Origin of the sequence: Alteromonas sp. PRIM-21 (assembly GCF_027563165.1) — a bacterium.
Classification (GTDB): domain Bacteria; phylum Pseudomonadota; class Gammaproteobacteria; order Enterobacterales; family Alteromonadaceae; genus Alteromonas; species Alteromonas macleodii_A.
Genome location: NZ_JADOEK010000012.1, coordinates 1 through 57671 on the forward strand (window position 1 = coordinate 1; position 57671 = coordinate 57671).

Genomic DNA, 57671 nt, shown 5'->3' on the forward strand with positions numbered 1-57671 from the left:
CAACATTAAAGTCTTTATCCTCAGCATCTTCATTACCAAGTAAATTATCATTTCTTACTAAGAGTAAAAACCTAGCCTGCTCTCTAACATTAAATGAATAAGTACTGCTATTTTGTAAAATATCAATAGCTATACATTGAAGATATTCAAAATAGTCGGTTCTATTTGAATGTGCTGGAAACTCCCAATCAGATTTTTGATGAATTGTTGTTGCGCTGTGCCTAAATATTTCGCATAAACAATATTCAACTAAACATGTTTGTTTAGAGTTCTGCCGTGAAATTACATATTTAAATTGACTAATAATCGATTTGAGGATGGCTGTATTAGGAAATAGCTCAAGTCCTTTTTTTAGTAATAAAACCAACGAAGGATCTTTTGTCCAACAAGCTATAAATTTCCTTGCCATTCTTTCTTGCAAGTAGTCCCAGTTACCGGGCCTCGGTTTTCCAGTGTTATCTACTTCCTGTGTATAAAAGCTTCTTTTTTGCTGTAATAAGTTATGTATCTTATTTGCTGAAAATCGAACTAAAGTGTCTTCTCTTACATCATGGTTTGGTGCTTCTATCAAAGCGAGTGGATTATTAGAGTCTTCGTCTTTAGGCAAAGTTTTTATGTAATCAGCTAAATTTATTAACCCTTCCAAGTGGCCTAGTTGCTCATCAATTTCATTGTTAGAAATTGGGCCACTTACTTTACCTTGAATGGATCTTAATTTACCAGAAACCCCCACTTTTTTGATTTGAAATGGCTCTACCTTTGTTTTATCGCTGTGAATGCTTAGGCCTATATCTTCCAGCTTGCTGTTTATAAAATCTACAACATCTTTCTTGAGGTTCGTCGAAGACTCTTCAGAAACTATTATTAATCTCATGTCATCAACATATCGACAAAAATCTACAACCCTGTATTTTTCATCAATCACTTGACCAATCACTTCTGCCATTTCAGCGTCGAAGTTTAATAAGTAAATATTTGATAAAAATCCACCAGATACAAGTCCTTGGGGGATTCCTAAAGGAATATCTTCAGAGTCTTTTTGACAAACGTTACTATATAAAGAAATTGATTCTTCTTCCCATTTCCAGTCTTCAAATTCGTCAATTAATTTGTTTATGATTGGGAAACGCTTAGGAGTATATCCATCAATTAAGCTCACTATCTCGTCAGTAAGTCTTGTTCGATTAATACAATCATAAAATCGACTAAGATCTAAGTGGATCTCGTAAACATTTTCTCGACCTGATTTGTAATCAATAGCTTGTTTTCCAAAGTAACTTGGTCGCTCTAAAAATCGCTGATAATCAGTAAAGTACTTGCTGTATATTGTGCTATTTCCCCATGGGAACTGAGCTTCACCATCTTTAAACTGGCAATATAATCGGTTTCCATAATTTACGACTTTTTTCTCGTGAACAGACTCGAAATCAGATGATGTATCGCCTTGAATAGTTTCTACTGTATTCGCTAGACACATCATCAGTGCGGTAAAATATGTTTGTTCTTTAATTGGCACATGAGCTAGTGGTCTAAGAGGGGTAACAACTTCATCTTTGGGAACCCATGATTGATTGATACCAGATAAAGCCTCTTCAGCAAACTCCCAATCTAAAAGCTCAACATCAGCAGGCGGAAATAGAGGTGTATCAACAAATACCCAACTTGTTGATTTTGGTGCTGGGACTAATCTTAATGGAGTTAATTCGTAATCAAGCCCTTCAAGTTCTTTCACCCAAAGTCTCAAATTCTTGGCTAGTGATAAGGTTGAACGATCTAGCTCAAATGTATTTGCATACCAATTGGTAGAACGAATATATTGCTGTGATTTTTTCCATGCTTGAGCTAACACAACACTATCTGTAATGTATTGATCCTCGGGCTTCAACTCCCTGTATTTTTTGTTTAGTAAAGCCATTTTCTCTCCTACACACAGATTTTTTATGTAACTAGTTATCAGGACTTATTGTTGGCATAGCCCTAAATTATTTAAACAGGATCAATTAAGCCTCTTTTACGCCAACGGTTTCCATTGACTAAAGATTCAAATTTAACTCCATTTGATAGCTCTAAATTGTCTGCATGATCGGTAACAATAATTTGCGGGCTAAAGCCATTGCTTGATTCAAGTTCATTACAATAGATAGATAGCTGACTAAAAAGGTTCTCAACCGCCTTAATATCTTCATCGACCGGACGCTCCTTCTCAGTTCTTTGCTTGGCTTCCGTGCTTTTTTGCTCATCAAAGGTATCAGCGTTATCACGTGTGAAATTAGGAAAGTAAACTTGGGTTGGCTGATCTAGGAATAATAAAGAAGGTATCGCACACTTGCTTCCTAATTCAGCAAAATATTTATGTAATGCTAAAAATAACGTTACATGGCAGTAAAGCCAGTTTGCACCACTACCCATTGAACGAAGGTAAATCTTTTCGCCTTCAGGCGTTAAATGATAAAGGTCAAAAGTCTCAAATGAAAAATGGAGGTTGATTGGCTTGTAGCTTGTCTCAAATTCAAAATGACTGCCTATATCAGTCATATATTTGTTTACCTTTAACGAAGCAATTTTTAATCCCTTTTCTACATCATATTCTTTAAGACTTTCGTTGATTTGCTTTAATTGCTTTCGTAGTTCTTTCAAGCTTTTTTCTATATCAGAATCGTCAGCCATGTTCAGCGAGTCTAAAAGAGCGAAAAGTTTCGCTTTATGCATGATGATATTTTCATAAAGGCTTTTGTTTTTAGCTATTTTTTCTTCTGTGGCTTCAACTTCTTCTATTTGTTTACTTAAGGCCATCAACTCGTTGTTTAAATGCTCGGTATCGCGCTGAATAGTCACTAGTGAGGATTCAAACTTTGCTTTCATAGGACGAGCTTGAGCGAGGTTGCCCGAAACCTTTGTAATAGCTCGCTGTAGTTTTTCTGCACTTTGTTGTAGCGTGTCCTTTTCTGTTTTACAAAAAGGGCACACAGAAGCAGAAATATGAACATGTGTAGGTGTACTAAACTGCTTTACGTTATTAGAAAAACGCTCTTCTTCACCTATATGTTTGTTAATTGATGCGGTTTGACGTTGTAATCTTCTCAACTGAGACGTCTTTTGAGTGCGCTCTAGTTTTAATTGGTTATACCGTCGAGTAATAGCATCGGAATTGTGCTTGATTTTTTCAGGCACTATTATTTCATCAAGTTCATCTTTCGCATTTTGCGGGTGGCGAAGTACTTTTTCCAATGAAAGCGGTTCTTCTTCAAATCCCATCAGAGCATACAGTTGACTCAACTCTGGGCCTACTTTTTGTTTGTAGCTGTCTACTGCGCGTTTGTTTGTTTCTTTGCTTCGCTCTAAACGCCTAACTTCTGCGGTTAAGCGTTCTTTCTCTTGTGATAGATGAAAGAACTTCTGGTCTACTAGCCCTAAAAATATCTTAGTATGCTCAATAGCCTGATCGCGCTTTTCCTTTTCGTCGAATCGATAAAATAGCGCATGTTTATTGGCAACCAAGTTTTGATGTTGCAACATGAACGAAGAGAAACTTCGTATCGATGGTGTAGGCGCTTTACGTCCTCCCCTGTAAGCTTTTGCAACCAGAGATTCATCAACATCATCGATGTCTACGAAAAAGTCTCTTAAATGCTTTTTAAACTCAGGCAGTGGTCGGAAATAACTGACATTAAAGTATTCCCGATCAACCTCGGCGGTATCGAAAGTGTCAATACGACGAAAAAACGCTCTTGAAGCAATATCAGGATCGCGCGCAATCAATATATTTTGTGCGTTTACAGCAAGCGCAACATAGTAAATTGAAGCACTATTTGTAATCACCCCTTTGGGAATGGTGTTCTTATCGCTACCAAAGCAATAATCAAATATTTCAATCAAGGCACTTTTACCGGTTGATGACTTTCCGGTTACAACATTTAGCCCTGCTTGAAAATTAACAGGATGTTTGACTCCTTGTTTATCAATCACACCAATTTCATGAATAAGGGTTTTCATCGCGGTTTCACTCCTAAAAACGCATAAATCTCGACCACTGAGTGACCGCTAAATAATTGACCTAGTTTTTCTGCACATTTTTGTTGGGTAAATACTGAATTAGAACTGTCACTTTTACTTAAAGACAAATTATTTTCATCGACAGATAGCCAGTCGTTTATTAAGCAATATTGAATGCATTGCTCTGTTAAGTTTTGAAACCCATCAATTCGTTCTTGAAGGTCATAAAGCTTTGTTCGATCATCAAACACTGACCAAATTGAACTTCGCTTTTTATTACCAAACACGGCTCCAGAAATTTTATTACTAAAAACAGGATGGCTACACAATGGGATCACTAACTGAGCAAACAATAAATTATTTTCTGACTCATTCAAATTTGTATAAAACGAGGCCATAAATGGAGCATAATCAAATGGATTGTATTTCAGTTCATATAGGGCATCTACAATACTGCTCATGGCTCAGCTCTCCATTTCAAGTCTCGCTCGTCATCGTCCATAGCGTCATGGATAAGACCATTTCTAAAAACAATATCTGGATTTGGGTAACCTTCAACGCCGAATGGTGTTTCGCTGGTTACTTGATCATATAAGTTTTGTGATAACTCTGTTCTATCTCCCTTTTTCCGGCAAGCACTTCTGTATTTTGCAGAAAAAGTTCTAATCCATTGTTCTCTGTATCGCTCTACCATTTTTGTGTATTGTGGGTGCCCATGAAGTTCTTCCATAGAGGAGTTTATAAATTCCAGCCAATCCCCAATTGCTTCTGGTAAAACACATTCGTATTCAATCTCACACAGTTTTTGAGCAAAAAGAGCGTTTAAGTAAGAGTCTACTTCTTCTTCAGATGCATTTCTTTGGGTAAAATCTGGAATAGTAAATAACTTCGGTCCCCACTTTGCCGTTAAAGCCTCACGCTGCTGATCAAATGCAGCCTTTTCGATGACCCACTCGACACTATTTGATTGTTCATAAATAAATCCAATTAAACCTTCAGCAAATGCTTGCCTATTTGAATGCGGGATATAGCCACTAAGCTTATTGTAATAACTCCTTCTTAAAGCATCTAAATCAGCTGACTCAATATGGAGTACAACTTTTGCTAGGACATTCAGTAAATCTGATTTTGTAGCATTTAATATCACTGCTTTTTGCAATTTTATGATTTCTGAGGGGCTTTCTGAATTTCGTTCTTTTTCTGATCGGCTAAGAAAAATATCTTCTAATGTTTGAAAACGTTGTTCTGCTGTTTGTGCATTCCAATCTTTTAATTTGGTAGTTGCACCAAAAGCTTGGGTAGTATGTAGCACCAAAGCGCCATATTGAGCATGGTTGAACTCTGATGCTAACCAATTTTTGAGTGTTTTCCAGAGGTTTTCATGATGATCGGTAAGCGGTGCGGAATAGTCTTTCACTTCCGTTTGGGTTGAAGTTAAAACCTCTGGCGAAATTAGGCTTACATCACCATCTTTCTCGAACCACACTGATTGACCATCGTCTAAAGAAAAGCACTTATCTAAGCCAATAAGTACTTGGTAATGAAAGGCTAAGGCAGTTGTTAAAGCTGCATTTTTTGTAAGGCTATTACTCATTATCACTCCCTGAGTTTCTTATCCCTAAATAAGCCGAGTATCTAGGCCTGCGGCCTTTAGTCTTGTGGTTAAATTTCGCATTTTACTGAACTCTGTGCCCAGACTTTGCTTCAACCCCATTTGCTCACAAAACTCTTTCGCCGTGATGTGCTTTAACTCATCAGCAAATTTAATCATTTGTAGGTGAAGCTCAGCCGTATACTGGTTGCGTGGTGCATCAGCGAGTGCCAATTTAATTTGCTCAAAAATCGCTTTATCAGACATTAGTAAGGATTAGATTTTGACCGTTTAGCTAAATTAGCTAATTTAGCAATGATATGCAAAGTCTATCGTCAGAGGATCTAACTAGCGGTTATTTTATGATAGTGAGTATGTAAATTCTTGGCATCTCAACAACATAAATGTCGAAACGACCAGACTTCTCTAGACACTTAATTGCTTAATAATTATGTGTACTAAGGAGAAAAGATGTCTCAGCGATTTACAGAAGAATTTAAAATACAAGCAGTCAAGCAAGTTACTGACCAAGGTTATTCGGTGGCAAGTGTGTCTGAGAGGCTGGGAGTTACTAGCAGTTCGTTGTATAACTGGATAAAAGCTTACGGCATAGACAGTGAAGAAAATAGGCAGTCTCAAGAACAATCCGACCGTATTAAACAACTCGAAAAGGAGCTTAAACGCGTGACAATGGAACGCGATATTCTGAAGGAAGCCACCGTATTTTTCGCGGGCGAGTCAAAGAAAAATACGCGTTCATAAAAGCTAGGCTCAAAAATTACCCAACAAATTTGCATGCAGAATCTTATTGTAGCCAAGGAATCTAAAACACCCACGATGATAAACAACAAACAATGCTGAATACTAGCGTTACTGAATTGAAGCGGCGAAAGGATTTAAAGTACTAAATTGTATTAAAGAAATGAAAACTGGTAGTTACAAATACAATTAGCTGGTACGTACTCATTATAGATTTGGTGGTTTAATTGAAGAAGAGCCTTGATTTACCCCTCTCCTTCATTAAGTGTAAAAAATAACCAGTCAATTCTTGTGCAAGAAAAAAATTAGCATATATTTAATGTATTGTTTCGTGAAATGGAGTTCTCATGCAATTTAAATATATTATGGTTCTTTATGTGGCTTTAACGATGTTGACTGCATGTGAATCAACTATGGAACAGGTCAAAACACTTCCACTTGAGACTAATATCAATGGAGATGGGCTGATAGCATACCCTGCTGAAATTCGTGGTGCGTATATACGCAGTGCTGAAACTTTTGTATCAGCTAAACAATACGTCCCTAAATATGACGACAAAGGAAAACTGATAGGCTTTGAACTTAAAAATGTTTCCTATATTAGTCCTAAGCAAATTATTTGTGCCGAACCACCTCCTGACACCTCAGTTTCATCAACCGCTGCCTTTAATGCTAGTGCGAATTTACAGTTAACTCAATCGCTTACAGCTGTGACAGCGCTAACTAATACATTAGCTCAAACGATCTCGAATCAAACATCTCAATCCAAAACTGTAGAAGCTAACTCGTCTACGGGCAGTGCTGATAGTAGCAACACAGTGAATGCAAGTCGTGTAACCTCATCTAATGTTGGTTCTACAAACAACTCAAATGATGTCTTATCGCTTGCGGGGAATATTTCACGTACTGCCAACGAATTAAGTGGTCGAGACAATATTGTTCTACTCTCTCGAGAAATGTTTTTTAGAAATTGTGAAGCATTTGCTAACGGTGCGATATCACGAGATACATATGGCCAGCTTCACCGAGAAAGTGTAAGTCAAATAACCGCAATGCTGGATACACAAAAAGCATTGGCAAAAGCTGTAGAAGCTAACAGTAAGGCAAAGCAGGCTGAAGCCGATGCAAAAAAAGCTAAAGCTGAGAAGTTATTGTTAGATGCAACAAATAATACCACCAGCCTAATTAAGCAATCTAACCTTTTAAATTGCGGAAAAGAATTTGCGTCCTGCAAAGAAGGGGCTGTTGGTGATAAAGATACAATCGAAGCATGTGAAGCCACTCAAAAAGAATGTGTTTCAAAACAGTTAGGAGAAAAAGATGGATAGCCACTTTTATTCAACTTTGCAAAACATTATGCACAGTGGAAAAATTGTTACAATCGCAGTGGGAATGCAGCCAACCCGAGTGAAAATCGAAGATATGATTAATGATGCGGTAACTATTGAATTACAAGATGCGCCCCAAAAATATAAAATGACAATGCACTGGACCAATGTTCAGTTAATGCATAGCTGACCGGCTTTTGAACAAGCTCATTTTCTGTCCTTGTTTGTACGCGAGTTTGCACCGAGCGCAAAAAGATGGAACCCTACTTTCCCTCCTTGATTAGATGCATTAGGTAAAGGCTTACCGATTTTTAAATGAAAGTCGCAACGAATTAAGCTTATTAACCTATACGCTGACTCTGTCCACTTCATCGACAAACCCTCCCCAGCCGTCTTAAACCATCAAAACAACAGTTGTAAAACGGAAGGCACGTTCATATTTATAAATTATCACTCAGTTTCAACTTTGCGAGGCACCATGGCTATTCCTTATTCACTGCTCGATTTAGCGCCTATATCTGAAGGGTACAGCGTTAAAGACGCGCTAAACAACTCCAAGCTAATGGCTATGGAAGCCGAGCGCAGTGGCTATGAAAGAGTGTGGTTAGCGGAGCACCACGGTATGCATGGTGTAGCCAGCTCTGCCACCTCTGTAGTGTTAACGCACATTGCTAATGCTACCTCTACCATCAAAATTGGTGCAGGTGGCATAATGCTGCCTAATCATGCGCCTTTGGTTATTGCTGAGCAATTTGGCACGCTAGCTGAGTTATTTCCCAATCGCATAGAGCTTGGGTTGGGCAGAGCGCCAGGTACTGATATGGCAACGGCAAGAGCGCTTCGTCGCAACTTACAAAGCGATGTAGATAGCTACCCAGAAGACATTCAGGAACTTCAGCATTACCTTGGCACACCTAAAGAGGGGCAGCCAATTGTTGCTGTGCCTGGGGCGAATACCAACGTGCCTTTGTGGTTACTTGGTTCCAGCTTGTATAGCGCTCAAGTGGCGGCAAAAATGGGGCTGCCTTATTCATTTGCTTCCCACTTCGCACCCGATGCGCTATTTGATGCCCTTCATGTGTATCACAACATGTTTAAACCTTCGTCCCAATTATCAGCACCAAAGGCCATGGCGGGTGTAATGGTGGTTATTGCTGAAACCGATGAAGAGGCAGAATTGTTATTCACGTCGGTGAAGCAGCAGTTTATGAATATGCGACGTGGTCTTAACAAGCCTTTCGCTAAACCTATGCCTAACTTTGACGAATATTGCACGGCAACAGATGAGGCCATGCTATCAAGTGTACTCAGATATGCCTTGGTTGGCTCGAAAGAAACCGTGCGAAGCAAGCTCGCTGAATTTATCGAGGCAACGGATATTGATGAGATTATTGTGTCTATGCCAATTTACGATATAGAAGCGCGTTTATTTAGCGTTAAAGCGTTCGCAGACATCGCATCCTAGCACCTCAAAAGTTATGACCAGTTTTACGTATCTGGTCATAACTTCTTCTATGCAATGCGCAAGAATAACTTTATGATATACAATGGTATGTGTATTTTCATTTTGGTGTTGCAGGTTTACAGTCATGCTTAAGGTCTGGTTTTCCTTTTTCTTTGCTCTTGCGTTTCTCGCATCGAGCCTAAGCTCTGCACATGCGAAAGAAGCACTAGACCTTGTCATTATTGAAACGCTCCCCGTACCTATTGTTGCTGAATCGCGAGGCGAATTTGAAAAAGAACTCATTCGAATTATGCCCGAGCACGATATCAATATAACGACATACAACGCTGAAGGGTCTGAGATTCGCGCTAAAGAAATACTCGACGAACTAGCGCAAGAGTCTAAACCTGATCTCATTGTGTCTATCGCTACCTTAGCTACTCGTGCACTAAATGCTGCTGAAGAATTTATTGAAACGCCAAAACTTTTTATGGTGGTTTCCGCTCCCGTTGAGGAAGGTATTGTTCCTGCCATCGGCGCTGTGAGTAAACGTAATATGACGGGCGAGTCACACGTACTCGATGCTAAGGTAAAGCTTGATATGTTGGATGGCGTACTTAGAGCATCAAACCCCGAGAAGCCATTTACTATAGGTTTAGTGCATTCTACCTATCCTTCATCGAGTAACCTGGTAAACCAATTACTAGCGTTAGACAGTGAGTATGAAAATATAAACTTAGTCGCAGTTAGTACGCCTTATCTAGAAGGTGATGAAGGACGCGTTGAAATGACGGATAGTATGGTTGATAGCTTAGATCAAAAGAGCGGAGAACTGGACGGCTATTGGTTGTCATCAGGCCCCTTAGCAGAAGCCGAAGGGTTAGTAGAAAAGGTTAAAGAAAAGACGGGTTTACTCCCTTTATTCGCTGAAAGTATTTCATCAGTTAAAAAAGGCGCGCTTATTGGTGTGGTATCTGAACCGGCTAGTATTGGAAAATCAGCGGCAAGAAAAGCAAAGCTGATACTTCAGAGAAAATCGGCGAGAGACATTCCCGTTGGCAAAATGGACACGTACACTGTTGCAGTAAACGTAACTACGGCAATTAAATTACAATTGCCCATTCCATCAAGTTACTTAAAACTCTCGAAAGAGCATGTGTATCAATAAGGCCTAATTAGAAGTTAGTATGCGGATCAAATCAAAACTGCTAGTTATCTACATTCCAATTTTGTTAATTGGCATGGCACTTACTGGGTATTGGGCTTATTTAACAGCGTACGACTCGGTGCGCGAAAGGGAATATCAGCTTCTTACTCAAACCCTCACATTAAACGTGTTAGAGATCATTGATGAGAGACGAGAACTGCTCATTGAATCAGGCCTAGAAAATGTTCCCGTTTTTCGCGAGGCTTATCAAAAAGAAGTTTTTGAAGAGCTAAAGTCGCTACAGCAAGCAACAGATCGGCACTTTGCCATTAGCGATAAAAGTACAGGTACCGTCATATTTAGTACTACTGAAGGTGACGTTGTACTGAATGCAGAAAACGCTAACAGGGCGACAATAGCTAACCGGCGCGTAGCCTATGGCGAGTCGAATGTTAATGATATGGATGTGTTGTTTGCTTGTTCTGAATTCACACCTTGGAACTGGAAGGTTACGGTTCTACAACCCGCCGAACCCTTGCAATCCTCGCTGTTCACTATAGCGTGGCTAACCTTTTTGGTAACGCTGTTTGCTGTAGTTATCGTCAGCTTACTAATGGGTAAGGTAACCCAGGTGTTCGTTGTCTCTCCCATTGAGAAAATCAAATCAGCGGCAAGTCGCATCGCCGTTGACCATAAGAGGGTCAACATAGACTTAGCGCAAAATGATGAGCTAGGAAGTTTAGCGCGCGATGTTGAAGCCATGTCTGGCGAAATTGAGGAATATGTCGCGCAAGCCCAGCAGGCAAATCGCGCGAAAACAGATTTTCTTGCGGTAATGAGTCATGAAATTCGTACGCCACTAAACGGGATTCAAGGCTTAGCAACACTACTTTTAGATACTCAACTTTCAGACAAACAGCACCAGTATGCCAGCGATTTGAAGTCATCAGCATCTATTCTTGCTACCGTTATAAATGACGTATTAGATCTCTCTAAAATTGAGTCGGGTATGTCGGAAATTGACGTGACAGAGTTCGATCTCGATTCAATGCTGAACGACCTTATAACGCTGTTAGGCACAAACGCTAGTGCTAACAGTACCCGGTTAGTTTATAAGAGTAAGAACTTAGAGTCTGTGGCGGTAACTAGCGATATTACTAAACTACGCCAAATTATTATTAATTTGGTAAGCAACGCTATTAAGTTTACCCACAAAGGAACGGTGAGTATCTCGGCTAAACTTAAACAGCCTTCAACAGAAACTAAGGGTGATAACCGTTTAGTTATTGCGGTTAAAGATACAGGCATTGGTATTGAGCCAGACAGGCTAGAGCATATATTTGATAAATTTACGCAGTCGGATTCTTCTATAACGCGGAAATATGGCGGTACTGGGCTTGGCCTCGCTATTGCCAAGCAGTTAGCTCAGATACTCGGGGGCGATATAAAAGTCGTCAGCAAAGTGGGCGAAGGCTCATGCTTTACCGTTACTGCGAATGTTCAATCTCGACTTATGTCAGATTCATCAATTGAATCTTCCTCTGCTCGCAAAGCAAATGGCGCCAGCCTACCATCAGGCCTTAAAGTGCTATTAGCTGAAGATAATGCAATTAACGCAGTGGTAGCACAGGCACTATTAGAGCAGCTTAAATGTGATGTTGAACACGTTGATAACGGATTAAAAGCCGCTGCACGTGTTGAAGAAGGCGGTATTGATGTGGTTTTCATGGATGTTCACATGCCTGTTATGGATGGAATTGAAGCGACGAAACGCATCAGAAAGCTGAACGGTGAGCTCAGCAAAACGCCTGTTATCGGTCTCACCGCAGAAGCATTTAAAGAGCGCCATATCACATTTAAGCAGGCGGGAATGGACGACATAGTCACAAAGCCTGTCACCGTTGAAGCCCTGCAAGAAAGTTTGTTAAAACTGGCGCTTAGCCAAGAAGTCACTGATAATAGTTAAAGCAACGCTGTGTCAATGTGTTGCGTTTGTACAGCCAGTAGTGGCTGCCACCACTGGCTGTATTGAAATACTTATACAGGACTTTAATTATCAAGGTGACGCGTGCAAATCCACAGACCCAGTGAACAACGCAGGCTAAGAATAGCTCTTATTATTGGCGCTGTTCTGGTACTTGTATTCATGGCAGCTGATATAGTGCTATTGCCTAGCAGTATGTACGAACTGTACACCTTCGACCGTCTACTTCTTCAATTCCCTATTATACTCATCGTTGTTGTACTGTCTTTTTGGCGCGAATTTATGCGGTATCGAGCGTACATATTTGCTGGCCTGCTTATTGCACTTTCCTACAGCAACTATTGGTTAATATGGGTTTGCTGGGAAGAGCACAACTTTATTTTTCCTTACGAAGGCACCATCCTCTATGCATTCTTTTGTGTATTCGCGTTGGGTATCCCATTTAAGTTAGCAGCCTCAGCTAATGTCATTAATATCTTGGGTTTTTTAGGGTTAATGTGGCTAGCGCCGGTTTATGGAGACAGGGTTCCCATTTCAGCAGCTTTTGTATCAGGGTCACTATTTATATGCGTGTACGCACGTTATCGGCTCGATCGTAGTGTACGCATGCTCAAAGAAACTAACGACCGCTTATTAAAGCTTAGCAAGTTCGACCCGTTATCTGACTTACTCAATCGACGGGCTCTGCGAGATCAAAGTGAAAAGCTGTTGGCCTTAAGTAAGCGCCATGACGTGTCGATGGCTGTATTAATGCTCGACCTAGATGACTTCAAAAAATACAACGATAGTTTTGGTCATCAGCAGGGTGATGAAGCAATAAAAGAACAAGCGCGTATTATGAAGCAAGTATTTAAACGGGAAACTGATATTTTGGGCCGCTACGGTGGCGAAGAATTCATTGTTGTTTTAAGCGATATCAGTAAAGAGCAGGTTGAAAAGCATGCACAAACACTATTGGATAAATGGGAGCGGGCTCAATTAAAACATGCCGAGGGAGCAAAGCACCCTTTTATGAGCTGTTCAATTGGTGTTGCTTACGCCAGTACAGTTGGTGAAATATCCATTGATTGGCTTATTGATGAAGCCGATAAAGTGCTTTATGAAGCTAAAGAAAAAGGTAAAGCACAGTATGTGGTAACAGAAGCACAGTGCTAGCGTTAACACTGTGCTCTTAATTTAAACTGTACTCTTCGCTTAAAAAATTACAGCTTAAGTATCAATTTCCCGGTGTTTTTACCTTCAAACAGCATATTTAAGCCTTTTTCGGCGTTCTCTAAACCTTCAATGGTATGCGCACGGTACTTTATCTTTCCTTGCTGCACATAAGGTGTGAGTTTTTCTAAAAGCTTTGGAATTTCATCCCAATGGTCTGGCATCGCAAACCCACGAATATTAATGCGCTTCTTAATTAACGGGATCCAATTGGGACCTGGTGACGGCTCTTCTGATTGATAATCGGCAATCATTCCACACACAACAATACGACCATGGGCATTCATTCTGTTGAATATATGGTGCTGGATAGGACCACCCGTATTTTCATAAAATACATCAATTTTATCTGGCGTAAGCTCTGCCAGTTTTTCTTCTAAGTCGTCAGTTTTATAATTAATTGCACCGTCAAAACCTAACTCGTTGACAATCCAGTCAGCCTTGTCGTCACTACCTACAACGCCGATTACACGAAGCCCGTCTGCCTTTGCTAGCTGGCCCACAATAGAACCTACAGAGCCTGCTGCACCTGTGACAATAAGTGTCTCGCCTTCCTTAGGTTCGCCAAAATTATAAAGGCCTGTGGTGGCGGTTAAACCTGGTAGCGCAAATACACATAGTGCCATTTCTTCAGTAACACCTTGCTGAAGCTTGTTAAAGCCTGAGCCATCACTTAGCACATATTCACTCCAGCCAGTCATGCCCATAACCTTGTCGCCAACTGAAAAGTCTGGATTGTTAGACTCAACCACTTCGCCTACACCGCTAGAGCGCATAACATCGCCAAGCTCTACAGGAGGGATGTAGCTTTCTCTGTCTTCGCTCATCCAGCCAAGCATGGCAGGGTCTAAAGACATGTGGGTTTGCTTTACTAGAACTTGACCGTCTTTTGGCGTTGGTATTTCAAACTCTTTTGTTTCGAATAGATGAGGGCCAATTTTTCCATCCTCGGGACGCTTTACCAGCGTGATAGCTTTATATGTTGACATTGTATCCTCCTGTAACACGTGAAAAGTTTTTGGTGGTGTGCCTGATGATTTACCTTATGATTTGCCTAGTATTGAAACGCAATATGCATAGCTGAGATCACCCACCGATTGTAAAGATAGGGTGGGGCTTGTTGTTATAAACACAACCAACATGGGTTCGTGCCTATAAAATTGAGCGTAAAATGCAGTCGGTGACAATAGTTGCTGGCGAAAGTGTTAAATAATCTTGTTAACAATATAGTGATCTTTAGTTAACTTAACTTTATCAATGTTGTTTATAAATGCGTCGAAGTTGTAGCTAAAATTGTAAATAATGCGATAAAAGTGCGTAAATAACGTTTACTTGCATTGAACAAAACTACTCATATCCGTAGAATGCCTGCTGCAATTTTCCCCTATTACAACGAGTATCTTATGAAGCAACAGTTTTCTTTACGTGCCTCAGTTTGCTTAGCGCTTGCTACCTTAGCCTCTTCTTCTGCGCTAGCAGCTGGTTTCCAAGTTAATGAACACAGTGCAAACGGCCTAGGCCGTGCCATGGCAGGCCAAGCAGCCAAGCCAGAAAATGCCTCTATTTTAGCAAATAACCCTGCAGCAATTGGTGTATTTAAAGAAGCTGAATTCAGTGCATCAGTAAGCTTTATCGACCCAAATGTAGATATTAATGGCGCGGTTACTTATGACCTTGGTGACAATACTGTTGGTGGTGATGCAGCACAAGAAGACAACATCGCTGATACTGCTATCGTACCTGGTTTCTTCTATGTTTCGCCTATTAACGATGAACTGTCTGCGGGTGTTGGCGTTTTCACCACTTACGGTCTTCGCTCAGATTACTCAGACGACTTTGGTGCGCTTCACTTCGCTGACACTGCAGAAGTGAAAACTGTAACGGTTAACCCTGCTGTTTCTTATAAAGTGAACAAGCAACTTATGGTTGGTTTTGGTTTGAACATCACATATGCAGAAGCTGAAATCGGCTCTGGCGTTTCAAACACACTTGTAGACACTTTAGTTACTCTAGCGCCAAGCGCAGAAGCGCTAGGTGTGACATTACCAGAGCTGACTGCTGGTAATTCACTATTTAGTATGGAAGGTGATGACATAGGCTTCGGTTGGAACGCTGGTGTTTTCTGGCAGCCAACGGATATGACCAATATTGCGCTTTCATACCGTGCGGAAACAAAATTAGAGCTTGAAGGTAACGTATCTTCAGAAACGCCTATTTTCCCTATTAACCTAAATCAGCCTGGTAGCTTGGACTTGAACCTTGCAGCTATTACTGAGCTAGCAGTTGATCAAAAAATCGATAACCAGTGGTCAGTACAAGCAAGCTTAACGTTCACCGACTGGAGCACATTTGAGAAGCTTGAAGCTAACTTGGAAGACGGTGTCGATTTCTTAATTAAAGAAGAAAACTTCGATGACTCATGGCGTGCGGCTCTTGGTGTAACTTACATCTTAAATGATGAAATTACCCTACGTGCTGGCTATGCTTATGACGACGGTGTGGTATCGGTAGAAAACCGTTCACTAAGTATCCCAGACACTGACCGTCACTGGTTTTCTGGTGGTATGACTTATACGATGAGTGAAGATACATCAATTGATCTTGCCTATGTATTCATCGATGGGCGTGAAGCAGACATTAATAAAGACAGAACTATTTTAAGTGATGTTCTTCCAGGTACTAACTTTACTACAAACTTCACTGGTACTCAGTCAGCTACAGCACACATCCTAAGTGTTCAAATGAACACTCGCTTCTAAAACAGAGAAGTTAAAAGCAATAAAAAAAGGCAGCGTTTTTACGCTGCCTTTCTCGTCTTAGACATCCTATTTCCCCGACTCATTTGCCACTAGTTGTTCATTAAATCTGCGCGAATAAATCTTGTAAGCAAGTTATCGCGGCGCTGATTTTGGCAGGCATAAGATCACGCTTCGGCGTAACCGCATAAACGGTATAGTCAGGCAATTCCCATTCTGTGAAAAGCTGCTTCATCTCACCTGATTTGAGCAAGTGTCTTACCTCTGGTTCAGGCAGTACGGCATAGCCCAGGTTATCTTGGGTAAGCTTAATCAACGTCTGCATTGAATTTACATCAATTCGCTGAGAATCTAATTCAAACTCGCCCTTGCTTTCATGCTTCATCACATAGTCTTCAATATGTCTGTGTACTATGTAGGCATGACCGTTTAACTCTTCTGGTGACGACAAGTTTTCACTAGCTAGTGGGTGCTCAGTGGAAACACATAGAATTCGTTCCCAGGTAGCAAGCTTTAAACTACTAAAATTAGTGTCAGAAACGGGAGCAAAGCAAAGAACAAGATCTGCGCTTGAAGCAATAATATCTTTAGGTTCGTCGGTAACAGTCAATGATATTGTAATTTTTGGAAATTCTTCGCACAGCTTCTTTAATGGTTCACTTAGTAAGCCACCACCAAAACCTTCAGGTGCGATAATGTTGATTTTACCAGTAGGGTCGTCTTGAAGGCTTTCAATTTTCTGTTGAGCCAGTTCCGCGGTTTGCAGCATTTGCTTGCTGGTGTCGTAGTATATACGTCCAGCTTCAGTGAGACTTAAGCTTCGAGTGTTTCGGTTAAAAAGGCTAAGCCCAATATCATGTTCGAGCTTTCGTAATTGTTGGCTAATTGCAGAAACAGTCATGTGTAGCTCGCGGGCTGCAACACTCATGCTACCGCTATCTGTTACCGCAATAAAAACCTGAAGAGAGCGAAGTAATTTAGTATTCATGGCGCAGTTAAATCCTTCTATTGGCCGAAATCTTGTAGGCCTACATTTGTAGCAAATTAACGACGTTAATGGGCGAATTTTACCTCAGTTAGACGTTAATGAGCGTTTTTAGCTGCCCTATTTACTCAATACTTACATAAACAATGCTTTTAAAATAAATTAAAGCCTTACGTTAGAATGAATCAAGGCGATTAGAGAAATTAAAAGCTCTCTAGTCGCCGATATGGTGGGGCTAGTTAGAGTCAACACTGCGCTAACTAGTTTAGGGGTTAGGTAATGATACTACCGGATAGTTCTGACTAAGTTTATGGTGTTAGTTGCAAGTTTGACTTCAACCAGAAATACAATAAGCGCACTGATTAGAAACATCATCGCCAATATGAATAGCACTATAATCGGCGTTTTCAAATCGACCACCCAGAGTGACCCGGAAAACAGCGCCATAATAACCGTACAAACCATAAGCCCTGAAGCGACACAAAGCCCAATTGCCCAGTTTATGACTTTAACCCTGCGCCACAGTACTTTTATTTCTTTTTTAGAGCGGTCGACAATATGTGGGTCTGACAAGGTATGAATTTGTCTTTCTGCAACTCTAACCCTATCTGATATTCGTCCCAACCGAGACGACATAACGTTTAGGAACCCCGCAATACCGGTAAGTAAAAATACAGGGGCTACAGCAAATTCGATAAGCTGTGAAAGACTCGGAATAAGTGTGTCCAATGATTCCTCCAGCGAACATGGTTTTGTTTTAGTGCAACGGTGTTTAACTAAGTGCTTAACTTTTTCACAACGCGCTGCCTACTTATGTGCATTATTTATGGCCGTGTGTAGTCATTGAGTAAGGTAACTACTCATTGCTTTTACAAGGCTTTTAGCCAAATTTATAGCAAAGGCAGCAAGGATTACGCCAAGGGTTTAATCACATAAATGGCTTAGTTGCCTGAACATTGCAATAGTTTATCGGTTTTTAACCCATTCTTTCTCTAATTAACGATACACTAGCCCTAATTGCTAAAAAACATTTGTCATCATAAGGATAGATAATGCGCTTTGCTCCAAGCTTTCCACTTTCATTGTTAACTACAGCACTATTGTCGTCTGCCGCTATCGCTCAAGAACCCAATGAAATAGAAAGGATAGAAACTACGTCTTCTCGTATACAGGGCAGTGCGAACGCTTCTGGCTACGCGGTATCGTCTATCTCAGAAGAAACCCTTTCACTGCTTTCATTTCAGCATATTCAAGAGTCGCTTAACTATATAGCGGGGGCCGGCGTACAGCGTGGTAACGGACAGGAGTATCTACCAGCCCTTCGTTCACCCGTATTAACCGGTGCAGGAGCATGCGGTGGCATTTTAGCAGCAGAAGACGGTATCCCGCTTCGAGCAGCAGGCTTTTGCAATATTAATGAATTGTTTGAAGCCCATGGCGAGCTTGCTGAGCGTATTGACGTAATAAAAGGCCCGGCGTCGGCGCTGTACGGGTCTAATGCCATTCACGGCGTTATTAACGTAATTACGCCAGATACCACGCAAGGCGACGGCTTGCTAAGCGCTGATTATGGCTCCTATGGCTTTCATCGCATTAAGCTTAAAGAAGGGAAAGACTTCGGTAGTAGCGGTGTGGGTATTGCGGCAAGTGTAACTCGCGACACCGGTTACAGGGATGAAGAAGGCGTTGACCAAGAAAAAGTTTCGCTTCGCCACCGAATTGAGTGGGATGACACGGTTATTACAAGCGGCCTAACCTATACCCATTTAGATCAGGAAACAGCTGGATACATAGTTGGGTTTGAAAGTTACAAAGACACGCAACTAGCTAAAAGCAACCCTAATCCAGAGGCCTTTCGAAAGGCAGAAAGCTTCAGGTTGTGGAGTAAACTAGATACCACTTTTAATGGTGGTCACGCCCTTTCAATTACACCTTATGTGCGCAACCAAGATATGCGTTTTCGCATGCACTTTCTGCCTGGAAAGCCTCTTGAAACAAATGCCCAACAAGGGTTTGGTGTACTGTCCCAATTCAACTACGTTATCAATGACAGCCTAAGCGCAGATGTGGGGTTAGACGTTGAATATACTGAAGGTGAACTCACCCAGTCGCAAGACAGCGTTACCGAAGGGTCTGCGTTCTTGGTGGAAACCATACCCGTAGGTAAACACTATGATTATGATGTAGATGCTAGCTTACTCGCGCCGTTCTTTACTTTTAACTGGCAAGCAGAACGTTGGGCTATTTCTGCTGGCGGGCGTTTTGAATCCATGAAATACGACTACACCAATAATATGAACGTAGGTCGTGTACGTGAAGATGGCACCGAGTGTGGGTTTGGCGGCTGTAGATATTCCAGACCTGCAGACAGTGAGAATAATTTTGATAACTTCAGCCCAAAACTCTCAATTCGCTATCAATTAAATGAGCACATTCAGTTGTTTGGAGGTGTTGCAAGAGGGTATCGCGCCCCTCAGGCTACCGAACTGTATCGTTTACAGCGTGGACAACTTGTAACGGATCTCGATTCTGTAACCGCTGACAATATTGAGGTGGGCATAACTGGCGTGCTGTTTCAGGGTAGCTATACGCTAAGCCTTTACAGCCTGCAAAAAGACAATGTTATCTACCGCGACAGCGACTTTTTCAATGTGAGTAACGGCGAAACCTGGCATAGAGGAGTAGAGCTAGCTTTTGACCAAAAGCTAAGCGAGGCGCTGCGCTTAGACTTTGCTGGTACGTACGCGAGGCACACTTATGAACACAATCAACTTTCAGGTGAGCAAGACATCAAAGGCAATGATATCGACACTGCGCCCAAGCTTCAGTTTAACACTCGCTTAAGCTTTGATGTGTCGAAATCGGTACAAACTCAATTAGAGTGGCAGCATGTTGGACGCTATTTTACCGACGCTGAAAACCTAAACGAGTACGAAGGGCATGATTTAGTGCATGCTCGCGTGAGTTACAGTGTGAATGACGATATTACGCTGTATGCGCGGGTTATTAACCTATTTGATACGGACTACGCTGAGCGCGCTGATTTTACCAGTTTCACTGGGCCGCGTTATTTTCCTGGCCGCCCTCGGAACTACATGATTACGGCGTCGTTTGCCTTATGAGTTTAAATAGATATATGTAATAGATAACTATTAGTCCCAAAAATACAGACTATTGCCGTGATCCGCTTGTACCCCACAAGTTTCAGGCGTAGTCTGTAGCCATCAGCATGGGTTTCAGTCATGCCATGTATAGCGCTTTTAACAGTAAGGCGGTATAGGTGGAATGATTGTTAATAGGTATACCCATGCAAAAAATAGTAATTGTTGGTGGCGGTGCTGGTGGTCTTGAGTTAGCCAGTCGCTTAAGCCGCACCCTCGGGAGAAAGAAACAAGCCGAAATTACCCTTGTCGACCGCAGTCGAACCCATATCTGGAAGCCGCTCTTACATGAAGTGGCAGCCGGTGTAATTGATAAACATTCAGACGGTGTGGACTACGCAATTCACGCTGCGGCCCATCACTATCGTTTCCAATTAGGTGAAATGTGCTCGCTTAATGCGCAAGCGCAAACCATAACCTTGTCCCCTTTAATTGACGAAGAAGGAACACAGGTTTTACCTGAGCGGGAAATTCAATACGACCAACTCGTATTAGCCATAGGCAGTGTGAGTAACGACTTTGGTACTCCAGGGGTTGCAGAGCATTGCTACTTCTTAGATTCACTTAGGCAAGCTGAACGCTTTCATCGAGCGCTTCTTAATCAGCTTATCCGAATCAATCAACAAGAAGACAAAGACGCCAAAATTAAAGTAGCTATTGTTGGTGCGGGGGCAACGGGCACTGAGCTGGCAGCTCAGCTTCACCACGTAGCGAATTTGTCGAAGGCTTATGGCATGCCAGAGATGTCTGCTTCTCGCCTAAAAATTTCTATAGTGGAAGCGGGCGATCGAATTTTACCGGCACTGCCGGAGCGTATAGCGAACTCTGCAAGAAAAGCGCTGCATAAGCTGGGTGTAGATATCAAAGAGCAGACCATGGTCGCTGAAGCCGATGCTAAAGGTTTAATCACCAAAGACGGTGGACGGATAGACGCTGATTTAATGGTGTGGGCCGCAGGCGTTAAAGCGCCAGACTTCATAACAAAGCTTGAGCTTTTTGAAACAAATAGAGCGAACCAGATCCTTGTTGATAAGCAGCTTCGCAGTACAACGCAGCAAAACATCTGGGTGTTGGGTGATTGCTGTGGCTTCCAGCAAGAAAATGGTAAGTGGGTGCCGCCTCGGGCGCAGTCGGCTCACCAAATGGCAGATATTGTTGCACATAATATAACGTCGCTATTTACCCAAAAAGACACGAAAGACTTTACCTATAAAGATTATGGGTCTCTGGTTCATTTAAGTAAGTACAGCACGGTCGGAAGCTTAATGGGCTCGTTATCTAACAGCAGTATGTTTATTGAAGGGCGCTTAGCTAAGCTGGTATACGTCTCTTTGTATAATATGCACCAATTTGCGGTACACGGGAAAATTAAAGGCGCCCTAAAGCTCCTTGTTAAAAAATTAAGTCAGGCCATCAGCCCCAAGCTAAAGCTTCACTAATCACCGACATACAAGAAAGCCCCGAAGTTGGGGCTTTTTTCATACTCATTTTACTTCAATCGCTTTTCCAAAAAACCGTTCGAGCGTCTAGTCTGTAAAAAAGCATCGTTTAATGGTCGATAAAATACGCTAAACCCCTCTACTAAATGCGTTAAATACTCTTATAGTTTAAATAGGAAGTTTGAGAAATAGCTTCTAGCTTTACCTTGTTTTATTGGTTGAGGACGTACCCTTTGCGCGTGTCATACGTTTTGCTGGCTTTTATGTTGCCAGCGCTATTTTCATCACTAATTACCGTCTCTGTTTCGGGAGAGGAAAGAAGTGTTCGAAATATGGCGAGCCAAGGGAATAGCGCCAGTGAGCTTTCAACCCTTATTAGCAACTGTGAAAGCGGTACTTATGAAATATCTGATGATGATATTGATGATGGCCTTCCAGTATTTAATATTATTAACAGCGTTGAGAAATATCGCTTTTCGGCCAAGACAACAGTTGATGCAAACGCCTCTAACAAGCTGCGCGCTAACATCATTCGAGGACCGCCTTCTTTCACTTAATCACTTAAAAAAACTTATTTTTTTACTTTTGATTAGGAGAAAGGTATGCACGCCTTAAATCTATATAAAACCGAATCTATTGATACACTGGCATGGCCGGTTGTTGAAAACACTATTACCGTTAATTCATCTGCCATGGCTGTTTTCACAGACTTTAAGCAGCACCTACCACATGTTCTAGATGCCCGAACACCCGCGACAAAAGTAGAGTCGATTATGCGTCAATCTCATGTTCGTATGATGCTGGTGGTGAACAGTGAAAATCGTTTCATTGGGATTATTACCAGTCATGATGTAGGTGAACAGCAAATCATACAACGTTTAAGCGAGCTTAAAGTTAAACGCGAAGAATTAACGGTTCACGATTTTACGCGCCCTAAAACGTCGCTCATGTCTTTTGACTATACAGAGCTAACGCATTCATCGGTGGGGGATGTGATAGAGACGCTTAAAGATTATGGGCAACATCACTGCTTGGTGATGGACAGGGACAGTCACGAAGTTCGGGGTGTTATCAGCGTGAGTGATATTGCTAGAGAGCTGCGCTTGCCGCTAGATATTCAAGGGCGCCCTACATTTGCAGAACTAATCACTATTCTTGCTGCGTAAATTTTAATTATCCATTGTTAGCCCACTCTTTTACTACGTGTTGTATAAACAGCACGTAGTAAACCTTGCCTCAATTATCGGTCGCAACTTTTTTGTCTTTCGCGAACTGGTACGCATTTCGCGAAATTGGTACACATTTCGCACAATATCGCATAGTTAGCAAAACATCTTGTTGAGATTGTTTGATGAAACGAGGCGAAATTATGAATAGATCACCATTCCCTACCAGTGTAGTAACCAAAGCATTCACTTGGGCTTATCAAGAACTTGGTTTAAATATCAAGCAAGCCTCTGAAATAATGGGTATTTCTCCTTCGTCACTGGCACAAACCACATTGCTTGGTTTTGAAAGCGGTACCGCAGAGTATCGCAAGCAACTTGCATTTATTCGTATGTATCATTTACTCATTTCATTGTCAGAAGGGGACAGTGAACAAATGAAAACTTGGTTTAGTAGCTACAATATTACGCTTGAATCGAGTCCTCTTGAAATGTGTAAGGAATACGATGGTATTGAGCGAGTAGCTGACCAGTTGCGTAAATTGAAACAGTCTGAAACTGGTAGAGGAAGCGCACTGACTGTTGTTGAGTTCTCTCACAATGCTAACACTTCAAAAATGGGCGCTATGCTTCATTAGTCTACCTGTCGCGATTTACTGTCAATCTCGATAATAAAGTCTGCACAGGTTTGCGCCTGAGTGATAGGTATCATGTGCCCTGCGTCAGGAATTACTTTCTGTACAGCCGAGTCTATTGCCGAAGTGACAGCTTCAATATGCTCATTTGGCTTTAAAATTGTGTCTTTTTCTCCATATAAGACGCCTACAGGACATTGAATTTTACCGTAGGATGACTGTTGTCTATGCAAACTGCCTTGTGCTGAAACAGTATCTCGGCTTCCTTCATAAAAACTGCGAGAATGAAGCGCAAGCAACCCGCCTCCTTCAACAGAGAATGAGATAGGCACAGGTTCTGGATGAAAAATCTGCGCAACTTGTTTTCTACCGAGCTTTGACCTTAGTGGGCTGGCAATGGTTTTAGCTACACTATTGCGCACAAATTCGTTGGGTATGTAAAGTATTGAAAGTGGGCCGGCACCGCCTTTAAGTGGCGTGGTCAATGGGCAAAGCAATGATACAGATTCAATGACGTTAGGTGCATCAATTGCCATTCTTAATGCAATACCGCCGCCCATTGAGTGACCCGCAATACTCGCTTTTTCAATGCCTTCTTTTGCCATCCATTCTAATATCATTTTACTTTGCTGCTCAAAGCTGGCTGATGTGTTTTTATATCGGCTAGAAAAACCGCTACCGGGGCGGTCAACAGAATAAACCGAGTAGCGCTGCGCGAGGGTTTTGGCTAATTCATTAAAATTGTTACTATTGCCCAGTAAGCCGTGGATGAGTACAAGTGATGGCCCATTTCCTTGTTTTTGCCAGTGAATAATTCCTCCCTCGACAGGAGTAAGTTTTCCCGAGGGCCTAAACGATGACTCGATGCTGCTATCCATTTTTGCAGTAAACCAAATAAGACCTACAAAGATACAAGTAACGATAAGTAAAGTAGTCAGCATGTTGTGTTTCCAAGGTAGGGGAGAAATTAACCTATCGGGTTACCTTTTAACGGTCAAGTAAGCGATGAGTTATAGTCGCAAGTCATTAGCGTTATGAAGACGCAGGAAAAATAATACGTCATCCCACTAAAAATATAGGAACTGATATGGAATTACCGATAACTCGCTCTATTTCGATAGATGAGGGCGAGGCCGATCTTCAGGCTATTCGCGCTCAAGGTAGCGGCGGGCAAAACGTTAATAAGGTAAGTAGCGCAATACATCTGCGATTTGATATCAATAAGTCGACGTTACCCGATAAGCTTAAAGCCAAATTACTGAATGCAAAAGATAGTCGCGTTACTAACGAAGGCGTTTTTGTACTTAAAGCACAAAATTTTCGCACTCAAGAACAAAATAGAGAAGATGCATTAGCGCGTCTTGTCGCGTGGATAAAGGCGGCAACCGTAGAACAAAAGCCGCGTATAAAAACTAAGGTAAGCCGAGCAGCTAAAGCCCGTCGTTTAGATGTAAAAAAACAACAGGGCGCGAAAAAATCTATGCGTAAGAAAGTGGAATTTTAAGCAAAACTAATCTAAAGTATAAAGCCTGTTAGATGTCATTTCGCAAGACAACGGAAAATTCTTACAATAACAAATGAATGTGTCTTGTGCTTGTGCTAATTATTGGAACTTAGGGAAGCATACAAAGTGACGCGTTCGAACGTAATTCCTATGGTGCTATTTGCAGCCATAGTAGTTTCGCTTGGGATTAATACACCGCAAGCCGCAAACGAGATTATTGCTCGTTTGTTTAATAAATCTATTTCTAATACCGAACTACAGCCTTCACAGGCGGATATTGATCGTTTTCAGTCTATTCTCACCGACAAGTCAGAAAAAGAAGTACGCGATATTTTGGCGCAACGAGCGCTTGGTAATAAAATTACCGAATCTGTACTGTCGGATTTCGCAAATAGAAACGCCATAGAGCCTAACGACAGCGAAATTCAGTCTGCTTATTCCGTTATTAAGCTATGGACCGTTGACTTAGATAGTGATGGCACTTATCAAGATGAAGAACTAGAGCGCTACCGTCTTGCAATGGCTGAAGGTATGGCAAAAAGCTGGAAAGTATCTAAAGCGCTGTATGAAGCCTATGGCGGTGATGTGGTGTTTCAACAGGATAATCCTTTAACACCTGTAGGTGCCTACCAAAAACTGTTTGAGCAGTATCGAGAACAAGGTGAGTTTGTCATTTACGACCCAGTCTTCAAAGCCGCGTTTTGGAGTTCGGTAAAAATGAAATATGCTAAAACCTACGACCCCGAAAATATAGATTACTCTCTTCCCTGGTGGGAAAAGAGCATGACTGCTTCAGAAAAATAGCTTTGATAAAGCCCTGTTTTTACAGGGCTTTTTTTGTTCTTCGCAAAAAAGCATCTCCCCCAACGGAATAAAACCTTTCGACTAATCGTTATCTCAGTGTCCCTTATGAAAAACGGAGATAATCGGATGAAAAAGTTAAATACTGCAATTGCATTGGCTTTAGGTATGGCGTCAACGTCAGTGTTGGCTCAAGAAACAACCTTTTCGGCAAATACTTCAGCTAATGCTTCAACGTCAACATCGGTTTCTGTAACAAACGGTGCAAACACGCAATCTGCTGTGCGATCAAGTACGCAGACATCGGCACAAGGCGAAACAGTTACACAAAGCCAAATGTCTACCGAAAGTTCAGCTAACGCTAGTGGGCAGCTATCGATAAGCCAAACAGGTAATGACTTATCAAGCGGACAAGAATTGAATCAAGCGCCTGAAGCCGGTAACGAAGCCAATACTGAAGAAAGCACTGGAGGTAGCTCAGATCAAGCCACGGCAGGTGAACTAGCACAAACGACTACTTCAAACACTAGCTTCTTAGCAAATAGCGCTCAACAGTTGTCTACAAGCGTCGCATCTTCACTGGTTTCTAACTCGCAAGCTTCTCTTGAAGGCGTTGTTTTAGCGACATCAGACACGGCGAATACAATGACAGCATCGGTGGCAGGAACGCTTACGGGTAATGTATCTGGTTCAACATCAGTTCTTCCGTCAGCGTTAGGCACTATTGAACCGAATTCAGAACCAGAAGGAGAAGTAGAAAACACTGCAGCAAGCATGGCCTCTGGAACCGTTCAAAACGCGGTAGAGGGTACCGTGAACAACACGGTAACGGGTTCGGTAACCAATACTGTAACTGGCACTGTCGCTACCGCTGTCGATGGGGCGATTGCTGCAACGGTAGCAAGCAATGTAGGCAGCACGGTCGAGAGCACGGTAGGAAATACGGTAGAGAGTACAGTAGAGAGCACGGTAGGAAATGCGGTAGAGAGTACAGTCGAGAGCACGGTAACGAACACTGTAGAGAGCGCAGTAGAGGCATCGGTAGCAAACACTGTAGAGAACACAGTAAACGACAACGTCGCTTCAAATATCTCGGGTGCGTTGGGCCTTTAACCTATGGACCTAAACCGTTAGGGGGAGGGAGAGCTCTCCCTCCTGACTTCCTCGCACGACCCATTCATAGCTGAAAACAGCGAGTTTCACTTTCTCTGTAGTAGGTAGCAATAATGAAAACCACACCATTTCAACGTTCACTCAAGAAAACTTTATTTACCCTGGATAGTCGTAAATGCATAGCTCTTGCTGCGGCTATCGCATTAATAGCCAGCAATACAGCCTATGCAAGTAACGACGGTCAGTCAAAAGTAACTAACGATGCAAGAAGTAAAGGTGAAGAGAAGCAAGCGATCTCATTTTCAGGCTCTGGTTATTTAGGCTATCGACATGACAGTAATGTAAGTGTCAGTGAGCTCGACACAAATTCTAATGTGGACGACAGCGCCGTACAGTCAAAAGTACTGTTAAAAATTTCAGTGAAGCCCACGAACAAGTGGGAAAATGAGCTCTCGATAAGTCAGGCAGATACCCGTTACCAAACCCTCAGCGAGTTCGACCTTGGGCTTACCACTTTATCTGCAAGCACTAAGTATACGTTAGACTTTGCAAAACTAGGTGCGCATTACTATCACGCCAGCGCTACGCTTGAAGGGCGCGATTTTCTTACCTATCAACAATATGGTTTGTCTGCGGGGAAACTGTTAGGGCAGAGAACTTATTTACGCATTAGTAGCGACCTTATCGATAAGAAGTTTGAGAATAGGCCTGAGGGCGCGCCAATTCGAGATAGTGAAGCTGTTGCCGTACGCAGCGACCTGTTTTACTTTTTTGAAGGTGAAGACTTTTTTCAAATTGCGCTTAAATACCAAAATGAAGATGCGCAGGACAACGCGTTCGATTACGCAGGTAAGGGAATTGACCTTGCCTACACTTATCCATTTGCGGTGTTTAGTAAGCCGCTTAAACTCACGGTTGCTTACCAGCTAGATATGCGTGATTACGCTTCAGTCCAAGATTCAGGTATAGGTAGGGAAGACGACAGACACCTTGTCGAAATGAGCGCAGACTACGCCGTATACGAACATGTAGATATAAGGTTGTCTACTCAATACGGAGATTACGCATCGAGTGTAGATGGAGCGAACTATCAAGAAACTATTGCTGAATTAGGCATTAACGTTCATTTTTAGTGAGCGTTAATGTGAATACGGCTATATTTTTAAGGCAGTACACCAAAGCCGAATACCTTGTCCCGCCCGGGGTTGCCAGCATCTAAAGCTATTTTCTTCATTTTTAACAAGGCGGCGTGTCTTTGTTGCTCTGTGCGGAAAAAACATGCGTACAGCGCAGTGGCACGAGGGGAAGCCATTGAGGTTCCTGTTTGCCTAACCGTTTTTCCACTTGGGTGTGCAGCATCAACCGATACGCCAAATGCAGCGAAATCTACATAGTCACCTTGGTTGGCCCACCTGTATATTTCATGTAATTTATCCACTGCGGTTATGCCAAGTGTTTCTGGGTAGGCTGCGGGGTATAAGGGTAAAGATGCTGGCCCTTCATTACCTACAGCTGCAATAATTTGAATGCCGTTTCTATCTAGCTGTTTTATAACGCGCGCTAAAATAGGATTGTCGGGTCCTGCAAGGCTCATGTTTATGGCATCAACCTGCTGTGATGCTAAATAGTTAAGGCCTTCAATTAATGACATCAGTGTTGCTCCTTGGCTAACACTATTGCGCGAGTAAAATACACTAGCATTAAATACTTGGCTTGATTCAGGCAGTGACGCCGCTAATAGGCTCGCTACTGCTGTGCCGTGATCTGAGGAAAAGGCTACGGTATTTTCTTGAGACATTGGCTGCCCTATAACTTTTCCATCACCTTCCCTGCTCATATTACTATCTTTACTGGGCTCGCTCTTCTGACTTTGACCAACAATAAAAGAGGCTTGTGTTAGGCTAATATGCGACAGCATTGGGTGTGTAGGCACAACATGGGTATCAACCATTCCAATGCGCAAGGGTATCAAACAAGATTCAAATTTTTGCGATGATGCTTCTAACTTATGTGCAGACTCTGGTTTGCTTTTGTTCGTAGCCGCTTCGCTTTGCGATAAGTAAATATGGTTTCGTCCTATTTGAGACTGCAGATTTCTGGGTAAACTGTTGCGAATATACGACACTTCATCCTTGTCCCCTGTTACCTTTACTTTATAAAGCCACTGAGAGAGTGCAGGTAAAAACTTTACCTCTAGTATTTCCATATTCGTGCCATTGAAATATGCTTTATCGGCTTCCTCACCTATAAAAAGCCACTCCTTTTCGACGGCAAGAAAACCATTTTCTAACCTAACTTCTTTGATAATTTTCTGCCCCGACGCAGATAATATAGTCGTGGCCGTAGGAGTAACAAACTGGGGGGCGGGGACCATGCCAACAACGCCTGAAGCCAATGTGGATAGGTCTCTGGCACCACCGACAGACGTTTGCACCTTTCGTCTCGCTTCCTCTCGAATGCTTTTCAATTCCGAGGGCGCTCTATCAATTATGGGGCGCACCGGTGGAACCACTTGATTCAATGTTCCTGTAAGTTGGGCTTGGGAGATAGATGCTGTCAACAAACCTACTATCCCCACAAAGAGTGTGTACTTCATTTTGCTACCTTACTGAATACATGGGAGCAGTTCAGTGCCTTGAGAAGGAATGGCATAAATTGTGCCATGGTCATAAATAGAGTCTAAGTCACTGCTGCCATTTTATGTAGTGACGAATAGAAAGAAGAAAAATTCCACTGAGTGTCGAAGAAGGGCTGATAACCTAAATTCACAAAAGCTCAAAATAAATTGTTATTCAACGGAATAAAAATACTCGTGGCTCGTTAATAAAGTATTGATAACGGAAATCTTCACGAAGGTACATGAAAATGAAAGATGAGTTGACCGAACTCGTCCCGTCATTGCGAAAGTTTGCATATTCATTGACGGGTAACATACATGATGCTGATGATTTACTTCAGAACACGCTAGAACGGCTACTAAGTAAACCCATTCCTGAGCAAGTTACACTAATGGCATGGGCATTTAGAGTGTGTCGAAACTGCTGGATAGATGAATACAGGGCGAAGAAAGTAAGAACTAACGCTAGCGATACCCTTTCATATGAAGTGCAATCAGCAAATGATCATGTAGATATGGATGAAACGGTAACCCACTCTATGACATTGAAGCAGGTTTCAAGCGCCATGGATGAATTGCCTTGTGAGCAAAGAGAAACCCTCTCTCTGGTGGCAGTACAGGGAATGAGTTATGCCGATGCATCTGAAGTTTTACAAGTGCCGGCAGGGACCATCATGAGCCGTCTTGCCAGAGCCAGAACGAAAATATCAAACTTACTAAACGGGCAAAATGAGGTGCTATCGTGATCTTATCTGACGAAAAACTCTCTGCTTTCTTAGATGGAGAGTTAGATGCTGGGGAAATGGATACGGTTCGCGAGGCGATAGCACATGACGTAATGGTTTCTGACCGTCTTGCCGCACTTGCAGAAGTAGACAGAGTAGTGAAAGTGGCTGCAGAAAAGGCGACTGCAGTTGCGCTCCCTAAAGAAATCGTCGCGCTTTTGAGTGATGACAGTCGCTTAAGTGAGAAAAGCGTAATACAGGGTCGTAGTGAAAGTTTGAGTGGGGAGAGCTCAGCAAACCCGTTCTCAGCAAACCAAAACACAGCGGAAAATGTGAGGCCGTTTCCTCAAAAAGTGAATACCGCTGATGGCGCACGCGGTGAACAAACAAAGTGGAAAGGAGTTTCTTCAACTGCCGCCATAGCTGCAAGTGTGGCGGTTTTAGCTGGTTTGGTATTCTTTAATCAACAAGGTGCTGATACTTCACAACTTTCACACTGGGCTAATGTATCGTCTGTGCTCGACAGTAATTTAAGTGGAGAGACTACCTCATTTGAATCTGGCGTAACGGTGACGCCTAAACTGTCTTTTTTAAACACTGACTTCAACTTTTGCCGACAGGCGGAAGTGACGTCTCAAGATGAACTAAATGTAATGATTGCTTGTAAAGACAAGCAAGGCGGCTGGCAACTTGCGGCCAGCAAATTGGATGAGTTAGGCGCTAATACAGGTCAATATCAGACTGCTACGGGTGCCAAACTGTTAGAAGATAAGTTAGATGTGATGATGGCGTCTGCGCCATTAAACCGAGAGCAAGAGAAAAACGCAATTGAAGCAACTTGGCTAGCTAAGAAAGCCGAAGGAGTAGATGATGAAAACTAAAATTATGTTAGTACTTGCGGTATTGATTATAACAGGCTGTGCAAGTCAACCTGATTATAGACAAGCAGATAAAGGCGGTTTTGGTTACAACGAAAGTAAGTTAAGTGATACCCAATATCGCGTACACTTTAAAGCGAAAGGAACCGATAAGGGTAAAGCCATGGACTATGCCATGTTGCGCGCAGCTGAGCTAACCCTACTGGAAGGTTATGACTGGTTTGTGGTTACCGACCGCGAAACCTTAGTAGACAAAGAAACGGTTCAAACCACGCCAACAGCGGGCTTTAGCCAGCGTTACGCCCGCGTCACTGACTGCGGTGTATTAACTTGCCGCACGTCTTATCACCCCACTAGCCAATTCGAAACCGGGGTTTTCGTGGGAGGCTCTCAAAAAAGTGAAATCGAGAGTATTTTGAGTATAGAGCTAGGTAAGGGCACTCGTCCCACTTCGGCAACCAGTTTTGATGCTAGAGAAGTACGTGAAAACCTACAGCCGAAGGTAGAAGAGTAAGTTATTTTAATTACTGATTTAAAAGCAAACAAAAGGGCCACAACATTAAGTTGTGGCCCTTTCATAATTTACTCTAACAAACGCTAATCTCTATTAAAAATATCGCATTTGTTTAAGTACCCTAGGGTAAATATGACTTATTAATTGAAGTATGCGTCTACTTCTTTTTCGGCCTCGTCACGGCTTTTCCCGTATTCCTGCTGAATCTTACCTACTAGTTCTTCACGGCGACCGTCAATTACGTCTAGGTCATCATCGGTAAGCTTACCCCATTTCTGTTGTACCTTACCCTTCATTTCTTTCCAATTACCTTCAATACGATCATTGTTCATAACGTGCTCTCCTTATCCAAACAATTGGTTGAGAAAACTGACGAAAAAACTTGCCAGTTATATAAGTATCAGCAAAGGGCATTCCACAATATAGGTTGCTGATAATCATCAATATTATCTGAATATGAAAACGCTGAAGCAGAGTTTTTTATGCAGGATTTACAAACAATTGCAAACACTACAGAACAATGAGTAAGGCTTTAGACTAAGGATTTAGCATAGGCTTCACTATCCTGCTTCTTTTCTATTTTGTGCTGATCTTCGCTACGACCTTTTTTCCAATAGCTACTTATATACAAACTGTCGTGAGCCACAGTTTTTTCATCCCTAAGCCATGTGCGGATAGCTCGCATATCTGAAAATTCACACGCAACCCAAACTGAAGGATTGCCTTCTAACCAATCTAGCTGTGTAAGGCTATGAGGCAAAGACTGTTCATAAACCCATTTCACCTTAACCCCTTCAGGCTTCTCAAGCTCAACTGCGTCTTCTTCATCTTGAATTTTAATTACTGCATAACCTTTAGCATGAGAGGGAAGAGTCGCAAGGTGATTTCTAATACTGGGTAGAGCAGTCATATCACCTGCTAGCAGTACCCAGTCATAATGTTCGTTTAAGCCTTTGCTAGAGCCTGGACCTGCTAATGTAATAACGTCACCAGGTTTAGTACTTGTAGCCCACGCTGAAGCAGGCCCTGTTTTACCATTATCTGCGTGAATAACCATATCTAAAACCATTTCGGGTTTATCCGCATCAAAGTGAGCAACCGTATAAGTGCGCATTGCCACTTGGTCCATATCTGTAGGTTTGTTGAGCGGGTTTCCGTTTTTATCGAACATAAGCTTTACATAAGCACCCGCCGCTACGGCGGGGAAAGTGCGGAGATCTTCACCACCTAAAAAGACGCGCTGCATAGTAGGGGTTATACGAACAGATTGTGTCACAACAGCTTGGCGGGGTTGGGGTTTAGCCATTAGTTTCTCCTTAAAAATTTAAGGCGATCTTATTTGATAATAGTTCTCATTACTATTTCTTTAGTTGAAATGATAACGTTTGTTAAATTCTATTTTTTAGATTAAAGGCAAGATATTTAAAATACTGGCTTCAATTGATAGATAAGCACAGCGAAGTGGGGGTTGTTTGAAAGTACTTATGTGGAAAATAGCAGGCAAAAGAAAAGGGGCTAAAAAGCCCCTTAAAAAACCACAACATAACTTGGAAAACACATTTACACACCACAAAGACGCACACTCAACGACTTCATGTATTAAGTAAGATAGCCCAATCCTGAAAAGGTTCCGCATTTTTAAAAATAAATGGTAAAAAAATAAATACCTTTGAAAAACAACTATGAAACTACAGGTGCGCGCCTCTGATGCTAGTCTTTAAATCTTATTCATGGCGGCTAGCTCTTTGCATCGCTACATAGACTACACAAGTGGTAACGGCAATTAGCACTGACGCTACAGCGAAAGGTAAGGCAATATTAACTTGGTATACCACTGCTGCAAGTGGCGGCCCTATAACATAGCCCATGGCGGTAGTGGCTGTAATTAACCCGGTAATAGTCGCTTGTTGAGAAGGCGCGCAATAGGTTGTTGCTGCTGCAGCTAATGATGGGTAGGCCATACCCATACCTAGCCCCATCAAAGCCATGGCAAAATAAAGCACAAACAATGAGTGTTGAAGGAACAGTAATAGGTAGGCCAATCCCAATAGAGGAAGAGCGAGCGTGATCATTGTCTCTTTACTTATACGCCCTTTCTGTACCCAACCAAACTGTGCGGTGAGAGAGGCTGCGGCGCTGACCATCATTGCAAAACCCACCTGTCGAGCCGCTTCAACGGGCGTGTAATGATAAAAATCGATAAAAAAGAAGCCCAGCGATTGCTGCATCATTGCCATAGCGCAAAACACGCAAATACATGCAGCCACAAACACATACGGCACTTTGGTGCGGGCTTGATTGTCTTCGCTTATATGCACAGCCGTCTGTTGCTTAGATAAAGGGGGTAAAACTGGCAGCTTAAAATACACCAGTGCCAGTGCTAACAAGGTTAATAGAACAATACTGTACAGTGGAGCTAACAAGCCGAAACCCACCAATAACCCTGCATAAGCTGGACCGACAATTTGCCCGACATTGCTTGCAGAGGTCACTTTACTAATAGCACTTACCCTAGCCTGCGGTGAACTTATAGCGACAGCGTAACCTACAGCAGAGGGTGGCGTTGCTGACATAATGGTAGATTGCAAACTGCGACTTATCAGTAGCGCTAGGAATAAGTTGGTACCACTGATAATGCCAGAAAACCCTGCCATCCACGCGCTAGCAAAGGCAAAGGTACCTAAGCTATAGCCAGTAAGTCCCACCATAAGTATTCGTCTGAACCCTGCGCGCTTTGCTACTTTGCTCCAGACACTAGTTCCGAAAGCGAAAATAAGCGCGGAGCTCGACATGATTGTCGCTATATGAAACTCTGAAAGGCTGGCTTGGCGACCCATAGAAGGAAGCGTAGTTAGCATGACGCTTTGACCAACAGATGTCGCGAGCAATGCACAGAAGAGAACTTTAAAAACAACAGTAGATGCGGATGGCGATAACACGCAGGTAGCTCTTTATTTAAGCGGCGGAAGTCTTGTTTATATTATCACAGTAGAGAATAAAAAAATGCCCGCCAAAGGCGGGCCAAAATCAGAGGTATGTAAAGGCCGGGATGGGCCTTTGAGGGGAGAGGAATGTCGTCGGGTGACAACTCACTAATAATATCGACGACATTACCAGTGTCCTCACTATGGTCTCGCTGAAGCAACACACATGTACTTCAACGAATCCAAATAGGGTCAACAATCCTTTGCTGCACGAGACATCACTGTCAGTGCTTGCGATGTAGGTACTCAGTGCTTGTTCGCAATCCTTATGAAACAAGAGCCTTGCATCCTGCGAGTTTATCTAGGTTATCTTTTACCTAACCTCATCATCGACCAGCAATTTAACGAATGCTCTACAGGTATCCTTTAATCTCAAACACTGACTTATCCTTTTATCCCTAGTGACCATTCCATATACTTCCTATGTCGTCACCTTCAGTCTTTGATATTTACGTAATCTGGCCTCTCCGTCGCTAAAGCCATCCTGGCTACAAATTACGTTCTGCGTTTATCCGTTAGTCTAATATATGCGTGAACTGTGCCAAATATTAAAAGTTGTTTAGGGTTTATTTATACTGCTGAATTGTAAGAGCTTTTTTGTTTTTTAAAGTTTTTGGTTTGTTATGTGAGCAGTCGAAAGAAATAGGACTATGTAGATTTTTCTCAGTAGCGTGTAGCGTTTTACAAACACGTCTAATGACGCTTAATTAACATTTTGCAAAGATAAACGTTTCTCGCATATTGCCTAGCTGTGATATGTTATAACGTGTTCATCAAATAATATCTTTAGGTTGTATTAGTGAAACTTTCTGTCACGCTTTCTGGCGTTAAATTCGGTTTAATTGCAGCGTTATTGGTTTTAACAAGTACGTTTAATCTAGCTTCGGCCGCCGTTTATGAAGAAATTGACTGGGTCGCCCTTATGCCCGAGGATGATTTGAGTGCGCTTTTAAACAGACCAGAATTTTTAAATGATATTGCTGACGGGTCAGCTGCCGACTCAATTGATGACTTTGCCTCAAAGCAGTTAGAAGATGAACAAGCACAACGATATCAACAAGCGTTAGTATCAACTCGGGTAATAGATGAATTTGATGGTAAAGCCATCCGCATCCCCGGATTTATTGTACCTTTAGAGCAAAATGAAGAACAAAAGGCCACTGCCTTTTTCGTCGTACCGTATTTTGGTGCTTGCTTACATATGCCGCCACCGCCGCCCAATCAAATCTTGTACGTCGAATACAAAGAAGGTGTCGCAGTAGAAAACTTGTACGACCCTTATTGGTTCGAAGGTACGGTCAAAATCGACAACCATGAAAGTGCACTGGGTACATCAGCCTATTCATTAGTGCTAGACAGCTTTACGCTGTACGAGGAGTAACTAACATGAAAAAGACGGTCGTTGCAGCCACTCTTTTATCAAGCTCAATAGTATTTCATAGCAGTGCATGCGAACTGCACGCGGGTATGGGTAATATGCAGTTTGGTTTTCAGCATCCTATGATGCAGCAGCACCTAGCGGCAGCGAAGGAGCCACTCATCTCCCTTAATATCGATAGGAAGCATGAAGTGGCAAAGCTTGAAGCGTCTGCTGTACCTCTGCGATTTACTATTCCTTCGAACTATAAAGAAGTGAGTGTAGATGTAATGGCAAGCGACGGCGTAACGCTACTTTCGCCGCCGCGATTCGCCCTGGTCTCGGCTAAAGGCGAACAAGCTATTAGCTTTCAGGCAAAAGAAGAAGGCACCCACGAACTTCTACTAAAAGTGTATGCGCTTAAAAAGAATGTGCCAGTCACTTATACGCGCAAAGTGAAAATTTTCGCGAGTTAGGCGCTGAATGCACAAATGAAGCGCCCCTTTTTTGCTTTACTGGCTTTCTTTATTGCATTCGCCGCATTAGGTGCGTTCGTTGGTTTAGGGCTTAATGGCAAACTTAATGGCCTTATCGGATTTTTCAGCAGTGACGTTGTTATTTATCAAGACGGCACGCGACTGCAAGAAACTCAACAGTATCAAGTTTTAACTTGGGATGCCTTGTTACCTGAAGCTGAAAAAGCGTTACTGGGTAAAGCCCAGTCTAATCAGAAATCTCAACAAAATTTACCCCTTCATGAACAAGTATTTCAGTCTATTCAGCGTACGTTCGACGATGAGTATCAACAAGCGCTGATCTCAGTGAATACGGTTGATACATTTAACGGAGAGTATGTTGAGCTTAGCGGGTTCATTGTACCTGTTGAAGCTAATGCAGAGCGTGAAATAACGGCATTTTTCATTGTTCCATATTTTGGCGCGTGTATTCACTATCCGCCGCCTCCGCCCAATCAAATTGTATTTGTTTCGCTAAATAATACCCATGAACAAGGCGGTATTAGCGGAATAGACATTCAGCAGGCTTATACATTCTCGGGTGAGTTTTCTACGGGGCTTTATGAAGACCCTCAAGGAACATCGGCTTACCTACTGGACGTAATAGAGATAAAGCCCTATTCAGGATTGGGAAATGGCGTTAACGATGGAAATGCGGGATCTAAGAATGGCGCTTTCCATATAGAAAGCGACATTCGTTAATTTTATTTTTTCAATGTATTACCAAGAACCATACATTGGGTTTGGCAGAATAAAAATCTCTGTACCAACTCGAGGCATTAGCGTCTCAACATTAGCAGACTCTTGGGTTACGCCGCCCACATCTTCAATATTGTCGCCAATTTGCATGATAATAGTGTGAGGCGCCGCCCACGTAGATGTGGCGTATTTAGACGCATTTGAACATGCGATTTTACCTTGGGTAAGCTGCATTCTTCGCAAGTCTTTGTCATTAACCATACCTTCTAGTGCGACTGCTTCTTTATCTTCAGCAGTGCGGCCAACTACGCAGGTATTGCTGGTGGTCAGCGGTAAACCTTGTGCCAAAAGGTTATTCCACGTGTGCTTATCAAGCGTTTTATCGCGATTCGTAATAAGCGCCACTTTTCCATTTCGCTCAACAACTTCGTTGATAAATTCAGCGACGCCGGGAACCAGTGTGGCCTCTTCACGCTTTACCCAGTCAGCCCAGCTTTTTGATGAATAACCTAAGCCGACACTCTCGCGCTCTTTTTGGTAGGCACTATTATCTAGCACGGTTTCATCAACATCCATGACTACAACGTCGCCTTTAGCAAAACGCGTTGGCAGTGCGGCAATAGCTTGGTTGTAAACAAAGCTTGAGAGGACAGGGTACTCTTTGCTACTGGTTTGATATATCACGGCGTTAGAAAGCGTATGCGCTTTTTCACCGGCCAGCGAGGTGGATGGTGTTGACGAGCATGCCGCGATAACTGATATCGCAGCGCTAATGCACGTTAGTTTGCTGATATCAGCGAATTTGTTTACAGATAACAATGTTATTTTCCTTTTATCGTTTTTTCTGCTTGCGAATTTCAACGTACACAACCATGTATGATTTTATCGGTGAACTGGACCTGATATTTCAGCGATAGCGTCGTGTGCATGCAGACTTTCTTGATGTTCTACTTTTACACGAAAATAGGTTGCTTGGTAATACGTACTGAACGCGGCATGTAGACGTCTTACCGAATCTTCAACGAACATTAGGTTTTCGGCATTGCGTTTCGCAAACGCTTGCTCATCTTCTCGCTTAACCGCGGTTTGAAGCGGCGTGCCCAGCGCGTTCTCTACTAAATCAATAATACCAATAAAATCAGGAATATCTTTGTTAGCTAAGTCCAAAGTTATGTCGGCAAACGAGCGCTGCGCATGAGCCGTGGCAATGCTGGCTTCTTTAGAAGCAAGCCAAGCGCCCATTTCTTCTATAGTTGGTTGCTGCTCTTCAGGTTGCATTCCGGCAAATTGCTTGCTCTCAAATTGTTTGCTCTCAAATTGTTTCACAAAGGCTTCTGCCAATGCCTTACGTGAAAGTGATGCAGAGCACGGGCACGTACTGGAATAAGGCACTCTTAGCTTGAGTTGCGCTTTGTAATGCTCTGATGAACGCATTACACACAGTGAAGTAGGGTAGGACTGATACCCTGACGTTTTACTAATAAGCGCTGGACGTGACACGGTTAGATCAAAATGCAAATTTAACTGCGCACTTTTACTCAGCCCATCTTGCGACTCGATAAGCGCGTTCATTAACGTGGTTAGTGCCGACTTGTGAAGGTCCTTATTGCTTAAGTACTGCTGAAGCAGGTTGTACAAACGAGACATGTGAATGCCTTTGGCGTTGGGATGATCTAAACTTACTGTTATATCCACCTTTGCCTGACTACTTAAGCGTTCTCCGCGTTTACCTAACACATGCAGGGGTATTGCAATGCCCTGCATCCCAACACTATCAATAGCAGGAACTTGAGCAGTAGATTGCTCAGTAGTGACATCGGGTAGTACCGTGTCGCGATAAGTGAAACTAGACAAAATTACCTCTGAATAAAACCTTAAAAACTGTTACATCGCTATACTTGTAGGTGTCGCTCAAAGAACACGCGTATATGAGGAAGTGATGAAACTAATAGGTGTGTGATTGTGCTCTCTCCCGCTCGTCGCAGGTAGAGCCCTGAGTAGCTTCTCTGAGGCGGTAATTGGCAATATGCGCACTGACAATAACAAATGAAGCGATTACAGTAATAATAACTTCACCATATTCGCCAAGCACCTCGTGCCCTAAACCTACCCATTCGACCAGCAGTGGGCTGCTTAATAATGTAAGACCAGTAGCGCCAGCTAACACCACCCATTTATTTTTATGATGTAAATAGCCTACTGAAAGCGCAAAGGCGCCAACAGGCAGTACAAAAAACAGCAATATTTGGTGGAATGTTTCATCATTAAGAATAGATACGCTTGCCAATGCCGGTATGGAAATCAATAGAATAGGCGTTAATAAACAATGGATGACGCAAAGCGATGAAAGGATCATAGCGATTCTGTCTGAAATGAGCTGCACTTTTGGCATTGCGCTGCTTCCTTGAGTTATTGAATTCATAGTACATTCCGAATATTGCTATGGCGCATACTTCATTAATGAAACTTGCGCCTCAGAGTATAAAAATAATTAGTTGTTAATGGATAACGTTGGCTGACGTGGGGTTATTTCCATAGCGCCTTGGCCTTTGTTTGTTACCCAAATAGTGTCGACATGCTGCAAGCTTGGCCAATGGGAAAAACCTGTCATTTCAATATGCTTTAAAGGTTTTTGGCAGCTAAGCAGGTACGCTACGCGAAAATCAGAATGGGTGTTGTGATGGGCGTCGCTTTCGTGTTCACTGTCATGCTCATCATGCTCATCATGCTCATCATGCTCATCATGCTCATCATGCTCATCATGCTCATCATGCTCATCATGCTTGTCATGTTCATCATGTCCCTCGGCTATTTCCCAAGGGCTTTCAAGGGTGGTATCGAGCAATTCACACGTGTTGTTTAAGGTAAAAATGTCGTTGAAGCGCAGAAACAATTCCTGCATGTTCTGATAGCGTTTCTTTTCGTCAGCTGTGTACGGTGTGTACTCAAACCCCAATACATCGGCAACAGGTAACTGCAGCACAAACTGCCATTCACTTCCCGCTTGTAGGATTTGTAGCTTACCTTCGCCATGGGTATGAGTTACAGCATGAGCAGTTCCGGTACTGATTCCCACTAAACTCATTCCGGCAAAAGCACCCACTTTAAGAAAAGCTGAAGAGGCGCGTCGCGCTTTTTTAGATTTTTTCCACGTAATAGAAATGGTTTTCATTTTTACCTCTTGCGTGAACGTTACAATATAACATACCATAAAAATAAAGTTGATACATTATCACATTACACAAATTCAGAGGTTAGAATAATGAAACTGTCCCGATTGGCGCTAGGCATATCGCTTTTAGCGCCTGCGTCACTTTTTGCGTCTCCGTTAGTGCTGGCACAAACGCTTTCTGGCACGGTAACCAATGCAGCAGGCAAGCCTCTCGCCAACGCCACTGTTGAAATTGAGGCACTAAAGCGGGTTACCAGCACCAACGAGCAGGGTGAGTTCATTTTCTCTGACGTAAAGGACGGTGAGTATACGCTGCATATCTTTGCATCTGGTTTTGCCCATTTACATGAAGAGGCAACAGTGCAATCGAACTCTACAGGTAGCACTAACTTTGTCTTAGCGCGAAGTGCTATTGAAGTGATTGATGTGCACGCCACGCCTATGCATTTGTCTGTCATGGAGTCGGCTACGCCGGTGAGCGTGTTATCAGGTGATACCTTACGACGTCAGCAAGCCGCCACGCTGGGCGATACGCTAGAGAAACTGCCAGGCGTACAATCTAACTTTCATGGCAACGTGGCAAGCACGCCAATAATTCGAGGCCTTAGCGGACCACGGGTACTGATCACGCAAAACGGGTTGGATGTGAGCGACGTTTCTCGCGTTGGTCCAGACCATGCAGTGGCAAGTGAAGCCTCAACCGCTAACCAAATTGAAGTGCTGCGAGGGCCTGCAACCCTTTTCTTTGGAAGTGGTGCAATAGGCGGTGTGGTTAACGTAGTTGACCAACGCGTGCCAACCTCCACTGAAACACGGGGTGAATTTGTACTAGAAACCCAAACCGTTAACGACCAGAAACTTGGAACGTTTAACGTGACCACTGGCGTTGACAACATAGCCTTCTATGCTGACGGTTTTTATCGCGACTCAAATGACTATGAAACCCCAATGGCGCCTGATGTTGACGACCCGGATGGCGAGCATGTAGTTGAGAATAGCAACGAAGAATCCCACGGGTTTACGTTAGGTACCAGCTACTTATTTGACCAAGGTTATGTTGGTGTAGCGGTAGAAAGGTTCGAGCGAGAGTACGGCGTACCTGGTCATAGCCATGGTGATTACTCATCAGTGTTCGCTGATCTTGAGCAGACTAAGTATCAACTTTTAGGTGAGTACAGCTTTACTAATGACTTTTTGCAAAGTGTTCACTTTAGAGCGGGCTATACCGATTACGAACACGCTGAAGTAGAGAGTGGTTTTGTCGGTACTACGTTTAGCAATGAAACCGAAGAACTTCGCGTTGAGCTATTGCATAAACCTATGGCCGGCTGGCGTGGCGGTGTAAGTCTTCACTACAAAGGCGCGGACGTTTCGGCGCAAGGTGAAGAAGCCTTTACACCTCCTTCAGAAATGGAGATGTTCGCTATAGCTTTGATGGAAGAACGTCATTTTGGTGACTTCTTGGTTCAGTTAGGGGCCCGAGCAGAAAGAGTAACGCTGGACGCTTCGAGTGTTTTGCTGCCCAAGTTAGATGCTCACGACCATGATGAAGAGCACGAAGAAGATGAGCATGATCACGATCACGACGAACACGAAGGCAGTGAGTTTGTTCGCCAATTCGCCGTAGACCAAGAGTTTACGCCTATGTCACTGTCGGCAGGTGTGGTTTACACCATCAATGATAGCTATAACGTTGGTATTTCACTTTCTCGTTCAGAGCGTGCGCCTTCAGCGTCTGAGCTCCTTTCTTTCGGCCCGCATATTGGCACCCGTACCTATGAAATAGGCGCCTTGTTTGATTTGTCAGAGGAAGGGGAGTTTGTGCTTTCTCAAACGCCTATCGATCTTGAGACGGCCAACAATATCGACCTAACGTTCAGAAAAACACAGGGCGATGTTGGCTTTGTATTTAATGCTTTTTATAACCAAGTAGATAACTATTATTTCCAGGAAGAAACTGGCTTATTCGCTGAAAGTGGTCATGACCATGATCATGGAGAAGAAGAGCACAGTGATGAAGAGCACAGCGAAGACGAACACAGCGATGAATTACCTGTCTACCTATTTGGTTCAGCTGACGCCATTCTTCATGGTTTTGAATTACAGGTTGCTTGGCAAACCACTGATAACCTAAAGCTTGATTTCTTCGCCGATTACGTTAAAGCCCGACTTAAAGATGGTGGCGCACTGCCGCGTACCTCGCCTATGCGCGTGGGGACACATGTTGCCTACACACTCGACAACATTCGAGCCGACTTAGACATTACGCATTTTGCCAAACAAGACGACATCTCAACCTTCGAGACTGAAACAGACGGTTACACCCTTGTTGATGCGTCAATCACCTATGACATTCCAATGGGTGACGTCGACTTATCTGTATACCTGAGCGGTGAAAACCTCACAGACGAAGAAGCGCGCGTTCACACTTCATTTTTGAAAGATATTGCACCGCGTCCAGGCAGAAACTTTGCCTTCGGTGTACGTGGTTATTTTTAAAATCAGCTTAAAAAAATTATTGATAGGGATACACACATGAAAACTAGACTTACGCTAAGCGCTATAGCCAGTGCGCTTTTGCTTGCAGGCTGTGGTGATGCAGAAACAAACATTGTAGAGCTGGATCCTATTGAGGTGCCAGAAGATGATCACGACCACGACGACCATGATCACGATGACGACCACGACTCAGACTATGAAATAGAAAGTGAAGGCAGATTAGTAGTCGCCGATGCTGCTTCAAATACGCTCACTGTATTTGATTTAGATGATGATTCAGTACTCGATACCTTCTCTACCACCCATGACGGTAGTAGTGTAAGCGCCTCAGCAGACTACCGCTTTGCAGTCATCAACAGCCGAGCAAACGGATTAACTGAATTTCTCGATGGTGGATTATGGCGTGAAGACCACGTAGAGCACCTTCATGACTATGAAGAGGCGCCAAGTTTGTCTGATTTCACACTTGAAGGTAGTCAACCGACTCACGTAGTAACCCACGATGGTCAGCTTGCTGTGTTTTACGACGGAAATGCCGATACCAGCATGCCGGCAGCGGTAAAAGTAGTAACTGATACCCAAATTGCCAGTGAAATTACAGAAGTTCCTACTTTGGAGTTTACCGTAAATATGCACGGTGTCGCGGAACCGCGTGGAGACATGCTAATTAGTACTGTACGTCGTGATGATGCAGAGTCTCGTTCTACTAATCCAATCTTGCCAGACAGTGTTGCGGTATATCACTGGCATGATGGCGAGTACGAAGAAGAGCAACGCTTTGATGGCGAGTGTGCTGATTTACATGGCGCCGCTCAAAACGAAATGGCTGTGGCATTTGGATGTAGCGACGGCGTATTAATATTAAACGAAGATGATGAGGTATTTACCAGCGCGTTTATTGACAACATTGATGGGCTTGGCGATCTGCGCATTGGCACAATGTATGGACACGAACACGCAGAAGCGTTTATTGGTATTGCTTCACAGCACGGCGGTGGCAGCGCCATTTTGGCCAATGTGTCGCCTGTAACTAGCACAATGAGCGTGATTGACTGGCAGCCAGAGACTGACGCTCATGCAGTGTCATACGGCTTCTCAATGGGCGGTGAATTCTTTGTTATTTTAGATGACAAAGGTTTTGTAACAGTGCTAGAAGCGCATGAAGAAGACGGTGACACTCACTGGGAATTTGCGCACAAAATTGATGTGGCCAGTGCCAGCGCCGTAAACCTAGCAGAAGGTCAGTCATTTAGCATGACGGCATCGCAACACGAAGAAGCCTTGTTTGTTGTTGACCCTGTTGCGCAAGCTATCCTTGCTGTTGGTTTGGAAACCGAGACCACGGAAACCTTGCTTGAACTGGATTTTGAGCCTTCAGGTGCGGTTTGGTTAGGTATTGCAGAAGAACACGAGCACGACGACCACGACCACTGATCAGGCGTAGTGTTTTACAAACGCTAATGAGTGTTTGAATCTAACAATACACAGATTAAGGGCATAGCGATATGCCCTTATTTTTTGGATCTTTCATATTTATTATACATTCGTTAATTTCGTTTATAACAGCCCTCGCTTCTTTCTCCGCCTTATGTATAAAAGCGCCTATTTCCCAATTGCTTTCTACCGTTATTGATTCTGAATTCGTATGTTGGTGTAGGTCACGCAAAATCCAACAGGTCAGTACCGAAGAAGTTATCGATGACACAGCGCCATTCACCATTTACATCCCTTTGCAAAACGTAAACGGCGCGCTTGCCCTCGCAGGGTAGGGCGTTCGGTGTGGCTTTGGGCACAAGATAAAGTTTGGCGACGACTAGCGCTACGTCACCGGCTTGTATAACCCGCTCGTCTCCTGTTGTAACAAAATGATCGGGCATAAATTTCTTTTGAAATTTAAGTAAGGCGTTAACGCAGTCGCGCTGCGTGGCATGTTCGTCTGTAGTCTGGTTTTGCATTGAGCTGGACATGGGGGTAGCGACCACTTTTGCATCGCTAGCATAACATTGGGATAAGACGTCTTGATCGCCGCGGTTTACTGCGTCATGCAACTGTTGTAACACGTGAGATATTGGATTGTTCATGGCTGTCGTTCCGTTTTTTTACCGCAAGACGAGCCAATAAAAAACCCGCCTTTGCGGCGGGTTTAGTGAATTCTATTTACGCACTAGCTAACCCGCCCATTCCTTAGAATAGCGAGAATAATAATCAGCGCAGACGCTGAGTAAGCAGTATATGTATTCATGTTTTTAGGCATAGTGTTTAAAAACAGTGTGCTGCTAGTGAGTATTTAATGACCTGAGTATCCTGTGCGCTAAAGATAAAGTCAACGTGTTTTTTAGGTGAAGAAATTAGACCCATTCGAGCGGATGGGTAAGCGGTAAGTGTAAGGTATAAGATGAAAGGTGTAATGCTACTCTAGGCTTCAAATATGGTAATGCGAATAATCGAGCCCTGTTTTAAACAGTTATAGATATCTTCATCAGTAAAGCCACTGTTATGGAGGATTTGCCTGGCAACAAGCTTGGCGTCTTTTGTACTGTGCTTGTCGCATATTATTTGAAGTGCTTTGTTTAAATAACTAATAGAAGGCATGATGAATAACCTAATGAGAAACGGGTGAGCTTTGCACAATATTTAAACGGCGCTGTATGATATTGTGATCACTAAATCCACTCAAACAGTGTCCCAAATCAAGGTGGGGTTTGACTCTTGGAGTTACTTTTAAGCTGGTTGACGGCCAACGATACGTTGTCGATGTCATCCTCAGTCATACTTGTTGTTACTTCGTTCTTTACGTCTATGATGACAGCAACACTGGGAATTGGTGGCGGGGTTTTGTTACTGGCGGTAATGGCCAGTACTATGCCGGTTAGTGCTCTGATCCCAGTTCACGGCCTGGTGCAGCTTGGTTCAAACGGTAACCGTGCACTGATGACGGTAAAACATATCGATTGGCGTATGCTGAAGTACTTCTCTTTAGGCGCGATCGTTGGTGCTTTCTTCGCCTCGTTTGTTGTGGTTCAGCTGCCGCTAGTGATAATTCAATTTGCGGTTGCCGCATTTATTTTATTCTTAGTGTGGGGGAGTAAACCCAAAGCACAAGAAATGAAGCCCGCAGGTAGAACGTTGGCGGGTTTGGTGACAACCTTGGTTTCAATGTTTGTAGGTGCCACAGGGCCTTTGGTGGCGGCGTTTGTACATCGAAATAATTACAGCAAAATGCAGATAACCGGCACATTTGCTAGCTGTATGACACTACAGCACGGCCTTAAAGCTTTTGTGTTTACCTTTGTAGGGTTTTCATTTGCACAGTGGGCGGGACTTATCATCATTATGATTGTCAGTGGTGCGCTCGGCACGTTTTTCGGCTTGAAGGTATTGAGGCGTATTCCAGCGGAAAAATTTATGCTGGCGTTCAAATTGGTGGTGACACTGTTAGCCCTGCGCCTGCTATGGCAAGCTATAACAAGCTTGTTATAGAAAAAAGAGCTTAAGAAGTTAGCTTCTTAAGCTCAGCATGTTTTTGCCTTTTTCCGTTATTTTTTGGCTGCTTAAAAGCGATAGTTCAGTGACAGATGCCATTCCCTTCCAGCAGCAGGCACGCGCTCACCTACTTCAATATCGGCATTCATTACTCGATTGATGCCGGCTGTGTGTGGGGAATATTGTTTGTCGAACAGGTTGTGAATAGTTGCCGTAACCTGAAGATTCGACTGCGCACTATCAAAAAGCGTTAAAAGCCCTGAGATATGAAGCAAACCATAGCCTGCTGTGCGGGCTTCACTTTGCAGTGCCGAGATATGGTTTTGTGCACCTGCTAACTCAGATGTAAGCTGCATCTGAAGCGGCGCGTCAAATACCTGAGTATTCCATTGAACTGTTGTTGATAACTGCTCTGGCGCAATGCGGAACAAAGCGTCATCAATGTCATCACGGTTACCGTGCTGAATGGTTGCTACTGCTCGCACACTCAAGTTTTCACTAAGCTGGCCTTGCACCGTCATATCCACACCTTTGATAACAGCGTCGGTATTCGTCCACTGAAACGGCTCTGTACCAGCCATCATGGTAGATACCATGTTCGCCGCCATATTCGTACTAGGTGAGCCGGTAATGTAGTCTTCTATGTCTTGATAGAAAAGGCGTGGAGAGATAGTCCAATTTTTATAGGTGTAATCAACACCCATATCTAATTTACGCGCAGTTTCATTGTCTAACTCGAGGTTGCCTATGTAGTTAAAGCCGTCAGCCATGCCGCCCGAGATGCCAAGTGGCAGCCAGGTATAACGTTCGAAATAGGTAGGAGCGCGATTTTTCTGAGAAATACCAAGCACGATATCAAGCGAGTCGCTCGCATGGTATCGCGTGGTAGCGGCTATATCTAACATGTTGTAGTTTTCGTCACGCTCAGCGGTATTAAAATTACTGACTAACGTAGCAACTGCAGGGTTCATCATCACCATGTTAGAACCCGCTTCACCGGCATCCATATTAATGCGGGTGTATCGCGCACCAAGCGTAGACGAATAATCTTGCTTGTTTACTGTCCATTGGGCATAAATACTCGCGGTATCTCTTTGTACATTAGTAAAGTTATCTACAAAGAACATACCGTTATTTGGGTTAGTTATAACAGAGTTATTTCGGCTGTGGTGTAGATAAGCGCCCAACTCAAGCTCGCCACTATCCAGTGGCATAACATACTTGGCATCTAAGCCCTGAGCGATAGCGTCTGCATTGTTTTCTCTTGCCATGCTCTCAGACATCACCATGCGCTGGGAAAAGTTATCCATAGCATGTTGGTTACTGTTGCCAAACCAATTTATAGCAAAGTACTCTGCTTCGCCGGTGTTGTAGCGATAACCTAGTCGGTACCACGCTGCATCAATAAAACCTATATCCATGGCGAGCGCTGGTGTTCCGCTTTCATTTGTATTAAGCTGTTGATAGCTAGCATCGAATTGGTGTTTTCCCCATTTATAGCCAAGTCTAAATTTGCCGCCATTTCTTTGGTAGTGGCTGTTAGGTATAACGGCGTTATCGCCCGATTCTCGCTCATCACGCTGCTGATGCATGAACGCGCCGCTAACGAAGGCTTGGTCGGTTTTGTAAAGCACATTGCCCTGGTATTGTTGTCCGCTACCCGGACCAATTAAGCTGGCATTTACACTGCCAGTAATACCGCTTCCTAAAGCAAAAAGAGATGCTGCATCGGCGTTAATTCGCAGCTTACCACCTAGCGTTTGCACCCCAGCACTCACCGGAACAATACCTCGATACAAAGTAGCTGTAAGCCCTGGCTCTGGCAGTACGTGGGATAATGGCGAGTCCATGGAGTTAGGCCCTGCGCCTGCTATATCTACACCGTCTATAGATACGCCAACCCTATCACCGAAAAGCCCTCGGTATTGAATAAGACCTGTAACCGGCCCGTTTCGAGAAACAGATACGCCAGGCAGTTGCGCTAACTGATCGCCAAAATCAGCGTCTATATTGGTTGCGGCGGTCACCGTTTCTCGCTCAATTTCTACTGTATTATCATTAAGCGAAGAGCCAATAACTGTAATCACTTCTGTTGAAGCGCTGTCAACGAACTCGGGTGTGTTTGCATAAACGTGTGCAGTTGTGCAGGCAGCTGAAACAGCGAATGCCAGTAAAGAATACTTCATAACAATTCCATTAAATAAACGAACTATATGCACGGTTCAACCATGCGCGTTAAGTGTGTTTTTAGGTTTTGTTATGCAATTGGTGGAGCGCGGCCAAGCGGGGCGGCAAACGCAAACGATGTGTAGGGCGCTGCTGCAAGGCGAGATACTAAGGCGCGATAGCGCACTAAGGATAACACCGCCATTGAATCGATCGGAAAATTATCAATGTTAGGTAGGTCTGCCAGCGTACCGTTGGTGCAATCTACATGCTCGACAGGCGCTTTAAGTAGCTCTGGGCTTATAAATACAAATTCACCTTCAAGCGCTGTTGCACTTACCGATATATAGCGCATGGTTTTGCCAGTACAGATAAGTTCAATATCGTCGCCCACCAACTTACGCGCATGCTGCATAGTATGCGAAGCAAGGCCGAGTGCTAATGCATTTTGCAAAAGCATACAAAGGCAAAGTGTTAAGGCTATCAGGCGTTTAATCGACATTTTTTATCTTTTTTAATTGCGCACTTTTATCATAGCCTGTGACGACAGTTTATTTCCACTGATTAATTGTGTTCGTTTGTACCAGCTTTGATACCGGCTTTATTTAATTTTCGATAAAGGGTACGTGTACTCACGCCCAACTGGTCCGCAAGCTGGTTTATATCGCCTTTGAAAGTATCATAAACCTCAGCAAGATAAGCGTACTCGGCTTCTTCTAGGGTCATAATTTCATTCGTAGGCTTTGCTAGCCCCTTAACACCCACTTTTCGAACGTATTTACCATTACTATTTGCCACTGGGCTTAGGTCTTCGCCTGTAAAGTCATCGTCAAGGTCAGGTAAGTCTGACTCGTATATTACGGTCTCATCGGCAAGTAATATGGATTGCTCCACGATGTTACGTAACTCGCGAATATTGCCCGGAAAAGTATAGCTACTCAATTTCTCTAGTGTTTTTTTGCTGAAACGCTTTTTCTCTTGCGACTGCGCTAAAAAGTGCGTTGCGATAAGCGCAATATCTGACTGTCTTTCTCGCAAAGATGGAAGGCTAATAGGAAAGCCCGCAATTCGGTAATAGAGATCGCGTCTAAACTCGCCTCTTTCTACCATTTCTTTTAAATTCTTATGCGATGCGCAAACCAAGCGGAAGTTAGCTTTCTTCGAGGCTACACTACCCACGGGGCGATAGGTTTGGGTTTCAAACAATCTTAGTAGTTTAACCTGCATGGCAAGGGGGATATCACCTACTTCATCAAAAAATAGGGTGCCGCCTTCCGCCGCTTCTACTAGCCCTTTTTTGTTTGAAGTAGCGCCAGTGAAGGCACCTTTTTCATAGCCGAATAACTCACTTTCAAGCAAAGAGTCAGACAGTCCAGTGCATTCAATTACGACAAAAGGCTTGTCTGCACGACTACTACTAGAGTGCAATGCTTGCGAGACCAACTCTTTACCTGTGCCAGTTTCTCCGTGCAGCAATACGGCTATATCTGAATTTGCAGCGCGATTTATTTTATTAAGCATAGTTTTAAATGCTTTAGACTCGCCAATCATTTTGCCTGCTGCAGGACGATTAGATGCAAATGCAAGCTTATCTAAAATTTCTAAATAACCTAATAAATCGCCATTCCCATCGAATATTGGACGCATCAAAATATCGCAATAACTTTGGCCTTCGCTGGTGGAGTGAATATGTACCACGCTCGCCGCTCGTCCAGTCGTCTTACTTTGCTGCATGGGACACTGCTCGCCGCATTGATCACAGGGTTTGTTGTTGCGATGAGATACCTGATAGCAGGTGCTATAGCCTAACTTAATATTAACGGGGTACGTGTCTCTGTAAGGCGCATTAACCGCCTCAATAATATAGTTTTGATTGATGAAAATAGCGGGTTTGTCTATTGCATCTATCATTGCTTGTACAATTGATATGTTCATTGTCAGCGTATTAGTTAATTCTAATTTTATTTCATCAATTTAACATACTGGCACAAAGCTTGTTCACTGTTTGAGATAAATGACTTGGCTTCAGTAGCCATAAACTCAGTTATCAGGAGCGTTACCTTATGAATAAATATGTGGCTTTAATGGCGTTAAGCACGATATTAAGCGCAATGTTAAGCAGCTGTAGTCTCGCTGAAAAACCTCAAATGACTAATATTGATGCGCAAGAAGGAGAGGCTCAAATAAAAATCAAACAGGCTAAAGGGCACGTAAAAGCGCTTGGCGCCGGGCTTAAAACGCGACTTCAACAAGCTATAAAATCTGGTGGTTTAACAGCGGGAGTAGAAGAGTGTCAATTAGCCGCAGGGCCAATTGCTGATAGCCTAAGCAAGAATGGTTGGGCGGTAGGACGTACTTCACTCAAAGTACGTAACCCGGATAATGCACCGGATGGCTGGGAGCGGGAACAGCTAGCGCATTTTTCTAGTCTTTTAGAGAAAAACAAACTAACTAGTGAACCGCTTAAAAGACCCTTAGACGCATATCAGTATGATGATGAAAGCGGTGAATTTCGCTACATGATGGCCATTGAACAAGGTCAACTTTGTATGGCGTGCCATGGCACTAATGTAGCCCCTGCGGTGAAAGACGTTATTGCCAAGCATTACCCTGATGACCAAGCTACGGGGTTTAAGGTTGGTGATTTGCGCGGTGCTTTCACGCTTACATATCAACCTGAATAGCGGTGATTTTACAACTTAGTCCCACAGTGTCTCACTGACAAAGTGCTCAACATTCTCCTCTCCTTCGCGTCATTTTTGTCTCTTTTTTGACAAAAATGACGCGGTTTTCATATTAGATTCTTGCGATGGATCAAAGTGCTCAACTTTCGACCATGGAATAATCCTCCCGCAGCGTACGAAGATGCCGTTCTGCGACCAAGCTTTGCTTTTAAAGTGAAACCAATTTGGCAAGTGGCACAGACCGTGCTCTAACAAAGCAGATAAAGCTGTCAACGCTGAAATTTCAGTAGATATCCCACTGAATATTAAACGACCCATTTTTATTTCATGCGCTTAGCGCACCTGCTTGAAAAGGGAGATAACCCATGAGCGATACGTTAATAGAACTATCGCGGTGGCAATTTGCATTAACTGCGATGTTCCACTTTATTTTTGTACCCTTAACGTTAGGGCTTAGCTTTTTACTTGCTATTATGGAATCCGTTTACGTAATGACAGGTAAAGAGATATACAAGCAAATGACCCAGTTTTGGGGAAAACTGTTTGGAATTAACTTTGCCATTGGGGTAGCTACTGGCTTAACCATGGAGTTCCAGTTCGGTATGAACTGGTCATATTATTCTCACTATGTGGGCGATATCTTTGGAGCACCGCTGGCTATTGAAGGATTGATGGCGTTCTTCCTGGAATCTACCTTTGTGGGGTTGTTCTTCTTTGGCTGGGACAAAATGTCTAAGGTTAAACACCTTATGGCAACCTGGTTGGTGGCTATAGGCTCAAACTTCTCAGCATTATGGATCTTAATCGCTAATGGTTGGATGCAGTATCCAGTAGGCGCTGAATTTAACTTTGAAGCCATGCGTATGGAAATGACCAGCTTCGCTGAAGTCATTTTTAATCCGGTTGCACAGGTCAAGTTTGTTCATACAGTATCTGCAGGTTACGTGACCGGTGCTATGTTTGTGTTGGCCATTTCAAGCTATTACCTACTAAAACATAAGCATATTGCTTTTGCTCGCCGTTCTTTCGCCATTGCTGCAAGTTTTGGCTTGGCTTCAACCCTCTCAGTTATTGTGTTGGGTGATGAAAGTGGTTATGAACTTGGTGACGTACAAAAAGTGAAGTTGGCTGCTGTAGAAGCAGAGTACGAAACCCACCCCGCACCCGCTCCTTTTACCGTTTTCGGTATACCGAACGATGAAAAAGAAGAAACCGAGTATGCACTTCAGATTCCGTGGGCAATGGGCATTATTGCTACACGCTCGTTAACTGAAGAAGTAAAAGGTATAAAAGATTTAAAAGAAGAAAACCGCGAGCGTATCTTAAGCGGCATTAAAGCGTACGAAGTGCTTGATGATGTAAGAAACGGCACAGCGACCGCTGAGCAACGCGCTGCTTTTGAAGCGAACAAAGATAGTCTTGGGTACGCTATGTTGTTAGAGCCTTATACCGATAATGTTTCTAACCCTTCAGAAACTGCTATTCAACAAGCCGTTGACTACAGCATTCCTCCGGTAGCGCCACTATTTTGGAGCTTCCGAATCATGGTTGCTGCAGGCTTTATCATGCTGGCGCTTTTCTTATGTGCTTTTTACTACAGCACAAAACACAAAATCACTCAGCCTCGCTGGCTGCTAAAAGGCGCACTATATGGCCTGCCGCTTCCTTGGATTGCGTGTGAAGCAGGCTGGTTCGTCGCTGAATATGGTCGTCAGCCATGGTCTATTGCAGAAGTATTGCCGGTTCATACCTCAGTGTCTAATTTGGCGATTAGCGACGTCGTAACCACTATTGTTGCCTATACCGTCTTCTACACAGCAATGTTCATCATTGGCTTTTACCTAATGAAAAAATTCGCGAAGAAAGGTCCTGTGCCTCCCGAGGATACAAAGACTGAAACTGAGCTTGATCTTATTGACCTTGATGAGCAAGGAGCAAAAGCATGATTGATTATGAACTGTTACGTGTCATTTGGTGGTGCTTAGTTGGCGTTCTGCTAATTGGGTTCGCCGTAACTGACGGCTTCGATTTAGGTGTGGGTGCCTTGCTTACACTTATCGGTAAAAACGATAAAGAGCGACGCGTGATGATTAACACTGTTGGGCCTCACTGGGATGGTAATCAGGTGTGGTTTATTACAGCAGGTGGTGCAATCTTTGCTGCGTGGCCGATGATTTATGCTACGGCGTTTTCAGGCTTTTATCTTGCTTTAGCATTGACGCTAATCGCCTTATGGATGCGTCCAATTGGCTTCGATTACCGCAGTAAATTGCCTAACCCAAAGTGGCGCAAAGCTTGGGACTGGGCCTTGTTCGCGGGCGGTATCGTTCCAGCGCTTATCTTTGGTGTAGCGTTCGGTAATCTGCTATTAGGGGTGCCTTTTGAGCTAGACAGCACCCTGAAATCAACTTACACAGGGTCGTTCTTCGGGCTGCTAACACCTTTTGCCTTAGTGAGCGGATTACTGTCAGTGGCTATTTTACTTAACCATGGTGCGACATGGTTACAAATGAAAACCGATGGTTTTATTGAGGTGAGAGCCCGTGCCGTGTCAGTGGTTTTGAGCCTTGTGGGCGTAACCTTGTTTGTTGTTGCAGGTTTTTGGGTAGCATTTGGTTTAGATGGCTTTGTAATTACCTCTGCAGTAGACACCATTGCTACATCGAACCCGCTTAAGAAAGAGGTAGCTATTGAAGCGGGCGCTTGGATGAGCAATTACAGCAAATATCCTTTCATGGTGATAGCACCTGTATTAGGTGTAGTGGCTGGTCTTGCCTGCGCGTTCTTCTCTAAGAAAGGCAAAGCGGGTATGGCGTTCGTATCAAGTGCGCTGTTTATTACAGGCGTAATTTTAACTGCGGGTTTTTCAATGTTCCCATTCCTAATGCCAAGCATCACTATGCCCGAAGCCAGCCTTACAGTATGGGACGCTACGTCGAGTCATATGACACTAAACGTTATGTTCATCGTTGCCTGCATCTTTGTACCTATTGTACTTAGCTATACGGCTTATAGCTTCTACGTAATGCGCGGTCGCATTAAAAACGATGATCTTGACCAATCTCACACCATTTATTAAGGAGAGGGCTATGTGGTATTTCGCGTGGATATTGGGAGTTTTACTGGCGTGCTCTTTCGGCATTATCAACGCCATGTGGTTGGAGTCGACGGAGAACATGGATAGACCCGAAGACCAAGAATAGAAGTGGAGGTAGGCTGGCCGCAGAACACGCCGTTAACCTATCCATTTGGGACCTTCAGCAGCCTCTGCTGCTGAAGGTTTGAAAGTGGGGAAAACTCCGCGCTATCAGAATTATTGAAAGGTGGAAGGGGGCTTTTTGCAGCAAGCTCTCCACCACTTATAAGAAACGAAACAACCAAAAAGATAGAAACTAACAGTGATTAAAGAAAAGGTTCCCAGCAGACAAACACTTACTCAGTGGTGTAAGGAAATGGATAGCGCGCACACGCTTGGCTTGCGCCGTTCGCTTATGTCACAGGTAGCGGTTAAGTGTTTGTCGCTTTTTTCTTTAATTATTGGCTTTTACTACTTTTCTAGCATTGCACAAGACTGGGTGGTGAATAAAACACCCGCGTTACAAAGTGATCTAGTGGGCTTATCTGTTTGCTTGGGAATAACCTGGGTGCTCCAAGGCGTAGCGAATCGCTTGTCGTGCCGAGCGAAAGACTCGGTGCTCAACAAGCTGGAGCAGAAGTTAAGTAAGGTGTTTGTTTCTCGCCAACATGCCTTGGTTCGACAGCACTCAGTTTATTACTGGCAAACGCTATGGTTACAGAATCTACAAGCTTTTACAGATTGGGCATTGGAATATCGTGTTCAGCAAACAATAGCCGTTGTAGTGCCTTTATTAGCATTAACAGTGATTTTTTATGTCAATCCCGTTATTGGTTTTGGTTTACTTATCACTCTGCCCGTTGTGCCGCTTTTCATGATTATTGTTGGTAAGGGCGCAGCTGCACTGCATCGTAAACACTTTGTCGCTCTTGAAAGGCTGGGAAGCTTATTTACAGACCGCTTAGCGGCGTTGCCAATGCTATCAAATTTTCAAGCGCATCAAAGTCAAACTGCCCTTTTAAAAGAAGCAAGCGAACATTTAAATACACGTACAATGAAAGTCGTCAGTGTCGCGTTTTTATCTAATAGTGTGCTCGACTTTTTTGCCACGCTTTCTGTGGCGTTGGTTGCGGTATTTATTGGGTTTTCGCTATTAGGTGAGCTTGAAATTGGCCCGGCTATAACCTTGCAGCAAGGCCTATGGATTTTACTTACCGTACCCTTGTTACTAAGTGAAATGAAAAAACTGGGGCAGGTGTATCACCAAAAAGCTCAGGCTGAAGCAGCGCAACAAGAACTGGCTCCCTTGTACTCACACGTGGCTAATACGATTTCACTACAATCTTGTGCTCAAAGCGCCGATAATCCTGAAGAAATGTCACGGTTACTAGATGCTTCTAACTTCAACGTGTTCGACTTGTGCGAGCCTGCTTCACTTAAAGAAGGGCACGTACAACCTGCCTTAGTAAAAGCTAACTCCTTGATAATCTCAAAAGGCGATAAGGTGCTTCTTAATGGGAAATCTGGAGCGGGCAAAACCTTATTGTTAGAGGCGCTTAGTGGCCAAAGGCCAGCGACCCATAAATTCGAACAGCCAGTAGTGTGGATCACTCAGCACCCAGTCATCACGCCAGGTTCAGTGCGGGAGAACCTATGTCTTAACGATACTTACTCCGATGACATCTTAATGACAGCGCTGCAAGATGTTGAACTTGAGGGGTGGTTAACACTGTTGCCCTATGGGCTTGATACAGTGATGACAGACTACCCTCAACTTTCGGGCGGCGAAGCACAGCGTTTGTCACTGGCAAGAGCGTTATTGCGTGATGAAAGTATCTGGCTTCTTGATGAACCAACCGCACATTTACCCGATGAGCAACACCATAGGTTAGCTCAGTTGATTAAGCGTTTAGGTGAAAGCAAAACCTTGATATGGGCCTCTCATAAAGCGTTGCCAACTAATTGGTTTAATCAGTTTTGGTCGGTTGAGAGAAAATCGTCACTCAGCCAAATGAATAATGAGCAAAGTGATACTGGTATAGAACAGGATAACCAAGACTGCCATGTAGCAAGTGTAGTGAAAGTAGTAACCAGCGCTGTAAATAAAGATTCAAATGATCAGAAAAGGAGCTTCAGTTTTGAATAACGGAAAACCCGCTTATCTGACGTTACTTCTGGCTCTTTTGCATGGCATAGCAGGGATTAGTATTCTTGTTATTTCTGCTTGGTTTATCGCGATTAGTGCAATAGCGCCAGTGGGGTTTAACTATGTAATACCTGCTGTGGTCATTCGCGCTTTGGCGCTCCTTCGTATTGCGTCAGGTTATGCCAGTATGTGGTTCGGACACAATGACCTCCTAGCACGCATTGCAAGAGCACGGGTGCGCGTTTTTCGTCAGCTAGAAAACAGTCAGATTACTGATAAGGCCTATACCACAGAAGCACTAGCGCAACATACTGAAGAGCTTGCGAGCAAATGGATTGCATGGGTTGCCCCTCTATCAAGCGTTGTATTTATCTTCACAGGTTTGTGCGCTGCTGCGGTGTACCTCGACCTCCCAGGCGCTTTTTATATTCTGGCGCTATTTGTTGCTTGGCTAGTTTCTTTGGCCATGCAAGGCCTAAGCGCACTAACGCTTGCGAAAAAAGCCAATAAAGCAAACAAGCTATTTCGCCAGCAATCTTCCGATTTTTTCAACCGCAGTGCCATTTGGCATCTGGACAAATCGATGATTGAAAGTGATTCTGCCTCATCTAACCCTAACAGCACTAAAATACCGAGTGCTAGTCAGGTATGGCGTTATCAGCAGGCGCAAAAAGCTAAGGCACAACGAACAGCATGGTGGTTTCAAGGATTAGCGTTTTTATTTGTTGTTCTAGTCATGTCGGGTGTTTCACCCGTGGCGTCGGCCTTTGTATTTGCACCTATCGCCATCATCATACCCATGGTTCTATTGGCAGCGCCAGACTGGGCAAGTGCAGGCTTTTTAAGTGTAAGTAAGTTTGCGCAGTATAAACAAAGCGTCAGTGCTCTTAAGCAACTTAAAGCCACGCCAATTAAGCAGTATCGTGATAGAGAAATAATACACTCACTTAATTTAATTCAGTTTTCTGCAAAAGGTCGCCATGCCAGTATGGTTGATGCTTCTTTACCGGCGAATGGTGTTGTTTGTATTTCGGGGCCGTCGGGATGCGGTAAGTCTTCATTGCTGCAGTCAATTATTGGTCTGCTGCCAGCGATAGGGGCGCGCGAAATTGACGGTGTAGGTATGCCCGAGGGCATG

54 protein-coding genes (1 of these 54 running past the window's edge) are annotated in these 57671 nt (G+C 43.3%); 32 read left to right on the forward strand and 22 right to left on the reverse strand.

What is annotated here, in order from left to right:
* The 5 genes from IW644_RS15780 to IW644_RS15800 form a co-directional block, all read right to left on the reverse strand.
* A partial coding sequence (locus IW644_RS15780; RefSeq protein WP_269918401.1) for an RNA-directed DNA polymerase occupies positions 1-1915 on the reverse strand: 1915 nt, incomplete at its 3' end.
* Positions 1916-1986: 71 nt separating this feature from the next.
* Complete coding sequence (locus tag IW644_RS15785; RefSeq protein WP_269918402.1) at positions 1987-3993, reverse strand: DUF3732 domain-containing protein; 2007 nt, start codon at positions 3991-3993, stop codon at positions 1987-1989.
* Positions 3990-4454: a three component ABC system middle component gene (locus IW644_RS15790; protein WP_269918403.1), complete on the reverse strand. Its 465-nt coding sequence runs from the start codon at positions 4452-4454 to the stop codon at positions 3990-3992. Before IW644_RS15790 ends, IW644_RS15785 begins: the two co-directional genes overlap by 4 nt.
* Positions 4451-5587 (reverse strand): adenylate cyclase, encoded by a 1137-nt coding sequence (locus tag IW644_RS15795; RefSeq protein WP_269918404.1) that lies wholly within the window; start codon positions 5585-5587, stop codon positions 4451-4453. The genes IW644_RS15790 and IW644_RS15795 overlap by 4 nt, the downstream gene beginning before the upstream one ends.
* 24 nt (positions 5588-5611) lie before the next feature.
* Positions 5612-5851: an HTH-like domain-containing protein gene (locus IW644_RS15800; RefSeq protein ID WP_269918405.1), complete on the reverse strand. Its 240-nt coding sequence runs from the start codon at positions 5849-5851 to the stop codon at positions 5612-5614.
* A 204-nt stretch (positions 5852-6055) separates the two neighbouring features.
* Here IW644_RS15800 and IW644_RS15805 point away from each other — a divergent pair, with 204 nt between their 5' ends.
* The 7 genes from IW644_RS15805 to IW644_RS15835 all read left to right on the forward strand — a co-directional run bounded on the left by IW644_RS15805 (position 6056) and on the right by IW644_RS15835 (position 13401).
* The gene (locus IW644_RS15805; RefSeq protein WP_442864453.1) at positions 6056-6346 is read left to right on the forward strand and encodes a transposase; all 291 of its coding nucleotides are present in this window, start codon (positions 6056-6058) and stop codon (positions 6344-6346) included.
* A gap of 344 nt (positions 6347-6690) precedes the next feature.
* Positions 6691-7671: a hypothetical protein gene (locus IW644_RS15810; protein ID WP_269918406.1), complete on the forward strand. Its 981-nt coding sequence runs from the start codon at positions 6691-6693 to the stop codon at positions 7669-7671.
* Complete coding sequence (locus IW644_RS15815) at positions 7664-7861, forward strand: hypothetical protein (RefSeq protein WP_269918407.1); 198 nt, start codon at positions 7664-7666, stop codon at positions 7859-7861. The genes IW644_RS15810 and IW644_RS15815 overlap by 8 nt, the downstream gene beginning before the upstream one ends.
* 288 nt (positions 7862-8149) lie before the next feature.
* Positions 8150-9136: an LLM class flavin-dependent oxidoreductase gene (locus IW644_RS15820; protein ID WP_269918408.1), complete on the forward strand. Its 987-nt coding sequence runs from the start codon at positions 8150-8152 to the stop codon at positions 9134-9136.
* A gap of 124 nt (positions 9137-9260) precedes the next feature.
* Entirely contained in the window at positions 9261-10283 is a 1023-nt protein-coding gene (locus IW644_RS15825) for an ABC transporter substrate-binding protein (protein ID WP_269918409.1), read from the forward strand.
* A gap of 19 nt (positions 10284-10302) precedes the next feature.
* Positions 10303-12228 (forward strand): ATP-binding protein, encoded by a 1926-nt coding sequence (locus IW644_RS15830; RefSeq protein WP_269918410.1) that lies wholly within the window; start codon positions 10303-10305, stop codon positions 12226-12228.
* A 102-nt stretch (positions 12229-12330) separates the two neighbouring features.
* Complete coding sequence (locus IW644_RS15835) at positions 12331-13401, forward strand: GGDEF domain-containing protein (protein ID WP_269918411.1); 1071 nt, start codon at positions 12331-12333, stop codon at positions 13399-13401.
* 47 nt (positions 13402-13448) lie between these two features.
* On the opposite strand, the gene IW644_RS15840 is transcribed toward IW644_RS15835, so the two are convergent.
* Positions 13449-14447: an NADP-dependent oxidoreductase gene (locus tag IW644_RS15840; RefSeq protein WP_269918412.1), complete on the reverse strand. Its 999-nt coding sequence runs from the start codon at positions 14445-14447 to the stop codon at positions 13449-13451.
* Positions 14448-14861: 414 nt separating this feature from the next.
* On the opposite strand from IW644_RS15840, the gene IW644_RS15845 reads away from it, so the two are divergent.
* A complete protein-coding gene (locus tag IW644_RS15845) occupies positions 14862-16217 on the forward strand; it encodes an OmpP1/FadL family transporter (protein WP_269918413.1) in 1356 nt (451 codons plus the stop codon).
* 100 nt (positions 16218-16317) lie between these two features.
* Here the strand turns inward: IW644_RS15845 and IW644_RS15850 are convergent, their stop codons facing one another.
* Together IW644_RS15850 and IW644_RS15855 are read right to left on the reverse strand one after the other, a co-directional pair.
* Complete coding sequence (locus IW644_RS15850) at positions 16318-17202, reverse strand: LysR family transcriptional regulator (protein WP_269918414.1); 885 nt, start codon at positions 17200-17202, stop codon at positions 16318-16320.
* Between the two features lie 282 nt (positions 17203-17484).
* On the reverse strand, positions 17485-17928 hold the full coding sequence (locus tag IW644_RS15855; protein ID WP_118491429.1) for a DUF2721 domain-containing protein: 444 nt from the start codon (positions 17926-17928) through the stop codon (positions 17485-17487).
* Between the two features lie 323 nt (positions 17929-18251).
* Between IW644_RS15855 and IW644_RS15860 the strand changes: the two genes are divergently transcribed.
* The 5 genes from IW644_RS15860 (at position 18252) to IW644_RS15880 (ending at position 23603) form a co-directional block, all read left to right on the forward strand.
* Entirely contained in the window at positions 18252-20321 is a 2070-nt protein-coding gene (locus tag IW644_RS15860; RefSeq protein ID WP_269918415.1) for a TonB-dependent receptor, read from the forward strand.
* Between the two features lie 185 nt (positions 20322-20506).
* Positions 20507-21799: an NAD(P)/FAD-dependent oxidoreductase gene (locus IW644_RS15865; protein WP_179984918.1), complete on the forward strand. Its 1293-nt coding sequence runs from the start codon at positions 20507-20509 to the stop codon at positions 21797-21799.
* A gap of 239 nt (positions 21800-22038) precedes the next feature.
* A complete protein-coding gene (locus IW644_RS15870) occupies positions 22039-22356 on the forward strand; it encodes a hypothetical protein (RefSeq protein WP_269918416.1) in 318 nt (105 codons plus the stop codon).
* 45 nt (positions 22357-22401) lie between these two features.
* Positions 22402-22965, forward strand: coding sequence for a CBS domain-containing protein (locus IW644_RS15875; RefSeq protein ID WP_269918417.1), 564 nt, complete (start codon positions 22402-22404; stop codon positions 22963-22965).
* Between the two features lie 203 nt (positions 22966-23168).
* Positions 23169-23603, forward strand: coding sequence for a hypothetical protein (locus tag IW644_RS15880; RefSeq protein WP_179984916.1), 435 nt, complete (start codon positions 23169-23171; stop codon positions 23601-23603).
* Here the strand turns inward: IW644_RS15880 and IW644_RS15885 are convergent.
* Complete coding sequence (locus IW644_RS15885; protein ID WP_269918418.1) at positions 23600-24541, reverse strand: alpha/beta fold hydrolase; 942 nt, start codon at positions 24539-24541, stop codon at positions 23600-23602. The genes IW644_RS15880 and IW644_RS15885 overlap by 4 nt on opposite strands.
* Before the next feature lie 146 nt (positions 24542-24687).
* Here IW644_RS15885 and arfB point away from each other — a divergent pair, with 146 nt between their 5' ends.
* From arfB to IW644_RS15905, 4 genes are all read left to right on the forward strand, one after another.
* Positions 24688-25104, forward strand: coding sequence for an alternative ribosome rescue aminoacyl-tRNA hydrolase ArfB (gene arfB, locus IW644_RS15890; RefSeq protein ID WP_179984914.1), 417 nt, complete (start codon positions 24688-24690; stop codon positions 25102-25104).
* 126 nt (positions 25105-25230) lie between these two features.
* Complete coding sequence (locus IW644_RS15895; protein WP_179984913.1) at positions 25231-25908, forward strand: hypothetical protein; 678 nt, start codon at positions 25231-25233, stop codon at positions 25906-25908.
* A gap of 126 nt (positions 25909-26034) precedes the next feature.
* Positions 26035-27018, forward strand: a complete 984-nt coding sequence (locus tag IW644_RS15900; RefSeq protein ID WP_269918419.1) for a hypothetical protein — start codon at positions 26035-26037, stop codon at positions 27016-27018.
* Positions 27019-27131: 113 nt separating this feature from the next.
* On the forward strand, positions 27132-28151 hold the full coding sequence (locus tag IW644_RS15905) for a hypothetical protein (protein WP_269918420.1): 1020 nt from the start codon (positions 27132-27134) through the stop codon (positions 28149-28151).
* Positions 28152-28180: 29 nt separating this feature from the next.
* Here IW644_RS15905 and IW644_RS15910 read toward each other — a convergent pair whose 3' ends face one another.
* Entirely contained in the window at positions 28181-29614 is a 1434-nt protein-coding gene (locus tag IW644_RS15910) for a S8 family serine peptidase (protein ID WP_269918421.1), read from the reverse strand.
* Positions 29615-29883: 269 nt separating this feature from the next.
* On the opposite strand from IW644_RS15910, the gene IW644_RS15915 reads away from it, so the two are divergent.
* Genes IW644_RS15915 through IW644_RS15925 form a run of 3 tightly spaced genes read left to right on the forward strand, consistent with a single transcriptional unit; the run spans position 29884 to position 31752 of the window.
* The gene (locus IW644_RS15915; RefSeq protein ID WP_269918422.1) at positions 29884-30381 is read left to right on the forward strand and encodes an RNA polymerase sigma factor; all 498 of its coding nucleotides are present in this window, start codon (positions 29884-29886) and stop codon (positions 30379-30381) included.
* Positions 30378-31241, forward strand: a complete 864-nt coding sequence (locus IW644_RS15920) for an anti-sigma factor (protein WP_269918423.1) — start codon at positions 30378-30380, stop codon at positions 31239-31241. Before IW644_RS15915 ends, IW644_RS15920 begins: the two co-directional genes overlap by 4 nt.
* A complete protein-coding gene (locus IW644_RS15925) occupies positions 31231-31752 on the forward strand; it encodes a CC0125/CC1285 family lipoprotein (protein WP_179985285.1) in 522 nt (173 codons plus the stop codon). The genes IW644_RS15920 and IW644_RS15925 overlap by 11 nt, the downstream gene beginning before the upstream one ends.
* A gap of 140 nt (positions 31753-31892) precedes the next feature.
* On the opposite strand, the gene IW644_RS15930 is transcribed toward IW644_RS15925, so the two are convergent.
* From IW644_RS15930 to IW644_RS15940, 3 genes are all read right to left on the reverse strand, one after another.
* Positions 31893-32084, reverse strand: coding sequence for a CsbD family protein (locus IW644_RS15930; RefSeq protein WP_012519989.1), 192 nt, complete (start codon positions 32082-32084; stop codon positions 31893-31895).
* A 200-nt stretch (positions 32085-32284) separates the two neighbouring features.
* Positions 32285-33058 (reverse strand): siderophore-interacting protein, encoded by a 774-nt coding sequence (locus IW644_RS15935; RefSeq protein ID WP_269918424.1) that lies wholly within the window; start codon positions 33056-33058, stop codon positions 32285-32287.
* A 418-nt stretch (positions 33059-33476) separates the two neighbouring features.
* Entirely contained in the window at positions 33477-34640 is a 1164-nt protein-coding gene (locus IW644_RS15940) for an MFS transporter (RefSeq protein WP_333473921.1), read from the reverse strand.
* An 895-nt stretch (positions 34641-35535) separates the two neighbouring features.
* Between IW644_RS15940 and IW644_RS15945 the strand changes: the two genes are divergently transcribed.
* Genes IW644_RS15945 through IW644_RS15955 form a run of 3 tightly spaced genes read left to right on the forward strand, consistent with a single transcriptional unit; the run spans position 35536 to position 37310 of the window.
* Positions 35536-36117, forward strand: a complete 582-nt coding sequence (locus tag IW644_RS15945) for a DUF3299 domain-containing protein (RefSeq protein WP_269918426.1) — start codon at positions 35536-35538, stop codon at positions 36115-36117.
* 5 nt (positions 36118-36122) lie between these two features.
* Positions 36123-36569: a hypothetical protein gene (locus IW644_RS15950; protein ID WP_269918427.1), complete on the forward strand. Its 447-nt coding sequence runs from the start codon at positions 36123-36125 to the stop codon at positions 36567-36569.
* A 15-nt stretch (positions 36570-36584) separates the two neighbouring features.
* Positions 36585-37310 (forward strand): DUF3299 domain-containing protein, encoded by a 726-nt coding sequence (locus IW644_RS15955; RefSeq protein WP_269918428.1) that lies wholly within the window; start codon positions 36585-36587, stop codon positions 37308-37310.
* A gap of 18 nt (positions 37311-37328) precedes the next feature.
* Here IW644_RS15955 and IW644_RS15960 read toward each other — a convergent pair whose 3' ends face one another.
* The 4 genes from IW644_RS15960 to IW644_RS15975 form a co-directional block, all read right to left on the reverse strand.
* Positions 37329-38126 (reverse strand): 5'-nucleotidase, lipoprotein e(P4) family, encoded by a 798-nt coding sequence (locus IW644_RS15960; RefSeq protein ID WP_269918429.1) that lies wholly within the window; start codon positions 38124-38126, stop codon positions 37329-37331.
* Between the two features lie 63 nt (positions 38127-38189).
* Complete coding sequence (gene folE2, locus IW644_RS15965) at positions 38190-39161, reverse strand: GTP cyclohydrolase FolE2 (protein ID WP_269918430.1); 972 nt, start codon at positions 39159-39161, stop codon at positions 38190-38192.
* Between the two features lie 91 nt (positions 39162-39252).
* Positions 39253-39729, reverse strand: a complete 477-nt coding sequence (locus tag IW644_RS15970) for a MerC domain-containing protein (protein ID WP_269918431.1) — start codon at positions 39727-39729, stop codon at positions 39253-39255.
* A gap of 69 nt (positions 39730-39798) precedes the next feature.
* Positions 39799-40479, reverse strand: coding sequence for a ZrgA family zinc uptake protein (locus IW644_RS15975; protein WP_269918432.1), 681 nt, complete (start codon positions 40477-40479; stop codon positions 39799-39801).
* A 90-nt stretch (positions 40480-40569) separates the two neighbouring features.
* On the opposite strand from IW644_RS15975, the gene IW644_RS15980 reads away from it, so the two are divergent.
* A complete protein-coding gene (locus tag IW644_RS15980) occupies positions 40570-42978 on the forward strand; it encodes a TonB-dependent receptor (protein ID WP_442864454.1) in 2409 nt (802 codons plus the stop codon).
* A 36-nt stretch (positions 42979-43014) separates the two neighbouring features.
* On the forward strand, positions 43015-44412 hold the full coding sequence (locus tag IW644_RS15985; RefSeq protein WP_269918433.1) for a 5-methyltetrahydrofolate--homocysteine methyltransferase: 1398 nt from the start codon (positions 43015-43017) through the stop codon (positions 44410-44412).
* A 224-nt stretch (positions 44413-44636) separates the two neighbouring features.
* Here the strand turns inward: IW644_RS15985 and IW644_RS15990 are convergent, their stop codons facing one another.
* Complete coding sequence (locus IW644_RS15990) at positions 44637-45059, reverse strand: YybH family protein (RefSeq protein WP_269918434.1); 423 nt, start codon at positions 45057-45059, stop codon at positions 44637-44639.
* A 334-nt stretch (positions 45060-45393) separates the two neighbouring features.
* Positions 45394-45570: a hypothetical protein gene (locus IW644_RS15995; RefSeq protein WP_269918435.1), complete on the reverse strand. Its 177-nt coding sequence runs from the start codon at positions 45568-45570 to the stop codon at positions 45394-45396.
* Between the two features lie 117 nt (positions 45571-45687).
* On the opposite strand from IW644_RS15995, the gene IW644_RS16000 reads away from it, so the two are divergent.
* The gene (locus tag IW644_RS16000) at positions 45688-46458 is read left to right on the forward strand and encodes a sulfite exporter TauE/SafE family protein (protein WP_269918436.1); all 771 of its coding nucleotides are present in this window, start codon (positions 45688-45690) and stop codon (positions 46456-46458) included.
* A gap of 71 nt (positions 46459-46529) precedes the next feature.
* On the opposite strand, the gene IW644_RS16005 is transcribed toward IW644_RS16000, so the two are convergent.
* The 3 genes from IW644_RS16005 to IW644_RS16015 form a co-directional block, all read right to left on the reverse strand.
* Positions 46530-48647 carry a TonB-dependent receptor gene (locus IW644_RS16005; RefSeq protein ID WP_269918437.1) on the reverse strand — a complete coding sequence of 706 codons (2118 nt, stop codon included), beginning with the start codon at positions 48645-48647 and terminating at the stop codon, positions 46530-46532.
* A gap of 71 nt (positions 48648-48718) precedes the next feature.
* Positions 48719-49129: a hypothetical protein gene (locus IW644_RS16010; RefSeq protein ID WP_269918438.1), complete on the reverse strand. Its 411-nt coding sequence runs from the start codon at positions 49127-49129 to the stop codon at positions 48719-48721.
* A gap of 62 nt (positions 49130-49191) precedes the next feature.
* Positions 49192-50538, reverse strand: a complete 1347-nt coding sequence (locus IW644_RS16015) for a sigma-54 interaction domain-containing protein (protein ID WP_269918508.1) — start codon at positions 50536-50538, stop codon at positions 49192-49194.
* 152 nt (positions 50539-50690) lie between these two features.
* Between IW644_RS16015 and IW644_RS16020 the strand changes: the two genes are divergently transcribed.
* The 6 genes from IW644_RS16020 to IW644_RS16045 all read left to right on the forward strand — a co-directional run.
* Entirely contained in the window at positions 50691-51311 is a 621-nt protein-coding gene (locus tag IW644_RS16020) for a Tll0287-like domain-containing protein (RefSeq protein WP_269918439.1), read from the forward strand.
* Positions 51312-51676: 365 nt separating this feature from the next.
* Positions 51677-53257: a cytochrome ubiquinol oxidase subunit I gene (locus IW644_RS16025; protein WP_269918440.1), complete on the forward strand. Its 1581-nt coding sequence runs from the start codon at positions 51677-51679 to the stop codon at positions 53255-53257.
* Positions 53254-54390 carry a cytochrome d ubiquinol oxidase subunit II gene (cydB, locus tag IW644_RS16030; RefSeq protein ID WP_269918441.1) on the forward strand — a complete coding sequence of 379 codons (1137 nt, stop codon included), beginning with the start codon at positions 53254-53256 and terminating at the stop codon, positions 54388-54390. Before IW644_RS16025 ends, cydB begins: the two co-directional genes overlap by 4 nt.
* A gap of 10 nt (positions 54391-54400) precedes the next feature.
* Entirely contained in the window at positions 54401-54514 is a 114-nt protein-coding gene (gene cydX / locus IW644_RS16035; RefSeq protein ID WP_014951149.1) for a cytochrome bd-I oxidase subunit CydX, read from the forward strand.
* A gap of 249 nt (positions 54515-54763) precedes the next feature.
* Positions 54764-56533 carry an ATP-binding cassette domain-containing protein gene (locus IW644_RS16040; protein ID WP_269918509.1) on the forward strand — a complete coding sequence of 590 codons (1770 nt, stop codon included), beginning with the start codon at positions 54764-54766 and terminating at the stop codon, positions 56531-56533.
* Positions 56526-57671 carry the 5' portion of an ATP-binding cassette domain-containing protein gene (locus IW644_RS16045; RefSeq protein ID WP_269918442.1) on the forward strand. The gene runs 441 nt beyond the window's last position, so only the first 1146 of its 1587 coding nucleotides appear in the window; its start codon is at positions 56526-56528; its stop codon lies off the right edge, out of view. Before IW644_RS16040 ends, IW644_RS16045 begins: the two co-directional genes overlap by 8 nt.

What these genes read in the sequence shown, in the direction of transcription:
- IW644_RS15785 (WP_269918402.1), bottom strand. Translation starts at nt 3,993, where the DNA reads ATGAAAACCCTTATTCATGAAATTGGTGTGATTGATAAACAAGGAGTC.
- IW644_RS15790 (WP_269918403.1), bottom strand. Translation starts at nt 4,454, where the DNA reads ATGAGCAGTATTGTAGATGCCCTATATGAACTGAAATACAATCCATTT.
- IW644_RS15795 (WP_269918404.1), bottom strand. Translation starts at nt 5,587, where the DNA reads ATGAGTAATAGCCTTACAAAAAATGCAGCTTTAACAACTGCCTTAGCC.
- IW644_RS15800 (WP_269918405.1), bottom strand. Translation starts at nt 5,851, where the DNA reads ATGTCTGATAAAGCGATTTTTGAGCAAATTAAATTGGCACTCGCTGAT.
- IW644_RS15805 (WP_442864453.1), top strand. Translation starts at nt 6,056, where the DNA reads ATGTCTCAGCGATTTACAGAAGAATTTAAAATACAAGCAGTCAAGCAA.
- IW644_RS15810 (WP_269918406.1), top strand. Translation starts at nt 6,691, where the DNA reads ATGCAATTTAAATATATTATGGTTCTTTATGTGGCTTTAACGATGTTG.
- IW644_RS15815 (WP_269918407.1), top strand. Translation starts at nt 7,664, where the DNA reads ATGGATAGCCACTTTTATTCAACTTTGCAAAACATTATGCACAGTGGA.
- IW644_RS15820 (WP_269918408.1), top strand. Translation starts at nt 8,150, where the DNA reads ATGGCTATTCCTTATTCACTGCTCGATTTAGCGCCTATATCTGAAGGG.
- IW644_RS15825 (WP_269918409.1), top strand. Translation starts at nt 9,261, where the DNA reads ATGCTTAAGGTCTGGTTTTCCTTTTTCTTTGCTCTTGCGTTTCTCGCA.
- IW644_RS15830 (WP_269918410.1), top strand. Translation starts at nt 10,303, where the DNA reads ATGCGGATCAAATCAAAACTGCTAGTTATCTACATTCCAATTTTGTTA.
- IW644_RS15840 (WP_269918412.1), bottom strand. Translation starts at nt 14,447, where the DNA reads ATGTCAACATATAAAGCTATCACGCTGGTAAAGCGTCCCGAGGATGGA.
- IW644_RS15845 (WP_269918413.1), top strand. Translation starts at nt 14,862, where the DNA reads ATGAAGCAACAGTTTTCTTTACGTGCCTCAGTTTGCTTAGCGCTTGCT.
- IW644_RS15850 (WP_269918414.1), bottom strand. Translation starts at nt 17,202, where the DNA reads ATGAATACTAAATTACTTCGCTCTCTTCAGGTTTTTATTGCGGTAACA.
- IW644_RS15860 (WP_269918415.1), top strand. Translation starts at nt 18,252, where the DNA reads ATGCGCTTTGCTCCAAGCTTTCCACTTTCATTGTTAACTACAGCACTA.
- IW644_RS15865 (WP_179984918.1), top strand. Translation starts at nt 20,507, where the DNA reads ATGCAAAAAATAGTAATTGTTGGTGGCGGTGCTGGTGGTCTTGAGTTA.
- IW644_RS15875 (WP_269918417.1), top strand. Translation starts at nt 22,402, where the DNA reads ATGCACGCCTTAAATCTATATAAAACCGAATCTATTGATACACTGGCA.
- IW644_RS15880 (WP_179984916.1), top strand. Translation starts at nt 23,169, where the DNA reads ATGAATAGATCACCATTCCCTACCAGTGTAGTAACCAAAGCATTCACT.
- IW644_RS15885 (WP_269918418.1), bottom strand. Translation starts at nt 24,541, where the DNA reads ATGCTGACTACTTTACTTATCGTTACTTGTATCTTTGTAGGTCTTATT.
- arfB (WP_179984914.1), top strand. Translation starts at nt 24,688, where the DNA reads ATGGAATTACCGATAACTCGCTCTATTTCGATAGATGAGGGCGAGGCC.
- IW644_RS15900 (WP_269918419.1), top strand. Translation starts at nt 26,035, where the DNA reads ATGAAAAAGTTAAATACTGCAATTGCATTGGCTTTAGGTATGGCGTCA.
- IW644_RS15905 (WP_269918420.1), top strand. Translation starts at nt 27,132, where the DNA reads ATGAAAACCACACCATTTCAACGTTCACTCAAGAAAACTTTATTTACC.
- IW644_RS15910 (WP_269918421.1), bottom strand. Translation starts at nt 29,614, where the DNA reads ATGAAGTACACACTCTTTGTGGGGATAGTAGGTTTGTTGACAGCATCT.
- IW644_RS15915 (WP_269918422.1), top strand. Translation starts at nt 29,884, where the DNA reads ATGAAAGATGAGTTGACCGAACTCGTCCCGTCATTGCGAAAGTTTGCA.
- IW644_RS15925 (WP_179985285.1), top strand. Translation starts at nt 31,231, where the DNA reads ATGAAAACTAAAATTATGTTAGTACTTGCGGTATTGATTATAACAGGC.
- IW644_RS15930 (WP_012519989.1), bottom strand. Translation starts at nt 32,084, where the DNA reads ATGAACAATGATCGTATTGAAGGTAATTGGAAAGAAATGAAGGGTAAG.
- IW644_RS15935 (WP_269918424.1), bottom strand. Translation starts at nt 33,058, where the DNA reads ATGGCTAAACCCCAACCCCGCCAAGCTGTTGTGACACAATCTGTTCGT.
- IW644_RS15950 (WP_269918427.1), top strand. Translation starts at nt 36,123, where the DNA reads ATGAAAAAGACGGTCGTTGCAGCCACTCTTTTATCAAGCTCAATAGTA.
- IW644_RS15955 (WP_269918428.1), top strand. Translation starts at nt 36,585, where the DNA reads ATGAAGCGCCCCTTTTTTGCTTTACTGGCTTTCTTTATTGCATTCGCC.
- IW644_RS15970 (WP_269918431.1), bottom strand. Translation starts at nt 39,729, where the DNA reads ATGAATTCAATAACTCAAGGAAGCAGCGCAATGCCAAAAGTGCAGCTC.
- IW644_RS15975 (WP_269918432.1), bottom strand. Translation starts at nt 40,479, where the DNA reads ATGAAAACCATTTCTATTACGTGGAAAAAATCTAAAAAAGCGCGACGC.
- IW644_RS15980 (WP_442864454.1), top strand. Translation starts at nt 40,570, where the DNA reads ATGAAACTGTCCCGATTGGCGCTAGGCATATCGCTTTTAGCGCCTGCG.
- IW644_RS15985 (WP_269918433.1), top strand. Translation starts at nt 43,015, where the DNA reads ATGAAAACTAGACTTACGCTAAGCGCTATAGCCAGTGCGCTTTTGCTT.
- IW644_RS15990 (WP_269918434.1), bottom strand. Translation starts at nt 45,059, where the DNA reads ATGAACAATCCAATATCTCACGTGTTACAACAGTTGCATGACGCAGTA.
- IW644_RS15995 (WP_269918435.1), bottom strand. Translation starts at nt 45,570, where the DNA reads ATGCCTTCTATTAGTTATTTAAACAAAGCACTTCAAATAATATGCGAC.
- IW644_RS16005 (WP_269918437.1), bottom strand. Translation starts at nt 48,647, where the DNA reads ATGAAGTATTCTTTACTGGCATTCGCTGTTTCAGCTGCCTGCACAACT.
- IW644_RS16010 (WP_269918438.1), bottom strand. Translation starts at nt 49,129, where the DNA reads ATGTCGATTAAACGCCTGATAGCCTTAACACTTTGCCTTTGTATGCTT.
- IW644_RS16015 (WP_269918508.1), bottom strand. Translation starts at nt 50,538, where the DNA reads ATGATAGATGCAATAGACAAACCCGCTATTTTCATCAATCAAAACTAT.
- IW644_RS16020 (WP_269918439.1), top strand. Translation starts at nt 50,691, where the DNA reads ATGAATAAATATGTGGCTTTAATGGCGTTAAGCACGATATTAAGCGCA.
- IW644_RS16025 (WP_269918440.1), top strand. Translation starts at nt 51,677, where the DNA reads ATGAGCGATACGTTAATAGAACTATCGCGGTGGCAATTTGCATTAACT.
- cydB (WP_269918441.1), top strand. Translation starts at nt 53,254, where the DNA reads ATGATTGATTATGAACTGTTACGTGTCATTTGGTGGTGCTTAGTTGGC.
- cydX (WP_014951149.1), top strand. Translation starts at nt 54,401, where the DNA reads ATGTGGTATTTCGCGTGGATATTGGGAGTTTTACTGGCGTGCTCTTTC.
- IW644_RS16040 (WP_269918509.1), top strand. Translation starts at nt 54,764, where the DNA reads ATGGATAGCGCGCACACGCTTGGCTTGCGCCGTTCGCTTATGTCACAG.